We start from the raw sequence: 54,326 nt of genomic DNA, 5'->3' as shown, positions 1-54,326 counted from the left end.
AAAGATCAAGGTGTACGCCGAGCGCGTCGGCCACGATCGCCTTGATCACGTCGCCGTGGCTGCACGCCAGCCAGACCGCCTCCGGGCCGTGCTCGGCAGTGATCCGGGCATCCCAGGCCCGCACCGCCGCGACCGCCCGAGCGGCCATCGCCGCCATCGCCTCACCCTCGGGGAAGACCGCGGCGCTCGGGTGCTGCTGGACTACCGGCCAGAGCGACTCCTTCGCCAGCTTCTTCAGTGGCTGCCCCTCCCAGGCTCCGTAGCCACACTCGATCAACCCGTCCTCCACGATCGGGGCGGCGTCGGGCAGCGCCAGCTCCAGGGTCTGCCGGCACCGGATGAGCGGGCTGGTCACCACCGCGGCCAGCGGCACCCGCCGCAGGCGCTCGCCGACCGCCGCCGCCTGGGCCCGGCCCGTCTCGTCCAACTCGACCGGCTGGCGGCCGGCCAGGCCGCCGTCGGCGTTCGCGGTCGTCCGGCCGTGTCGCAGAAGCAGAAGGGTCGCCACGGGGACCACCCTATGACCTGCGCCCGACCGGACGTCGCCGTCGGGCGGGGGCGCGTCCGGGCCGCTGCGGTCGGGCTGGACGAAAAGGGGATGAAGCAGCAGCGTGACCGTAAAATACGGGATGCCTGGCGTGTCCGGGTCCGCGCTACCGGAGGTGGGGAACGCGATGGGCGACTCGACCTCCGGACAGCAGTCGGACCCGCAGGACGCGTCCCGGGAGTTCCGGTACCCGCTGCTGGTCCTCGCCCTCACCACCGGGATCGCCGGCTTCGTGGACGCCTTCGCGTTCCTGCGCTACGGCGCGTTCGTCGCCAACCAGTCGGGCAACGCCGTCCTGCTCGGCATCGGCCTGGCCGGGCGGCACGCCGCCTGGCCCGAGTCGGCGGCGTCACTGATCGCGTTCGCCGCCGGGACGGGCGTGGTCTCCCAGGTACGGGCGGCGCGGAGCCGATGGTCGCCGTCCTACCGGGGCCTCGGCTGCGCCGTGGTCGCCCTGGCGCTCTGGGCGGTGCTGAACGTCCTGCTGCACTACGGCCGTCACGGCGGGTGGCCACGGATCGCGCTGGCCGCCGCCGGCGGTCTCGCCATGGGCGCCCTGGCGACCCTGTTCGTCCGCACCGCCGGGATCACCACCGCCATCACCTACCAGTCCGGCACGGTGGACAAGATCGGTGAACGCATCGGTCGTTGGTTGGCCGGACCGGACACCGGCAGGAGGCGGGCCCGCCACGGCACCTTCCTCGGGCTCCTGGCCCTGACCTGTTACGCCGCCGGTGGTGGCCTCGGCACGATGGCGCAGGAACAACCCCTCTGGGTGCCGGCGTGGGGAGCGCTGGGCCTGTCCGCCCTCGCGTTCCTGGTCCGCTCCGGACGGGCCCGCACCTGACCTCAGCGCACGTCGGTCGCGAGCTGGACGTCCTGCACGAAGCCGTCCGACCGCTCGGCGCCGTACCGACCCAGCACGTCCAGCACCGCGGGCACCGCCTCGCGCTCCACCACCACCTCGACCCGGGCCCGGCCCACGAGATCCTGGTCCTGCCAGTAGCCCCGGGGCAGCGAACGGGCTGTCGGTTCGGCGGTGGAGACCGTCGCGTCGGAGAGCACGATGGAGGTGGCTCCCGCGCCGACCAGGGCGTCGCGAAGCTCCCGGGTCGTCGGCAGCAGCGTCGGGTTGACCGTCGCGGTGACCAGCCGGGCGTTCTGGACCGGCCGGGTGGGCCGTTCGGCGGCGCGTCCCGCTCCCGGCTGGCGGCGTTGCGGCGCCCCGCTGCCGTTGAGACCCGCCACGCCGCCCAGGTGGTAGGCGTCGGCGTCCTGTTGGGCGTGGTCGAGGTTGTCCTGCACGTCGGCGGGGGCACGCAGCCCGAGCACGGCCTGCACCGCGGCGGCGATCGCCCAACTGAGCACGAACGAGAACGCCACCACGGTGACCACGCCGACGATCTGGTGCCACAGCAGGGATCCGCCGCCGCCGAAGAACAGGCCGTCCTTGCCGAGCGGGTTGACGCCGCTGTCGCCGAAGAAGCCGACCAGCAGCGAGCCGAGCATTCCGCCGACGAAGTGGACCGCGAGGACGTCCAGCGCGTCGTCGAGCCGCAGCAGGTACTTCAACCGCAGCGCGAAGTGACAGACGAATCCGGCGATCGCGCCGATGGCGATGGCGGACACCGTGTTGACGTACCCGGCGGCGGGGGTGACCGTCGCGAGCCCCGCGACCGCGCCGGAGACGCCACCCACGACGGTGCTGTGGCCGTCCTTCACCCGCTCCGCCACCAGCCAGACGAGCATTCCGGCGGCGGCCGCGAGATGGGTGTTGATCAGCGCCTGGGCGGCCAGACCGTTGGCCTGGAGTCCGTCGCCGCCGTTGAACCCGAACCAGCCGAACCAGAGGATGCCCGCGCCCAGGATGGTCAGCGGGATCGAGTTGGGCGGGGAGGCGGTCCGTGGCCAACCGCGCCGGCGCCCGACGACCAGCAACGTGCCCAGCACGGCGGCGCCCGCCGAGGCGTGCACGACCATCCCACCGGCCCAGTCCTGGGCGCCGAACCTGGCCAGCCAACCGTCGGGGTGCCAGAGCCAGTGCGCGACCGGTGCGTAGACCACGATGGACCAGATCGCCAGGAACGCGACCCAGCCGGCGAACTTGAGCCGGCCCGCCGTCGCGCCGGTGACGAGCGCGGGGGTGATCACCGCGAACATCATCTGGTACGCGACGAACGCCAGGGTCGGTATGGTCACCTGACCGGCGATGACGTGCAGGTGGGGCGCGGGCGGCACCCTGAGGTCGGTCAGGCCGAAGAGTTCGAGGTTGCCGAAGAGGCCGGTGCCGGCGTCGTCACCGAAGGCGATGGTGTAGCCCACCAGGACCCAGGTCAGGCTGACCACGCCGAGCGCGATCATGTTCTGCTGGAGCATGGCGAGCACGTTGCGGGTGCGGACCATCCCGCCGTAGAAGGCGGCCAGGCCGGGAGTCATGAACAACACCAGGCCGGCGCAGACGAGCACCCAGGCGGTGTCGCCCGAGTTCACCGCTTCCTGAGCGAGCATGGGAGCTCACCTCTCCTTTCGGTACGTCAGACGGTGCGTCTCACCTCGGTGAGGATGGACTCCTTGACGCGTTCGTGGTTGGGTACCGGCGCGAAGTGCCGCCTGGGCAGCAGCAGCAGCCAGGTGGCGATGTTGAACGGCCCGGTCAGCACCGGAATGCCCAGCGGGGTGAGGACCGTCGCCAGGGCCAGCTGGACGAAGAGCGTCAGCGCGATGCCGAAGAGGGTGTAGAGGGTGACCATCGCTCCGGGACGGTGCAGCACCGCGCCCACGGCGATCGCCGTCAGCACCGCGTTGAAGCCGAACAGGCCCTTGTCCAGGGAGGACGCGTCGGCGCCGAACCAGAGCGCCAGCAGGGTCGCGCCGACGGCGCCGATCACCGCGAACAGCGCCGACCAGCGGGAGTTGACCAGCAACGCGACCAGGATGAGCAGACCGGTGACCCAGCTGTCGATCAGGTAGACCTGGGACACCCCGCGCAGGAAGGTGGGGATCAGGTCCCAGTCGAAGCGGCCCCCGGTCAGTTGCCCCGCACCGGGGAACATGGGCTTCAGCTTGGTGAGCACGGTGAACCTGTCGAACTGGTAGGCGGCCATCAGCAGGACCCAGGTGGTCAGCACGAACGGCATGGTGAACGCGGTCAGCCCCCAGGTCTTGAAGATCGCGTTCAGGGCCAGGGTGACCACCGTCGTGGCGATCGCGCCGAGCACCAGGTAGAGCCACATGAGCGGCCGGTCGTCGAGGAACGTCGGGACGGCGATGCCGGTCAGGAACGGGCTGAAGCCGAACAGTCCCTTACGTAACGAGGGCTCGTCGACCCGCAGGGCGACGGCCGTGGCGGTGCCGACAACCAGGCCGAGGACCGCTCCCCCGAAAATCCGTGGTTGCCCGTTCTCGACGGCCCCCCAGGCGACCGCCACGAGGACGAGCAGGCCGGTGAGCGGGTTGTTCTGCAGGACGACCTGCGCGGGCCCGCGCAGGCAGGCGTCGACGAACCCGAGGAACGGGTTGCGGTCACTCAGCCTGTCCCAGCCCTGGGTCACGCTCGTCACGACACTCTCCTCGGATGCGTCATCGCCAGCTGAACGTCGGCGGGAAGGTGCGGCCGGTCACCTCTTCACGGGCGGCCACGCAGAAGGCGCGGACCGCGGCACGAACCGGCTCGGTCTCCTGCCCCAGGACCTTGAACATGAGGCCGGCGTCGTTCGGCAGCCGACTGACGGCGCTGGCCAGCGGCGTCTGCTCGTCCCAGACCGGCGTCGCGGTCCGTTCGAAGACGCGGGCGGCCCGCTCGGCGCTGGTGAGCAGCACGACGTTGCCGAAGATGTGGAAGCGGTCCAGGACCCCGAGCCGCGCCACCGGGAACCGGCCGGGGGCCGCCACGAACTTCTCCACGAACAACCGCCGGCCGTCCGGACGCTCGGCCCGCAGACAGGAGGAGAAGAGGTCGTACGCGAAGAGTTCGCCGTCGCGGTAGTACTTCCGGCCGGGTTGCAGGATCTCGCCGTAGAGCATGGTGGCGCTCTCCGGGAGCCGCACCTCGGTGTCGGTGACGAACCGGCTGCCCCGGTACGGGATCGTCGGCTCCGGGAGGTATTCGAGATAGGTGTCCTCGGCCAGGGTGAACCGCTGGATCTGCGAGCCGTAGTTCGCGTCCATCTCCTGGATCTTGGTGGCGGCCTGCGTGACCAGGTGCGCCTGGCTGCCCGGCGCCAGGTCGACGTCCAGGTGCAGGCGGTCGCCCTGGAGCACACCGCCGGAGGTGGTGAGGATCATGACGCAGGGCAGCTGCGGCATCTCCTCGTCCCAGTAGAGGGCCCGCTGGACGAGCAGGGGCGACTGCCGGTAGAGGTCGTGCAGGATCGTCCGGTCGCCGCGCCGCTCGAACCCGAGGCGCAGGATGCCGACCTTGCCGTTGGACGCCGCGGGCAACTGGGCCGGTTGGTCCTGGTACGGCTCCAGTTCCCGCGCGCTGTCCAGTGTGATCATGCGACCACTTCGGCGTCGAAGAGCGCGTTGCGGCGGATCAGCGACACCAGTTCGTCGATGCCCTCGCCGGTCTTGCAGTTGGTGAACACGACGGGCTTGCCGTTGCGCATCAGGTCCGCGTCGCGCGCCATGACGTCGAGGTCCGCCTCCACGTAGGGGGCGAGGTCGGTCTTGTTGATCACGAGGATGTCGGACTTGGAGATCCCCGGACCGTTCTTGCGCGGGATCTTGTCGCCGGCCGCCACGTCGATGACGTAGATGAAGAAGTCGACGAGCGCGGGGCTGAACGTCAGGGTGAGGTTGTCCCCGCCGCTCTCGATGAGCACGACGTCGCTGTCCGGGAAGCGGGATTCCATGTCCTCGACCGCGGCCAGGTTCATGCTCGGGTCCTCCCGCACTGCGGTGTGTGGGCAGGCACCGGTCTCCACTCCGAGGATCCGCTCCTCGACCAGGACCCCGGTCAGGGCGCGGCGCACGTGCTTCGCGTCCTCGGTGGTGACGACGTCGTTGGTGATCACCAGTACGCGCAGTCCGTTGTCCACGAAACGGGGCACGACAGCCTCGATGATCGCGGTCTTGCCGCTGCCCACCGGGCCGCCGACGCCGATACGACTTGCCGACTTCATGATGTGACCTGTCCTTCTCGAAAGGCGTTTCAGGTGCGGGAGAATGCGGATGTTCGGCTCTCAGCTCATGAACATCCGCACGTGGACGTGCTGGTGCGCGGCGGCCAGGACGTCGAGGTGCGGCCCGAAGGTCTGCATGTCGTCGAGGTCGGCCGTGCGCACGTCGCGGTAGTCGTCGGTGACCTTCTCGTTGACCGCGAACAGGATCGACTGCGCGTCGAGATGGTCGACCCGCATCAACCGGATGGCGGCGCTGAGCACCGTCGAGGCCGCGCCGTACTGGTGGGCGGCGAACGCGTCCTCCTCGGGCACGCCGAGGTCGGCGAAGACCACCCCGAGCGCGACCGGGTAGGTGACCGGCACGCCGCCGGCCGACTCGCTGAGGCGCTTCTTGAGCAGGGTCTCCCCGACGATCCGGGTCGCGGCTTCGGCCAGCTTGCGTCCCATGCGTACGGACATCGTCCGCATCTCTTCGTTGATCTTGCGGAGGTGGACGGCCTCGTCGGCCCGCCGGATCCGGTCGAGGTCCCCCGCGCCGGCGGCCCGGTGACCGGCGAGCAGCGCGACCCCGTCCCCGGTGGCGGCGAGCCGGGTGACCGTCCGGACGTAGTCCTGCAGGGTCGTCCGGTCGTGGACGACACCGTGCTCGACGGCCATCTCCAGGCCGCTGGAGAAGGAGAAGGCGCCGACCGGGAAGACGGAGTCGCCGAACTGGAGCAGCTTCAGGGTTTCGGCCATGGTGCGCACCGTGCGGCCCCGCTCAGTTGAGGTCGGCGGGGAGATGGGAGTGCGGCGTCGAGTCGGCGCCGCCGAACAGCCGCCGCGACTCGTGCGGCGCGAGGTACGCGATGACCTCGGTGCCGGGCACGAACTCGTGGGTGATCCCGGTGAAGGCGTGGGTGCGCATCACCGAGTCCATCACCTTGCGGTCCACCGTCAGCGGGACGTACATCTTGGTGCCCTTGACCACGGCGGGCCAGTGCTGGTTGCCGATGGCGTGACCCAGCTCGACGGCCGAGCGGATGAGCAGCTCAGCCGACTCGCCGCGCAGCTGGTCGAGGTGGACCACCATCACCTCGCCCAGCTGCACCCGGGCTACCACCGCCGTGGCGGTGAGGTCGTCCCAGGCCAGGACGTCGCCGTCGCGCAACCGGACCCCACGCGCGAGCGCGACCGACAACTCGGCCCCGGAGCTGGTCATCTTGCGGATGCGGCTCTTCTGGGCGTCCCACTGGTCGAGGACCAGGTCGTCGATGCGCGCTTCCTTCAGGCGGAGCGTCCAGTCCGGCTCGTTCATGTTGCCCAGCACCGTCTCGACGAGCACGGGCCTCTCCTTTCGGTAGGTGTGCCGGGACCAGCCACCCACGAGGCGGTCCCGGCGGGGGGGTCAGCTGAAGAAGTAGAGCTGGCTCAGCGGCAGGTTCCGGGCCGGCGGCACCGTCGCGTGCACGCCGTCCATCTTCACGGCGAAGGTCTCCGGATCGACCTCGAGCTTGGGAAGCCGGTCGTTGCGGACCATGTCCCGCTTCGTGAGCCCTCGGGTGCGGTACACGGGCATGACCTGCCGTTGCAGGCCGAGCTGCTCGGCGATGCCGGCCTCGTGCGCGGCCCGGGACACGAAGGTCACGCAGGTCTTGGCCAGCTGGCTGCCGAACGCGGCGAACGACGGCCGGTAGTAGACCGGCTGCGGTGTCGGCAGTGACGCGTTCGGGTCACCCATGATCGACCAGGCGATCATGCCGCCCTTGAGCACGAGCTTCGGCTTGGCCCCGAAGAACGCCGGCTCCCAGAGCACGAGGTCGGCCATCTTGCCCGGCGTGACCGATCCCAGCACGTGCGAGATCCCCTGGGTGATGGCCGGGTTGATGGTCATCTTGGCGACGTACCGCAGCACCCGGAAGTTGTCGTTGGCGCTGGAGTCCTCGGCGAGCTTGCCGCGGGCGGTCTTCATCTGCCCGGCGAGCTGGATGGTGCGCAGCCAGGTCTCGCCGACGCGCCCCATGGCCTGCGAGTCGCTCTGCATCATCGAGATGACGCCCTCGTCGAGCAGGACGTCCTCGGCCGCGATCGTCTCGGTCCGGATCCGGCTCTCCACGAAGGCCACGTCCGAGGGGACCTGCGGGTTGAAGTTGTGACAGACCATGATCATGTCGTACAGCTCGGACTGGCTGTTGATGCCGTACGGCACCGTCGGCGTGGTCGAGCTGGGCAGCACGTTCATCTGGCCGGCGACCTTGATGACGTCGGGCGCGTGGCCTCCACCGGCGCCCTCGGTGTGGAACGTGTGGATCGTCCGGCCCTCGAACGCGGCGATGCTGTCCTCGAGGTATCCGCTCTCGTTGAGAGTGTCGGTGTGGATGCTGACCTGCACGTCGAACTCGTCGGCGACGTCCAGGCAGGCCCGGATCACCGCCGGCGGGGCGCCCCAGTCCTCATGGATCTTGAAGCTCGGCGCACCGGCCATGATCTGTTCCACGAGCGGCGCGCGGCCGGTGCTGTTGCCCTTCGCCATCAGGCCGATGTTGATCGGGATGCTCTCGAAGGCCCGCATCATCGCGTGGATGTTCCAGGGGCCGGGGGTGATGGTGACGCCGTTGGTGCTGTCGGTCGGGCCGGTGCCGCCGCCCCACAGGGTGGTCACGCCGTTGCTCAGGGCGGCCTGCGCCTGCAGCGGGGTCACCAGGTGCACGTGCGTGTCGATGCCCCCGGCGGTCAGGATGAGGTGCTCGCCGGAGATGGCCTCGGTGCCCGGACCGGTCACCAGCTCGGGGGTGACCCCGTCCATGATGTTCGGGTTACCGGCCTTGCCGATGCCGGCGATCTTGCCGTCCTTGACCCCGACGTCGGCCTTCACCACGCCGAGCGTCGCGTCGAGGATGGTCACGTTGGTGATGACCAGATCCAGGCCACCCTGCGCGTTGGTGTACTGGTTGTTGACCCCCATGCCGTCGCGCAGCGTCTTGCCCCCGCCGTACATCACCTCGTCGCCGAGGACCCGCAGGTCCTTCTCGATCTCGATGTACAGGTCGGTGTCGCCGAGCCTGATCTGGTCACCCGTCGTGGGGCCGTACATGCCGGAATACTCTTGCCGGGAAATCTGGCTCATCGAATCATCTCTCCTGCCCGAGGCGCGCAGCCCTGCGGGTTAATCGATCTACTTCTTCTTGCCCTTGGGGTCGTCCTGCTGCTCCGGGGCGAACTTGAAGCCCCGGGTCTTGGCGTTGTGGATCGCCTCGGTACGGTCCGGCCGGTAACTGGGGGTCGACTCGCTGCCGCTCCACCCCTGCACCAGGCCGTTGAATCCGTAGACGCGCTGCTGCCCGCCGAAGGGGATGAGCTCGACGGTCTTCTTGTCGCCCGGCTCGAAGCGGATGGAGGTCGTCGCCGGGATGTTCAGCCGCCTGCCGAAGGCGGCCTCACGGTCGAAGGCGAGCATCCGGTTGGCCTCGAAGAAGTGGAAGTGGGAGCCGATCTGGATCGGCCGGTCACCGGTGTTGTGGACGACGACCTCGGTGACGGGCCGCCCCGCGTTCAGCTCCAGCGGTTGATCGCTCAGCACGTAGCCCCCGATGGGTCGCACGTGCTTCGAGTTGGGGCCGGGATGTTGCGTGGCCATTTCCTGCTCCACCTTCCTGGAGATCGCCTCTGGGCTGGCTGCGCCTAGCGGATCGGTGAGTGCACGGTGACCAGGCGCGAGCCGTCGGTGAAGACCGCCTCGACCTGGATCATGGGCAGCATGTCCGGCACGCCCGGCATCACGTCGTCGGCGCTGAGGGTGCTGCGGGCGTCGTTCATGACCTCTTCGACGGTCTTGCCCTCCCGGGCCCCCTCCAGGGCCGCGGCGCAGATCACCGCCACGGCCTCGGGGTGGTTCAGCTTGATCCCCCTGGCCTTGCGGGCGTTGGCGACGATGGCCATCGAGAGGATCGTCAGCTTGTCGAATTCCCTTGGTGTCAGATGCACGTCCTGGTCCTTCGCGACGGTCGGTCGGGAGCCGCCAGCCCGCCGAGCGGATTCGCCCCGGGTGGGCACCAACGCTCCACCCGAATGAACTTATTTGTCCACTAAATCCGTTTTGGACGGCTTTACCGGAACCGTACGCCCGATCCCCTGCGTCGCGGGTCAGAAGCCGAGAATCACGCCGTACCGGCCGACCGGTCGTCGCGACGGTGCGGCCGGCGGGCACGCGCGTCGGTCTGCCACATCCGCTGAATCTGTTCGAGGGTCTTGCCCTTGGTCTCCGGCAGGTACCGCCAGACGAACACGAAGCCGAGCACACAGGTGCCGGCGAAGAGCGCGAACACGCCCGACCTTCCCAGGGCGTCGAGCATGCTCAGGAAGAACTGCGTGATCAGGTACTCGGTGCCCCAGTGGGTGGCGGAGGCGATCGCGACGCACCGGCCCCGGATGCGACCCGGGAAGATCTCGTTGATGACCGTCCAGGCGGTGGGCCCGATGGACATCGCGTAGAACGCCACGAACATGACCACGCCGATCAGCAGGAAGATGCCCGCGTCGGTGGGATGGTGCCCGGTCGCTCCGGCGCTCTGCGCCCCCGGGGCCATCCGGGCGAAGCTGAGACTGACCACCACGAGCGAGACCGCCATGCCCAGGAGCCCGACCAGCAGCAGCGGCCGGCGACCGAGCCGATCCAGGAAGGCGACAGCGACAAGCGTGAAGAGTGAGTCGACAGCGCCGATCGCCCAGGTGGTCGCGGCCAGTTGCGCCTGCGGGGTGTGGAACCCGGCGGACGAGAAGATCTCATCGGCGTAGTAGATGATCCCGTTGATCCCGGTCAGTTGCTGGAACAGCGCCATGCCGACACCGAGCACCAGCGGACGCCGCCACTGTGGCGACAGCACCTCCCGCCACCCCGCCTTGCCGGCCGAGAGGCTCTCCTCGATGGCGTGCAGCCGCTGGGGCACCTTCGGCTGCGGCACTGTCGCCCGCAGGGATGCCTCCGCCCGGCGTCGGTCCCCCCGTCCGAAGTACCAGACCGCCGAGTCCGGGATGACCGTGGTGACCAGAGCGAGGGCCACGCCCAGCAGGGAGGCCGCCGCCAGCAGGTAACGCCAGGAGGTGCCGGCCTCGAACAGCTCGTCCGCCAGGTAGCCGATGAAGATGGCGAACGTGGTGGAGAACTGGTAGATCGCCAGGAGACTGCCGCGGATCCGTTCCGGCGCGGCCTCCGCCGCGTACATCGGGCCGGCGACCGAGGCCACGCCGATGCCCAGCCCCAGGATCAACCGCGCACCGAACATGACCCCGATGACCGGCGCCACCGCCTGCACGACGGTGCCCACCGCGAACGTGGCGGCGGCGACCCAGAGCGCCCCCCGCCGACCGATCCGGTCCGCGAGGTGACCACCGAGCAACGCACCCACCAACGCCCCGGGCGTCACCCAGCTCGCCGCCACCTCGACGGCGAAGGTGTCCGCGTGGAAGGTCTGGCGAATGTCGCGGAGCGCGCCGCTGATGATGCCCTGGTCGTAGCCGAAGAACGCGCCGGACAGCACCACGATCGACACGACCGCGACGAGGTTGCGCCTCGGCGGCAGCCCCCGGCCGCGCTTCGGGCCAGCACTGGCAGTCACTGTCGCCCCCTCCGACGCGAGCAGATCCCACCCGGGGAGACAGCCCGATATCAGCAGGATAGGTGCGCTAAGGGGCTTGCGTGCACAACGGGGGAAACGACCAGTTTCGCCGGACCGTGGACAGGGACCGGCCCCCACCCCTTACGCGCGGGATGGGGGCCGGGCGCGGTCGACTCAGGTGGCGCTGATCGTGCCGGTCAGCAGGAGAGCGAGGACCAGGGTGCCCAGCGCCACCCGGTACAGCACGAAGACGTACAGGGTGTGGTGGGCGACGTAGCGCAGCAGCCAGGCGATGGCCGCGTAGCCGATACCGAACGCGATGACGGTGGCCACGATCGTCTGGGCCACGGTGGGCACTGACGTGCCCGGAGCGGACGGTTCGAAGACGTCCCCGAGGCTGAACACGCCGGACATCACGACCGCCGGGATGGCCAGCAGGAACGAGTAGCGCGCCGCCGCCTCCCGCGTCAGGTTGAGCAGCAGGCCCGCGGTGAGCGTGCCGCCGGAGCGGGACACGCCCGGGACCAGCGCCATCGCCTGGGCGAAGCCCATCACGATGCCGTCCTTCATCCGGAAGTTCTCCAGGGTGCGGGTCTGCCGCCCCCAGTACTCCGCGAACGCCAACACGAACGCGAACACGATCAGCGTGGTCGCCACGACCCACAGGTTGCGTCCGGCGGTCTTGATCTGGTCCTTGAACACGAAACCGAACAGCCCGATCGGGATCGAGCCGACGATCACGTACCAGCCCATCCGGTAGTCGAGGCTGGAGCGCACCGACCTGTCGCGTAGCCCCACCAGCCAGGTACGCGTGATCCGCCAGATGTCCTTCGCGAAGTAGATCAGCACGGCCGCCTCGGTGCCGAGCTGGGTGACGGCGGTGAACGACGCGCCCGCGTCGCGGTCGAAGAAGATCGCCGAGGTGATCCGCAGATGCCCCGACGAGCTGACCGGCAGGAACTCGGTCAGCCCCTGGACGACGCCCAGGACGATGGCCTCGATCCAGGTCACTCGCCGACTCCGGAAAGGTCGAGCGCCTCGGCGACCGTACGCAGGGTCTGCACGCCACTGTCCCGGTCGGCCACGAACAGGGTCACCGACAGCGTGGTGACGCCGGAGGCTGCGTACTCTCGCATCCGTTCGGCGATGCGCTCCTTCGGGCCGAGCAGCGAGGTGCGGTCGATGAACTCCATCGGCACCGCGGCGGCCGCGTCGCGCTGCCGCTTGGCCAGGTACAGGTCCTGCACCTCGCGCGCGGCGTCGCCGTAACCCATCCGGGTGGCGAGCTGGTTGTAGAAGTTCTGCGTGCGGCTGCCCATCCCGCCGACGTAGAGCGCGGCGTACCAGCGCACCAGCTCGGCGCAGGAGGCCACGTCGTCGCCGACGACGACCGGCACGGAGGGCACCACGTCGAAGCCGGCCAGTTCCTTGCCGACCTTGGCCCGCCCGGCGGCCACCGCGGCGAGGTGCTCGTCGGCGAACTCCGGGGCGTAGAACACGGCGAGCCAGCCGTCGGCGATCTCGCCGGCCAACTCCAGGTTCTTCGGCCCGACCGCGGCGAGGTAGATCGGGATGTGTTCGCGGGGTGGGTGGAAGCTCAGCCGCAGCGCCTTGCCGGGACCGTCGGGCAGCGGCAGGGTGTAGTGCTCGCCGTCGTACGCCACCTCCTTGCGGGCGACGGCCAGCTTGACGATGTCGACGAACTCGCGGGTCCGGCCCAGCGGCTTGGCGAACCGCACCCCGTGCCAGCCCTCGGAGACCTGCGGGCCGGACACGCCGAGGCCCAGCCGGAACCGGCCGCCGGAGAGCGCGTCGATGGTGGCGGCGGTCATCGCGGTCGCGGCCGGCGTACGGGCGGGAATCTGCATCACCGCCGAGCCCACGTCGATCCGCTGCGTCTGGCCGGCGATCCAGGCGAGCGTGCTCGGCGAGTCGGAGCCGTAGGCTTCCGCCGCCCACACCACCGAGTAGCCGAGGCGATCCGCCTCCTGGGCCAGCGCCAGGTGGTCGGCGGGTGTGCTCCACGCTGTCTGGTATCCAAGGTTGAGCCCGAGTCGCACTGGTCCTCCCCCATCCGTGGCACAGGTCGCACCAGGTTACGCAATGCCGAAAACGGACCCTGTCACCGGCTCACCGCCAATGATCCCCCGCCCGTCACGGTGTCCGCCGGAGGCGGAACCGGCAGAACCGGCAGAGATGACGGGAGCGAGGATATCCGTGGCGGCGGGTTCGAAATAAGGTTCACCCATGCAACAGCGACCGCTCGGCCGAAGCGGGCTGGCGGTTTCGCGGCTCGCGCTCGGCACCATGACCTGGGGCCGGGACACCGACGCCGACGATGCGGCCGCCCAGCTGAAGAGTTACCTGGACGCGGGCGGCAACCTGATCGACACCGCAGACGTGTACGGCGACGGCGACGCCGAGTCGGTGATCGGGTCGCTGCTGGGCACCCTCGTTCCGCGCGATGAGCTGTTGATCGCCACCAAGGCGGGGCTGCGGCCGGGCAGCGGTAGGCGTCGTGACGGCTCCCGGGGCCACCTGTTGCGCACCCTGGAGGCGTCGCTGCGCCGGCTCGGCACGGACCACGTCGACCTGTTCCAGGTGCACGGGTACGACCCGGACACCCCCCTGGAGGAGACCCTGGCCGCCCTGGACCACGCGGTGGCCAGCGGGAAGGTCCGCTACGTGGGGGTGTCGAACTTCTCCGGCTGGCAGACCGCGCGGGCCGCCGCCTGGCAGACGGCCTGGCCGGGCCGGGCGCCGGTGGTCGCCGCCCAGGTCGAGTACTCGCTGCTGGAGCGGGGCGTGGAGCGGGAGGTGCTGCCGGCGTGCGACGCGCTGGGCCTCGGCGTGCTGCCCTGGTCGCCGCTGGGTCGGGGCGTGCTCACCGGCAAGTACCGGCACGGCCGGCCGGCGGACTCGCGGGCCGCCTCGCCGCACTTCGAGCGGTTCGTCTCCACGTACCTGGAGCCGCGCTGCTCGAGCATCGTGGAGGCGGTGGCGACCGCGGCCGGCGGCCTGGGGGTGTCGCCGCTGGAGGTGGCGCTGGCGTGGATCCGGGACCGACCGGGGGTGACCGCGCCGATCCTCGGCGCCCGGACGGTGGGGCAGCTGCTCGGCGCGTTGCAGGTCGAGCGGATCACGCTGCCCGAGGAGATCACCACCGCGCTTGACGACGTCTCGTCGGTGCCCATCGGCTACCCCGAGCGCGACGGCTGACGCACGTGCGCGCGCACCGGGTCGGGCGCTGACCGGGGGCGCCCGCGGACTGCGACGAGGACCACGCGCGGGCACCCGGGACGGCACGAATCAGGCAGGGCAGCGGCGTTGGTCACCCCCGAGGGGGTGGCGGACGGCCGCTGGGCTGGGCAGCATGGACGGCATGGACTACGAGTACGCGCCGCTGCGGCTGCCGCCGAACGTCGACCGGTTGACCGCAGCGGCGCAGTTGGCGATCCAGGCCGAGTTCTCCGGATGGGAGTTGGCTCGGGTGCGGCTGTTCCGTGACGGCACGCGGCAGGTCGTGCTGCGTCGTCGGCGGGTCAACCAACCGCAGCCGGGCCTGTCGTACTGACGCCGGGCCGGGACGGGCGGCGACACGCCCGGGGCCCGAACCGCGAACGGTTCGGGCCCCGGGCCTCACCTGGCCTCGTGCCTGGTCCCCGGTCGCGCGAGGCGCAGGCGCACCGGCGACGGGCGGGACGCCGGCCCTAGTGCTGGTGCCCGGCGTGGTCGTGGTCGTCGTCGAGCTCCAGGAACGGGTGCTCGTCGAGTCGGCCGACGAGCCGGTCGTCACTCGCCGGCTGGAACGGGCCGACGGAGTCGTCATCGTCGAACGACTCCAGGTCCACGGGTGTGCCCACCTCGCTGACCATGACCACCCCGTCCAGGGGTTCCAACTCGGGGACGTCCAGCGCGCCGAGCGAGCCGTCGCCGCTCTGCAGCAGCTCCAGCACCGCCTCGCCGACGCCCTCCACCGGCGCCGGCTCGTCGTCCTCCGGGGTGCCCTCGCGTCGGGCCGCCTCGGCCGCCCGCAGCAGCGCGGCGATGCTCGGCACCCGGTAGTCGCGACGTTGACGAACCGAGATCACCCGCGGGTGGGGGTCGCTGGCCTCGGCGCCCTCACCGCCGAAGCGCTCGTCGGCCTCGTCCGGGTCGATCGAGTCGACGTCCCACGGGGTCACCTCGCCGAAGGCGTCGAGGAGTTGCTCGTCGTAGGCGAAGGACGCGTTGTTCAACGCCACGTACGCCTGCCAGACGTCGTCGTCGTCGACGCGGCCCTGCGCGGCGCGTACGGCGGCCAGGTGGTGGCGGGCCGCTTCGATCACCCGCTCGAGAGCGGCGTCCAGCTCACCGTGCTGGTCGGTCATGTGGGGCAGTCCCTTCACGATGGGGAGATAACGCGCCGGGTGCAGCTACCGGACACGGTTAGCAGGAGCGGAGGAACCGGTCGAGAACCCGCACGCCGAACTGTAGTCCGTCGACCGGAACGCGCTCGTCGATGCCGTGGAACAGCGCCGAGAAGTTCAGGTCGGCGGGCAGGCGCAGCGGCGCGAACCCGAAGCAGCGGATGCCGAGCTGGGAGAACGCCTTCGCGTCGGTGCCGCCGGAGAGCATGTACGGAACCGGCCGCGCGCCCGGGTCCTCGGCACGCAGGGCCGCCGACATGGCCTCGACCAGGTCGCCGTCGAAGGTGGTCTCCAGCGCCGGCTGCCGCTGGACGTACTCGATGGCGATGTCCGGGCCGACCAGCTCGCGCAGCTGCCGCTCCAGCAGCTCGGACTGGCCGGGCAGGCTGCGGCAGTCGATGGTGGCGGTGGCGCGGCCGGGGATGACGTTGTCCTTGTAACCGGCGCTGAGCCGGGTGGGGTTGGCGGTGTTGCGGATGGTCGCCCCGATGATGTTGGCGATCGGGCCGAGCTTGGCGATGGCCGTCTCCGGGTCGTTCGGGTCCAGCTCGATGCCGAGCAGGTCCGAGACCTCCTCCAGGAACGCCCGTACGGTGTCGGTGACCACCACCGGGAAGCGGTGCCGGCCGATGCGGGCCACGGCCTCGGCGAGCGCGGTGACCGCGTTGTCGTCGTGCACCATCGACCCGTGCCCGGGGCGGCCCTTGGCGTGCAGCCGCAGCCAGTCGATGCCCTTCTCGGCGGTCTCGATGAGATAGAGCCGCTGGCTGTCGTTGACCGAGTAGGAGAAGCCGCCGACCTCACCGATCGCCTCGGTGCAGCCGTCGAAGAGGCCGCGGTGGTTCTCCACCAGGAAGCGCGCGCCGTAGTCGCTGCCCGCCTCCTCGTCGGCGGTGTACGCGAGCACGATGTCGCGCGGGGGCCGTACGCCGGTGCGCTGCCAGTGCCGCACCACGGCGAGCACCATCGCGTCGAAGTCCTTCATGTCGATGGCGCCGCGACCCCACAGGTAGCCGTCGCGCTCCTCGCCGGAGAACGGGTGCACGGACCACTCGTCGGCGTCGGCGGGCACCACGTCCAGGTGGCCGTGCACCAGCAGCGCACCCCGGCTCGGGTCGGCGCCGGGGATGCGGGCCACCACGTTGGCCCGGCCGGGCGCGGACTCGTGCAGGACCGATTCGACGCCCACCTCGGCGAGTTTCTCCGCCACGTACTCGGCGGCGCGGCGCTCGCCGACGCTCGTGGCGTTGTCACCCGTGTTGGTGGTGTCGATGCGCAGCAGGTCGCGGCAGAGGTCCACGACCTCCGCGCTGGGGTCCGGTCGGGCGGAGGCGGCGTCGCTCGTCATCGCCCCTTCATACCAGTCCGCGGTGACCGGCGGGCCGGCGCACCGGCGTGCCGGGGCCGGGCATTCACCTCGGCGGATCCGCGTGCCGGTTTCGCGGCGTCCGCGTTCGGGTACCGCCGCCCACGACCGCACATCCCCTGCCGGAGCTTCCGCCCGCCAGTCGAGGAGGGCACCATGTCCGCCGTCCCCCTGCCCCCGTTGCCGCCCGCGCCCGTGTCCGAGGACGGTTACCGGCCCGGTGGCCGCAGCATCGCCGACATCGTGGACCGCGAGCACCGGCAGCTGCTGGCTCTCGTGGACCAGTTGACCGGCCCGGACGCCACGCCGCAGGAGGGGCTGGCGGTGCTCACCGCCGCGCTGTCGCGACACGTCTCCGCCGAGGAGCAGTACCTGCTGCCGGCGGTACGGGCGGCGCTGCCGGCCCGCGCCGACCGGGTGGACGCGGAGATCGACGCTGACGCCGCGCTGCTGGCAGCCCTGAAGGGACTGTCCGACGAGACCCTGACCGAGGTCGCCGAGCGGGTCCGCCGCCACGTCGACGGGGTGGGCGCGCTCGTGGCCGAGTTGCGCGCGGTGGCCACCTCCGAGGAGCTGATCCGCCTGGGCAACCGGTTGGAGATCGCCGAGGAGGCCGCGCCGACCCGGCCGCACCCGGGCACGCCGGCCACGCCACCGTGGAACCGGATCGTCGAGCCGGCGGTGGGCGTGGTGGACAAGGTCCGTGACGCGGTGACGCGGCGGCCGACGTACCTGGCGGACCTGCCGGAGCCGCCGCGCGACTGACAGCGCGGGCCGCGCCACTAAATGCATTCAACGTCACCGATCCGCTTGGCCTCTTCCGCAGGCTGCGGCGTGGTCCTACCGTCACCGTATGAACCTGGAGCTGCGACACCTGCGGGTGGTCTGCGCGATCGCGGAGACAGGGAGTGTGACCAAGGCGGCGTCGGCGCTCGGGCTCGCCCAGCCGGCGCTCACCGCCCAGCTTCAGCGGATCGAGCGGACGCTGGGCGGGCCGCTGTTCGACAGGGATCGGCGCGGCGCCCGGCCCACCGCGCTCGGTGAGCTGGTGCTCGCCCGCGCCCGGGTGCTGCTGCCGGCGATGAAGGGCCTGCAGGACGAGGCGGCCCGGCTCGCCGGCGCGGGCGCGGCGCCCCGCTGCTACCGCCTCGGCGGGGTGAACAGCCCGATCCTGGGCCGGTTGGTGCACCGGCTGGCCGCCGAGCAGCCACCGGCCCAGATCACCACGTACGCCTCCTGGTCGGTGGACGAGCTTGCGCAGTTGGTGGCCGGTGGGCGGTTGGACTTCGCCCTCACCGGTGTGTGCGGCGACGCCACCCCGTCGGCCGCGTTCGGACTGAGCTGGCGGGAGGTGGCCGTCGACCCGGTGCTGGTGCTGCTGCCGGAGACCCACCCGCTCGCGGCGCGGGCCGAGGTGCGCCTGGCGGACCTGGGCCATGAGCAGTGGGTGGCCGCGCCGGGCGACGGTTGCTTCGGCGACTGTTTCGCCGCCGCGTGCGCCCGCGCCGGCTTCACCCCGCGCAAGGTGTACGAGACCGACATCCGTGGCTGCGTCGATCTGGTGGAGGCGGGCGTGGCGGTGGCCCTCTGCCAGGCGACGTTCCGCCCCGTCGGCGGCCTGGTCACCCGCCGGCTGGCCGGTGTCCCGCTGCGCTGGCGGCTGCTGCTGGGGTGGCATCCGGACTCGCCGGCCGCCGGGGACGCGGAGCTGCTGCTGGCCACGGCCAAGGCGGCGTACACCGACTCGCTGGCGCCGCACCCCACCTACCTGGACTGGCTGGTGCGCAATCCGGCTTTCGGCGTCCGGCAGCCCAGCGAGGTGTGAGGGCGCACGAGCGGTCTAGCGGTGCGCGGCGACGGGTTCCTCGTCCCCACCCGACGGCGTGGCGGACCGGGGCGTGAAGAAGCGGACGAGGTCGTCCGCCGCCGTCGGGGACAGCATCATCGCCTGCACTCGCGCGCACATCTCGGCGATCGGCTGGATCCTGGCGAACATCGCCTCCTCGTACGCCCGGATCGCCGCGTCCGGGTCGGCGGGGTTGGCGGCGAGTTCGCGCGCGAGTTCGGCGGCGTCCAGCATGGCCTGGTTGGCGCCCTCGCCGACGGGCGGCATGAGGTGCGCGGCGTCGCCGAGAAGGGTGACTCCCGGCTGGTGGGCCCAGCGCGCGCCGACCGGCATCACCATGACCCGGCGCGGCGTCGGTGGGCCGTCGGCCGCGTCGATCAGGGCGGTGAGGCGGGTGTCCCAGCCGTCGAACAGGCCCAGCAGGGCACGCTTGTCCCGGTAGGTGTCGAGGTCCCGGTCGTCGGCGGGTAGGGAGATCCCGACGCGGATGCTGCCGTCGCCGAGGCGTTGCGCCGCGAGGATCTGGCTCACGCCGACGCACCAGAGGTTTCCCGGGCCGACCAGCTCGGCGAGATCGGGGTGGCGTCGGTCGGCGTCGTCGATGGTCAGGTCCACGTGGCTGGACACGTGGGACAGGCCCGCGTCGGTCAGCAGCGCCCGGACGACGGAGCGTGCGCCGTCCGCGCCGACGAGGATGTCGCAGTCGGCCCGGTGGCCGCCGTCGAAGGTCAACCCGAAGCCCCCGCCCGGTCGGGCTGTGGCCGCGACGAGGCGGCGCCGCCACACCACCGCGTCGGGCGGCAGCGAGTCGAGCAGAAGATCACGCAGGACGGTGCGGTCGATCTCGGGGCGGCCGGCGAACGAGCCGGGTTGGGGCGTGTGGTGCACGAGGGTGCGCCCGGCCGGGTCGAGGATGCGATGCTCCTCGCCCTCGGGCCGGGCCTCGGACCGGAACCGGTCGTCGAGACCCGCCTCGGCGAGGGCCAGTTGCCCGGACTCCGGGTGCAGGTCGAGCATTCCGCCCTGGGAGCGCGCGGTGCGACCGGCCTCGCGTTCGTAGACCACCGCGTCGATGCCGTGCCGGTGCAGGATCCGTGCCAGCGTCAGGCCACCCAGGCCACCACCGGCGATCGCCAGTCGCTTCGTCATGCCCTTACCGTACACTGTATTGCGTGGATACATCGTACGGTAATGAGGTCGTGCCCGTCTGGGAACGCCCCGAGCCCCAACCCCGGGCGACGCCGGTGCCGTTGAGCCGTGCGAAGATCGCCGCCACGGCGATCCGGCTCGCCGACGCGCACGGCCTCGACGGACTGTCGGTGCGCAAGATCGCCAAAGAGCTCGGTGTCGGTCCGATGCGGCTCTACGACTACGTAGCCACCAAATCGGAGCTGCTCGACCTGATGGTCGACACGGTCTACGCCCGGATCGCCGAGACCGGCGAGCAGGCCGGGTGGCGGGCCACCGTGCTTGCCGTCTTTCGGCGGACCCGCGCCGCCGCCCTCGACCACGAGTGGTTCGCCGACCTGCTCGGCGGGCGGCCACACCTGGGCCCGCACGCACTCGCCGTGGGCGAAACGACAGCCGCGGCCCTCAGCCAGGCCCCCGGCATACACGGCATCGACGACCTTCAGCGCGCCCTGGGCGCCCTCAACGCCTTCGTCGGCGGCGCCCTGCGCCGAGAGGTCACCGAGCGACGCACCGCCCGCTCCACCGGCACCGAGTTCAGCGCCTGGCAGACCAGCCTCGGCCCCTACCTGACCCGCATGCTCGACACCGGCCGCTACCCCACCGTCGCCCGGCTCGTCATCGAGGGCGCCCACCTCAGCGCCGAGGAGACCTTCAACCACAACCTGACCACCATCCTGGACGGCATCACCGGCCACCCCCAACCGACCGGCGGTACGGGCGGGTAGTCCCGGCGACGCGACCCGGACGCCGCCTACTGGCAGGTCGGTGGCGGTGCGAACGGCCGCTGTCGGGGTATCTGGCGGACATGACCGATCTCTACCCGCCCGCCGACGACCGGGAACTGCTCCGCCAGGCCGCCGCCGCGCACACCGCCGCCACCCGCCAGGTGGAGGCGTTCCTGCGCCGGCTGCCGGAGGTGCCCGACCCGGCCGACGTCACCGAGTACGCCAACCTGCTCACCCGGGAGGACCAGACCCGGGGCGAGCGCGACGCCGCCGCCGACGCGGCGGGACTGACCATCGGCAGCCTGGAATCCGACCAGGGCCAGTAGCGGCACGCGACGGTGCCGCCCCACACCGGGACGGCACCGCCGCGTACGGCCTCGCTCAGCGTTCGACGAGAGGGTCGTGACCCAGGTCGAGCAGCGAGTGCCGCCACTCGTCGTCGGCGTTGCCCCGTCGGGGCTTGGCGTCCATCAGCTCGCGGATCCGCTCGACCGCCTCCCGCATCACCTCGATGTCCTCCGGGGTCAGATCGACCTTGCGCTTGTTGAGCACCTTGAGGATCTCCCGTCCCGGCTGGGGCAGGTCGAGGTCCGGGTTCGGGCTGAACGACTCCTCGCCGGAGCCCCGGGTCAGCAGCCAGGTGCGCAGCTGCTCCGACGGGACGTTCACCTCGGCGTGGAAGTCCTCCCAGAGCACTTCCACCTCGGGGTCGAGCCGCGTGTCGCGTACCATCAGGTCTCCTCTCGACGATGGTGACCCGACGTCTCCGGGTCGTCCTGGTCGGTCTTCGGATGCAGGCCCTCGGCGGGCACCCGCGTGCGGCGCGGGTTCGCGGTCGGGGGCGCCAGGATCGGGTCGGGATGCTCGTCGTCGTCCTCGTCCCGGGGCTTCGCGGACCCCGCGTGCTCGTGCGGGTCCTCGTGGTCGTCCCGTCGCGCCGGCCCGGTCATCGGGGGTGCGTTGTCGTGGCGGCGGTGTACCCCCGCTCACCTGCGGTCACGTCGAAGGTGAGCTGCCCGTCGCGGGCGTCCACGGTGACCTTCTGCCCGGGCGAGATCGCCGACTCCAGCAGCATCCGCGACAGGTGGTTGTCCACCTCCCGCTGGATCACCCGGCGCAGCGGACGGGCCCCGAACTCCGGCTGGTAGCCGTGCTCGGCCAGCCAGTCGATGCCGGCGTTGGTGAACTCCACCTGGATGTCCTGGGCGTGCATCCGGCGGCGGGTCTCCTCCAGCAGCAGCGCGGTGATGTCGCGCAACTGCTCGGCCTCCAGCCGGCGGAAGATGATGACCTCGTCGATGCGGTTGAGGAACTCGGGCCGGAAGTTCTCCTGGAGGCGGCGCATCAGGCGTTCGCGCAGCTCGTCGTTCTCCTGCTCGCTGCCGGGTGCGCCGGTGCCGAACCCGACGGCCCGCTGCGCCCCGGTGATCAGCTCGGAGCCGAGGTTGCTCGTCATGATCAGGACGGTGTTCTTGAAGTTCACCGTGCGGCCCTGACTGTCGGTGAGCCGCCCGTCGTCGAGCACCTGCAGCAGGATGTTGAACACGTCCGGGTGGGCCTTCTCGATCTCGTCGAGCAGCACCACCGCGTACGGGCGGCGGCGCACCGCCTCGGTGAGCTGACCGGCCTCCTCGTAACCGACGTACCCGGGCGGGGCGCCGACCAGCCGGCTGACCGTGTGCCGCTCCTGGAACTCGCTCATGTCCACCCGGACCATCCGGTCCGCCTCGCCGAACAACGCCTCGGCCAGGGCCCGGGCCAGCTCGGTCTTGCCGACGCCGGTGGGGCCGAGGAACAGGAAGCTGCCCATCGGGCGCTCCGGGTCGGCCAGCCCGGCCCGGGAGCGGCGCACCGCCTCGGCCACCGCGGTGACCGCGTCGTCCTGACCGACCACCCTCTCGTGCAGATGACCCTCCAGGCGCAGCAGCCGGTCGCGTTCCTCCTCGGTGAGCTGGCTGACCGGGATGCCGGTGGCCCGCGAGACCACCTCGGCGATCTCCTGCGGGCCCACCTCGGGCACCTGCGAGGACGAGCCGTCGGCGCCGGTCGCGCGGCGCATCTCCTCCTCCAGCTCGGAGATCCGGTCCCGCAGCGCCGAGGCCCGTTCGTACTGCTCGTCGGTGACTGCCTGCTCCTTGTCCCGGCGTACGTCGTCGAGCTCCTGCTCCAGCTCCCGCACGTCGGAGGCCGGGGTGCGGGTGCGCAGCCGGACCCGGGCGCCGGCCTGGTCGATCAGGTCGATGGCCTTGTCCGGCAGGAACCGGTCGGTGACGTACCGGTCGGACAGCTCGGCGGCGGCGACCAGCGCCTCGTCGGTGAAGCGCACCTGGTGGTGGGCCTCGTACCTGTCGCGCAGGCCGCGCAGGATGGCGATGGTGTCGTCGACGCTGGGCTCGGGCACCAGCACCGGCTGGAACCGCCGGGCCAGCGCGGCGTCCTTCTCGATGCTCTTGCGGTACTCGTCGAGCGTGGTCGCGCCGATCACCCGTAGCTCACCTCGCGCGAGGGCGGGCTTGAGCATGTTGGACGCGTCCATTCCGCCCTCGCTGCCGGCCCCGCCGGCACCGACCAGGGTGTGGATCTCGTCGAGGAAGATGATCAGCTCGTCCCGGTGCGCCCGGATCTCGTCGATCACCTTCTTGAGGCGCTCCTCGAAGTCGCCCCGGTAGCGGGTGCCGGCGACCAGGCCGGCGAGGTCGAGTTGCACCACGCGCTTGCCGAGCAGGGTCTGCGGCACGTCGCCGTCGCAGATCCGCTCGGCCAGACCCTCGACGATCGCGGTCTTGCCGACACCGGCCTCGCCGATCAGCACCGGGTTGTTCTTGGTCCGCCGGGACAGGATCTCCACCGCCTGCTCGATCTCGTCGGCCCGCCCGATCACCGGGTCGATCTGGTCGGCGCGGGCCAGGTCGGTGAGGTCCTGCCCGTACTGGTCCAGGGTGGGGGTGCCGCGGTCCGGCTTCGGCCCGGTCATCGGGCCGCGTTCGGCATTGGCGGCCTGCAACGACTCGGGCTGGATCCGGCCGGCCGCCAGCATCCGTCCGGCCGGCGACTCGGGATTGAGCGGCAGGGCCATCAGGATGTGCTCGGGGCCGATGTAGTTGGCGCCCATCGCCCGGGACAGCTGGTGGGCGTCGAGCAGCGCCCGCTTGGCGGCCGGGGTCAGCGACAGGTTGGGCGGCACCTCCCCGCGCGGTGCGCCGTCGCCCTTGCCGCCCAACGCGTTGAGCAGGGTGTCCGGGTCGGCGCCGGCGCGGCGTACCAGGTCGCGCAGGGGTTCGCGTTGCAGGGCGGCCCAGAGCAGGTGGTCGGTGTCCAGGTCGTTGCTCTGCCGTTGCGCGGCGCGGCGGGCCGCGTCGGCCAGCATCTCGCGCGCGTCGGCCGTCATCAGTCGGGTGATGTCGACCCGGTGCGGCGGTCGGCGTCCTCCCTCACCCCGGCCGAAGTACCGGGCCAGGAATTCGTCCCACGGGTCGGAGCCGAGGTCACCGGGTCCCATCATGTCTGTCCTCCGCAGTCGGGCGCGGCACGGTCGCCAGGGGCTACCCGGCGCTCGGCCCGACAAACGCCGCACGTGGCGGCGCACACCGCGTTGTGGAGTGGCACCCGGCCGGCGCCGGCCACGGGTGGCAGGCTGACGCCATGACTGAGAACCCGCTGCTGATCGTGGACGGCGCCAACGTGGTGGGCTCCCGCCCGAACGGGTGGTGGCGGGACCGGGCCGGGGCCGCCGCCCGGCTGCGGGACTCCCTGGCCCCGGTGGCCGCCACGGGCCTGCCCGCCCGTCTGACCGCCCCGGTCGAGGTGGTGCTCGTGGTCGAGGGCGCCGCCCGGGACGTACCCGGCACCGACGACGTCCGCGTCGTCTCCGCCCCCGGCTCCGGCGACGACACGGTTGTCGAACTGGTCCAGGCGGCGCCGCAGCGCCGTCGGCTGGTGGTCACCGCCGACCGGGAGCTGCGCGAGCGGGTGACCGCCCTCGGCGCGGAGGTGTACGGGCCGCGCTGGCTCCGCGATAATTGAGAAGTTCTCATACTGGGACTCCCACAGAACGGACTCCCGGCACTTCAGGGGGGTTAACGGTCAGTCGGGCAGGAACACCGCCAGGGCGGATGTTCTCCCACCGACGCCAGTAAGCTCTAATGGAGATCTCCCCGCCCCCAGGAGGTTCCGCCGTGGCGAGCGTCGCCGAGCTGAAGGCTGCCATCGATGTCGCCCTCCAACAGATCGGCGACGGGCAGACAGCCGTCCAGGCAGCCGGTGAGAAGCTCGCCGAGGCGCAGCAGACCCTTGCCGGCGCGCTGGAGGGCAGCGGGCACGAGACGGTCGAGGCGGCCCAGGCGTCGCTGACCCAGGCCAGCCAGGAGCTGGAGGAGTGCCTCGCCGCGACACTTGTCGCGGTCGAGCAGGCGCAGCTCTACGTCTCCACCCTGTAGGCCACCGTGTCCATCATCGAGGACATCGGCGGCCAGGTCCGCGCGGCCAGCGAGGAGTTCCCGGTGGGCCTGCTCGGGCAGGCCCTGGAGAAGTTCGGCCTGGCCGCGGAACGGCTGCGCTGGGTCCGACAGGAGTCGGCCAACCCGATGGGGGTGCCCGAGCTGTCCGCCGCGACCGAGCACGCCGAGAGCGCCAACTACGCGCTGCGGGTGGCGCAGGAGCAGCTGTCGGCGTATCTGGCCGCGATCGGGCTGGCCGCCGACGGCGCCCCGGCGCCCCGCCCGCAGCAGCGCGACCCGCGCCACGACGCGCCCCCGCCGCACGGGCCGACCACTGTGGCACCGGAGCAGGCCGAGCAGGTGCGGATGCGTCGCTGGTGGTCGGTACGGGTGGCCGAGTTGACCGGCGGGCGCGACGGCGGCCCCGACGAGCCCGACGAACGGCTGCGCGACTCGCAGGAGCTGCTGCGCCGGGTCGTCGGCGGGGTGCGCGCCGGCGACCGGGACCGGCTGCGCACCGAGCTGCGGCGGGCGTCCGCCGACGTGGGGCTCGGGATGGCCGCGCTCGCGCCGCCGCTGCTGCGGGAGCTGGCCGGCGAGCTGCTGGGTCATCCGCCGCGCGCCGCCGACCTCGGCCGGTTGCGCGGCGAGCTGGACGGGCGGGTCCGGGACCTGCTCCCCGGACTGCCGCCGCCGGTGCTGGAGACGCTGCTGACCCGGGTGTGCCGGATGCCGCCACCCCGCTCCTCGGGGGAACCGCCGCACGCCGCCGACTCCGCGGTCACCGCAGGCGTGGCGACCGGGCTGCTGCTCGCCCGCCTCGGCCGCGACCTGCCCGTTGCCACCGGCACGCCACCGGCCACCGGTGACCAGCGCACCGGCGACGCGGGTGCTCGTCCCGCCGAGCAACGCTCCGGGAACGCGAGTCGTCCACGGCCCCCCGAACCACCACCCTCGGGCGGCGTCGGTCCCCGTCCTGGCGCGGTGAACGGCAGGCAGGCGTCCGGCGGCGTCGTACCGCAGCGGCCCGCCGGGCTGCCGCCGCGGACCGGCAGCCCGTGGCGGGACGCGCCGGCCCGCCGGGGTTCCGATGGCTGACCGGCGGAGCCAGCTCGTCACCCGCATCCGGGACACCCTCTCCGAGGCGCTGGGTGCCACGCGTACCCGACTGTCGGCCGCCCAGGCCGACCTGACGGCTGGTCGCGAACGGCTGACCCGGGTCCGGCGCGCGGCGGCCGCCGTACCGCAGCGGGTGGGCGCCCAACGGGACCGCCGCCTCGCCGAGATCGACGCCCGGCACGCCACCCGGCTCGCCGAGCTGGCACGCCACGCCGCCGACGCCGCCCGCCGGGAGGCACCCGGCTGCGCCGGCGCCGACTGGCCGGGCTGGACGCCCACGCCCACCCGCCGGGCCGAGCCGCCCGGCGCGCTGCGGGTCGGCACGGTCCGGCTCGACGACGTCGACCCGGTGCCCGCGCTGGTGCCGCTGCTCGACGCGGGGCACGTGCACCTGTCCGGGGACGACCGCGCCGGCTGCGACGCGGTCGTGTCCGCGCTGCTGCTGCGGGCCGTCGGCCGCGCCGACCCGGGCGGGGTACGCCTTGTCGGCTACGACCCGGAGCACCTTGGCGGCGGCCTGGCCGGGTTCGCGCCCCTGGGCACCGCGGGGCTGCTCACCTTCGTCGGCCCGGGCGGGTTGGGTCCGCTGCTGGACGACCTGGTCGAGCAGATCCGCCGCATCAACGAGACGGTGCTGGCCGGCGAACACGGCTCGCTGCGGGAGCTGGCCGCGGCGACCGGCCGCCGTCCCGAGCCGTGGCGGGTGGCGGTGCTGCTCGGCGGCGACGAGCTGAGCCGGCACGAACGCGGCCAACTCGAACGCGTGGTCCGCGCCGGCGCCGCCTGCGGGGTGCACCTCGTGGTCCGGGGCATCCCGCTGCCGGACGACCCGACGGTGACCCGGGTGGTGACCGAGGCGTCCGGCGCGTGGATCGGCGGCCCGTCCGGCCTGTCGGTCCGGCTGGACCCGCCGCCACCGGCGACGCTTGTCACCGACACCTGCCGGGAGATCGCGGCCCGCGTCAACGCCGGCCCGCCGCCGACCCCGTTCGCCGACCTGCTGCCCCCGCCGGAGCAGATGTGGCGGGAGGACTCGGCCAGCGGGCTGACCGCCCCGATCGGCGAGGGGCCGCAGGGCCGACCGGTGCGCCTGACCCTGGGCGACTATCCACCGCACGCGCTGATCGGCGGGCCCTCCGGCACCGGCAAGACCAACCTGATCTTCGCGTGGATCGGCGCCCTCGCCGCCCGCTACTCCCCCGCCGAGTTGGAGTTCTATCTGCTCGACTTCAAGGAGGGGGTGTCCTTCGCCCGGTTCGCGCAGGGCCGACGCGACCCGAGCTGGCTGCCGCACATGCGCCTGGTCGGCATCAACGTCAACACCGACCGGGAGTTCGGGTTGGCGCTGCTGCGGTTCCTCACCGAGGAGCTGCGTCGCCGTGCCGACGCCGCCAAGAAGCACGAGGTGACCAAGCTGGCCGAGCTGCGGGCGGTCGACCCGACCGGGCACTGGCCCCGGATCGTCGCCGTTGTCGACGAGTTCCAGATGCTGCTGGCCGGCCGGGACGTGGTCGCCCGGGAGGCCGCCGACCTGCTGGAGGACCTGGCTCGCCGCGGCCGGTCGCAGGGCATCCACCTGGTGCTCGCCTCGCAGGACGTACGGGGCATCGAGGCGCTGTGGGGCCGTCCGGCGCTGGTCGCCCAGTTCACGTTGCGGATCGCGCTGCCCAAGGCGTTGCGGATCCTGGCCGAGCGCAACGACGCGGCGCAGTCGCTGCCCCGCTGGCACGCGGTGGTCAACGCCGAGTCCGGGATGGTGGAGGGCAACGAGGTCGCGCGGATCCCGTCGGCCAGCGACTGGGAGACGTGGAGCGGCCTGCAACACCGGCTGTGGCGGATGCGCCCGCCGGACGCCGCGCCGGCCCGGCTCTTCGACGGTGACGCGATCCCCCGGCTGGACGAGGCCCCGGACTTCCGGAGCCTCGAAGCCCCGACCGACGGCCGCGCGCCGCGCAACCCGGTGGCCCTGCTCGGCGAGATCATCGACGTGCAGTCCCGCTCGGCGGCGCTGCGGCTGCCCCGCGCGCCCGGGCGCAACCTGGCGGTGCTGGGTACGCGGGTGGACGAGGCGTGCGCGGTGCTCGACTCGGCCGCCCGGTCGCTGGCCCGCCAACACCCGCCGGGCACCGCCCGGTTCTCCATCGCCTGCCTCGACCCGGACGCCGATCCGATCGCCCGCGCGCTCTACGACGACCTGGCCGACGACGCCTCCTGGTACGACGAGGAGACCGTCGGCGAGTTGATGGGCGAGACGGCCGACGGGCTGTCCGGCCCCGGCAGCCCGCACTACCTGCTGTTGTTCGCGGTCGACGCGGCGGCCGGCGCCCTCGCCGCGCGCACGGGTCGGCGCACCGGCCTGGAGCATCTGCGCCGGATCCTGCACGACGGTCCGGAGCGGCGCACCCACGTGCTGGCCTGGTGGCGGGGCGTGGCGCGGATGCGCGCGGACCTGGGCGGCCCGGCCGCCCGCACCGACCAGATCGGCGCCTGGGTTGCTCTGGACACGCACGGCGGCGAGCTGGGCGCCTCGCTGTATCCGGGCACCGGCGGCCCGGACTGGTATCCCCGGCCCTGGCGCGGGCTCTTCTTCGACCGGGCGGTGCACCGCACCGGCCAGGTGCTCATCCCCTATGGACCGTCGCGATGAACCAACCGGTGACCAGTGACACGTACACGGCGCAACTGCGGCGACTGGCCGAGCTGAGCGCCCGGGTACGCGAACAGCGCGCCGAGGCGCACACCTGGTACGAGCGGCAGTGCGCGGCGGCCGAGCGGGCCGTCGCCGACGCCGCCGACGACGTACGCCGCGCCGAGCAGGAGCTGGTCGACGCCCGCGAGGAGCAGGAACGCGTCGACGCCGAGGTGGCGCACCTGTGGCAGCAGGTGCGGGCCCGCCTCGGCGCCCGCCGCCTCGGTGCGCCGCCCGCGCCGACCAACGACAGTGCGGCCGGCGAGCCGGTGCTGCTGCTCGGTCGGGTCCGGGACCTGCTCGACCGGGCCGGGCAGCCCGGTGAGCTGCCGGGTTCGGTCAACCCGCTGCTGGCGCTCTGCGGGGTGGCCGGCGCGGTCGTGGCGTACGCGCTGGGCTCCGGCGCACGGGCGCTCGGCGTCGGGTACGGCGGGGACCTGGCAGTCGGGATGCCGGTGCTGGCGCTGGTGGTGACCCTGCTCGGGCCGTTGATCGGTCTCGTGCCGGCGCGGGTGCTCGCCGACCGCCGACACGCGGTGCTCGGCCCTCGACCGATCACCGTGGTGCTCGGCGCCGGGCTGGTCACGACGGTGCTGCTGCTGGTGCTCGGCCGCTGACCTGAGCCGACACCTGCGGCCCGCTGGCCGCGGTCACTGTCAGTCACGTCCGGCGGGGCGAAGGTGGCGGTGAGCGGTATACCCCAGAGTCATATTTATGCCTCTGGGGTATACCGCTCACCGCCACAACCCCCCGGCAGGCCCGGGTGGGACCCGGTCAGGCCGGCACCAGGACGGCCTCGCGCAGCAGCCGGCGGGCCAGGGTGACCCGGTCGGCGTCGTCCGGCAGTCCGGGCAGGTCACCGACGCGGATCGCGGTGCCACCGAGCAACGCCCGGGTCGCCGGCTCGCAGTCGGCGGGCAGCGTGATCGTGCGGTCGAACAACCGCAGCGCCACCTGGCCGTCCCCGTGCGGCACGAGCTGCCAGCGCAGGCCAGGCCGCAGGGTGAGCCGGGAGTCCGCGTTCAGCGCGGCCACGGCCCCGGCCTGGGCGAGGGGGCGGATCGGCGCCGGTCGGGCGGCCGGCCAGGCGCGGTGGCGCAGTCGCGCCGCGACGGCGGCCGGGTCGGCGCGCAGCAGCCAGTCCCGCAGCGCCTCCACCGTCTCGGTCAGCTCCGGCTCGATGGCGTCGGGATCGGCCACGTCGGTGCCGAACGGCAGGCTGGCACGCAGCCGCTGGTCCTCGGAGGCCAGCGCGAGCAGCTCCTCCACCAGGGCGTAGCGCGTCAGCGCGCGGATGCCCACGGTCAGGTGCAGCGAGCTGGCGTCCTGGGCCTGTGCGCTGTGCAGCCAGCCGCGCGGCAGGTAGAGGGCGTCGCCGGGGGCGAGCACCACGTCCAACGCCGCCTCGCCCTGCGCGGTGGCGGAGACCTCGTCGGCGCGGCCACCCCACGGCTGCTTCTCCAGCGGGTCGGGCAGCACCGGCGGGTGGATCCGCCAGTGCTTGCGGCCGTCGACCTGGAGCACGAACACGTCGTGGGTGTCGTAGTGGGTGGCGAAGCCCTGGCTGCCCGCCGGGGTCAGGTAGGCGTTGATCTGCAGCGGCTGGTTCAGCGCGAGGCCCAGGTCACGGGCGAAGTCGACAAGCGGCGGCCAGATCCGGTGCAGGCCCTGCAACACGAGGGTCGCGCCGGCGGCGTACTGCTCCAGGACCCGTTCGTCGAGCACCTGGTCGCCGATCTCCGCGCCGGCGCCGCCGCCGCCGGTCCACCGCGCCGCCGGGACGAGCTGGCCGTCCTTGGCGACCCGCAGGAAGGGGGTACGCAGACCACGCCGGCTGAGCAGCTCGTCAGCGTCGGCGGGGCTGAACAGGTCGGTGAAGCCGGCCGGGTCGGGCAGCTCGGCGGCGCGGGACAGCAGCGGGGTGTGCCCCCAGTGCGCGGCGGCGAACTTGGCCGGCTCGACCGAGACACAGCGGGCCAGCGCCGCAGCGGCGCCCGCGAACGGAACCGCCGGGCGGCCGTGGCCGCCCGGCGGGTCGAGGTGCGTCATGACGGTCCGTTACCGGGCGCTGCCGTCAGCGCCGCCGTCCTGCTGGCCCGGGGTCGCGCCACCGTCGGCCGGACCCTCCGCGCCACCGTCAGCGCCGCCGTCCTGGTGACCCGGGGTCGCGCCGCCATCGGCCGGACCCTCCGCGCCACCGTCAGCGCCGCCGTCCTGCTGGCCCGGGGTCGCGCCGCCATCGGCCGGACCCTCCGCGCCACCGTCAGCGCCGCCGTCCTGGTGACCCGGGGTCGCGCCACCGTCGGCCGGACCCTCCAGGCCGCCGCCGCCCGTGGTCTGCATGTCATCGTCGTTGAGTGCCATCGGTACTCCCTCGGGTGTGCCGCCCCGCCGTACGCCGGGGTCCGTCGTGCTGCGGGTGGTACCCCACGCGCGATCTTCTCTAACCCACACCGTAGACGCCGAACCGGGACGACACGGTCGGTTCGCGGGCGGCGGCGGTCGGTGTCAGGATGAAACGGTGATCCTGGTGGGCACGTCGGGCTGGCAGTACCGGGACTGGCGGGGCCGCTTCTACCCGCAGCGGCTGCCGCAGCGACTCTGGTTGGAGCACTTCGCGGCGGGCTTCGCCACCGTCGAGGTCAACAACGCCTTCTACCGGCTGCCGGAGCGGGAGACGTTCGCGGCGTGGCGGGCGCGGACACCTGCGGACTTCTGCGTGGCGGTGAAGATGAGCCGCTACCTCACCCACATCAAGCGTCTGCGGGACCCGGCCGAGCCGGTGGCCCGGTTCCTCGGCCGGGCCACGGCCCTCGGTGACCGGCTCGGGCCGGTGCTGCTGCAACTGCCACCGAACCTGCGGGCGGACGTCGACGCGCTCGACGCGACGCTGCGGCTGTTCCCGGCGCACGTGCGGGTCGCGGTCGAGCCGCGGCACCCGTCGTGGTGGACCGACGCGACCCGGGCAGTCCTGGAACGGCGGCGGGCCGCGCTGGTCTGGGCGGATCGCCTGGGTCGTCCGGTGGCGCCCCGCTGGCGGACCACCGACTTCGGTTACCTGCGGCTGCACGAGGGGCGGGCCCGGCCGTGGCCGCACTACGGGCGTACCGCGCTCGGCTCGTGGGCCCGCCGGCTCACCGACGCATTCGGTGCGGACGAGCCGGCGTACGTCTATTTCAACAACGACCCCGGCGGCGCGGCCGTCACCGACGCCGTCGCCTTCGCGGCGCTGGCCCGCGGGGCCGGTCATCAGGTGTCCCGGGTGCCGTCGGCCGCCGAGGCGGACACCTCCGAGCACTGAGCCCGCCCGACGGGTCGTCGGGCGGGCTCACGGCGGCGCGGCGTCACGGCATGAACGTGGCGAGATCCTTCGGCATGGTGTCCTTCACGTCCTGCCACTCACCCTGGGTGACGTGCCGACGCAGGGTGTCCAGCACCACCTGCGTCACCCGCTCCGCGCCGCCCTCGACGTCGTACGGGAAGCCCTGGCGGACCTCGTAGAGGAAGTCGTCGCGGTTGAGCTTGATCGGCACGTCGGACGGGTTCCAGCCGTCGAAGTAGATCCCGCGGACCAGCACCGGCAACTGCTGGGCGAACTCGACGCTCTCGTTGACCGCCAACCGGTCGCGCAGCAGGTGCAGCACGGTGCGCAGCGCCGCGTACGACTGGTTACGCCGCTCCTTCGGCCACCCGTAGGCGGCCTCGATGTCCTTGAGGATCAGGTTCGTCTTGTCCAGCGAACTTTCGAACGCGGAGATCATCGCGTCAGCCATCGGTCGACCCCCGTTCCGTGGTGTCCCACCGTCGGTCGTCGGCGCGTCGCGGCGGCCCCACCGGGCCACGGCGGGCCCGCACCGGGGTGCCCTGAGGCGCGCGCCGGGTATCGCCGGCTGTGCCCACGACGTGCAGGACGCCGCCGCGCCGTCGATCCGTCACCAGTCGAACCGTCATCCCCGTCACCTCCGTGTCGTCTGCGGCGTCGGCCGCTCCCGGGCGGCCGTACCCACCGTGTCCACCGTGCCGGTCGGGCGGGTGAGCCGGCCCCACCCGGATCGGGTGAGGTCAGCCCGCGTCGAGGAGACCCGCAAGCGTTGCCGCGTTGGTCTGGGCGTAGTCCCGGTAACAGTTGTTCATGAGGACGTGGGTCTGCCCGGCGGAGTCGGCCAGCTCGCGCAGCTTCGGCGCCCAGTCGGCCAGCTCCCGCTTCGAGTAGTGGTAGCCGAACTTCTCGTGGATGTCCTTGCTGGTCCACTTGTCACTGTGGCCGTGAAAGCGCATCACCGCGAGGTCGCCGGTGGCGGCCAGCACCGGGGGCACCGACGAGCGGTGGCCCTGCGGCATGTCCACGCAGACGTACGACAGTCGGTGCTCGCGCAGGAAGGCGAGTGTCTCCTCGGCGTTGTCGCCGTCGAACCAGGACGCGTGGCGGAACTCGTAGACTCCTCGCAGCGGCGCGCAGCGCTTCGCCACCTCCAGCAGGTACTGCTTGTTGGCCCGCTTGATCGTGAACCAGGGCGGGAACTGGAACAGCAGCGCGCCGAGCTTGCCCGCCTCGACCAGCGGGTCCAGGGCGGACAGAAAACGCGTCCACACCTCCTCGTACGACTGCGCGGGCAGGTCGTCGGGGTAGACGTTCTTCTTGTCCGTCTCCGGTCGCAGGTCCTTGTAGAGCGCGCTGACCCGGGTGGGATGCCCGGTGAGCAGGCTGAACGCCTTGACGTTGAACGTGAAGCCGGCCGGGGTGCGATCGGCCCACAGCCGTGCGGTCGCCTCGGCGGGCGGTGAGTAGTAGGTCGCGTCGACCTCGACCAGCGGAAACTGCCGGGCGTAGTACGCCAGGCGCTTCTCCGGGTTGTCAGCGGTCTGGGGATACCAGCCCGAGTCGAGCAGTGTGCGGTCGGTCCAGGACGCGGTGCCCACCAGGATGTCACCCATGGCGCAAGTCCATCGTGCCGCGGACCGACCGGCAACCGCTGTCGTCGCTCAGGCCGCCCGCCGCTCGCGGGTCTGCTTGCAGGTCACGCAGGTGGTCGCGGCCGGGAAGATCTCCAGGCGTTCCACCGGGATCGCCGCCGAGCAGCCCTCGCACCAACCGTACGTGCCCTCGGCGAGGCGGCCCAGGGCGTGCTCGTACTGGGTGCGCCGGTCGAGGATGGTCCGCAGCAGGGACTGCGCGGTGTCACGCTCGGCCGTCTTGGTGCCGCTGTCGGCCTGGTCGTCGCCGGCGGTGTCGCCGACCTCCACCAGACGCAGCACCTGACTCTGCAGCACGGCCTGCTCGTACTCGGCGGTCAGCTCGTCGTAGCGCGCCTGCAGGGAGTGCCGGATCTGGTCGATCTCCGTCTGCGATCGGCCGGTACCGACCGTGTCGTGGACGAGCATCGCTGCCTGCCTTTCCTGGCCTGATGGCTCAAGGTGAACCGGGTGCCGGCGGCGTGGGCCCCGGTCAACGGTCGCATCCGGTACGCGGGCGGTCACCCGCGCTCTGTGAGCCGGGCGAGTACCCGCGGGGCGTGCCACGCAAACCGGCGAATTTCTCAGCTGTCGCCGGTCTGCACGAGCGCGGGGTGACGGGGATCGTCGGCGCGTACCACCACGTCGGCGAAGCTGGCGGGGACCACCTCGTCGGCGTAGCGGTCGAACGCCGGCAGGGTCCACTCGTCGGCCGGTTCGGTGCGGCGGCGCAGCGCCGCCGGGGACAGCTGAAGGTGGACTGTCACGTCGAAGGGCAGCGCCCCACCGAGCAGGAGCGCGCCGCTGACCAGGACCACGCCGCCGGGTGCCAGGTCGACGTACCGGGCGCGGCTGGCCCGGTCGGCGGTGGCGTCCCACAGCGACGGCAGCACCCGCCCGTCGCCGCCGGGGCCGGCCGGGTCGAGCACCTCGCGGCGCAGGCCGGCCTCGTCGTTCCAGCCCTCGTAGTAGGCGTCCGGGTTGGTGCGGCCAAGCTCGAAGCGCAGCGACGCGGGTCGGAGAAAGTCGGCGGCGCGGACGTGCAGGACCGGGCGGCCCCGGGCGCGCAGCGGGTCGACAAGCGCGGCGGCCAGCTCGTCCGGGCCGGCGGCGGGAGCGCCGTCGATCGCCACGCGCAGCCGGGCGGGCTCGACGGTGCGGGAGGCGTCGTCGAGCCGGTCGGTCAGTTCGGCGACGAGCCGGTCGGGCGAGATGGGACGGATACGCACCGAACCATCCTGCCCCGCGCCACAGGGGCGGTCGTCGGACGGTCAGCCGGTGCGGTCGACGGTGACGCGGGCGTCGTCGGCCAGCCGGTAGCCGACGCCGTAGACGGTGGTGACCAGGGGAACGTCCACGCCGACCTTGCCGCGCAGCCGGCGTACGTGCACGTCGACGGTGCGGACGCCGGCGTGCTCGTAGCCCCAGACGGCGTTGAGCAGTTGCAGCCGGGTGAACACCCGGCGGGGGTGGGCGACCAGATGCAGCAGGAGGTCGAACTCCAGCCGGGTCAGCGGCAGCGGCTCGTCGTCGCGCAGCACCGACCGGGACGACGCGAGGATGTGCAGGGCGGGGATCGTCGGGGTGAGGGCTCGGGCGGGTGCCCGGTTGGCCGGCACCCCGTCGGCGCGACGCTCGGCCGGAACGGAGCTGGTGATCACGCCCTCGCCCCGCTCCAGCATCTCGCGCGCGGCTTCGAGCAGCCGCCGGGCCGGCGGGGTCAGCGACTCCTCACAGGCCAGCGGGATGGACAGCGTCACGGTGAGCATCGGCGCGGCGGTGTTCGCCGGGCGGCGTTGACCGCCGGGAGGTCGACCGGGCACCGCGGGTTGGGACGTATGCCATCCGGCGCGCGACGAGGCGGGGCTGACCGACATGGTCCTCCTTGGGCTGGTCCGGGTATCTCCCCACGGCCCGGGACGCCGCTTCATCGATGCTTCCCGGCACCCGGGCGAGGGTCAAGAGGCGGCTGCGTTGCATGAATGTGACAATTGACGAACACATCGGAGCCAGATGCTCGCTCTGCGTACGAAGCCAGATGATTACAGCAGAGCCGCCAGGATGCCCCGATACGGGGGTCCCCGTCCTGTTCACCATGCCCTTCACGGTCGCCTGCGGACCGCCGCCCGAGTGCTGCTCAGCGGGTGTGGTCGACGCTGATCCGCGCCCCGTCGCCGAGCCGGTAACCCACCCCGTAGACGGTCGTGATCACCTCCGCCCCGGGCAGCTTGGCGCGCAGCCGCCGTACGTGCACGTCCACGGTGCGGGCCACGGCGTGTTCGTAGCCCCACACGTTCGACAGCAGCTGGAGGCGGGTGAAGACCCGGTGCGGGCGCTCGGCGAGAAAGAGCAGCAGGTCGTACTCGATGCGGGTCAGCGCGACCACCCGGTCGCCGCGGCGGACCACCCGCGAGCCGGCCAGGATGCGCACGTCGGTCCCGTCGGTGTCGTCGACGGGCAGCTCGGCGGCGGGGCGCGGCAGCGGACGCGGCGTCGAGGGCACGTCGTCGGCGGGCCGCAGCCGGTCCTCCCCGGCCTCGGCCAGCTCGCCGAGCAGCTGCACCAGCCGGGCCAACCGGGGGCTCACCGGCCCGGGGGCCAGGTCGAGGGTGATGGTCAGGGTCGGGCCGGTACGCGGGCGCACGGCGGCCCGGCCCGGGTGACCCGGCGAGTAGGGACGGGTGGGGATCGCGATGACGGACATCGTGCCTCCTGAGATGGCGGTACGCCCGCCACGCCCGGTGGGGCGTGGGGGTCAGCGGCGTGCCCGGCCGGCGGTGACCGGTGGCGCGAGGGGGGCTGCGCGGTGCAGCGGGGTGGGGCCGAGCGCCGGCAGGCCGGCGATGCGCCAGGCGGCGAACCCGCCGTCGACGTCGGTGGCCCGGTGCAGGCCGATGTCCTGCAACGCGGCGGCGGCCAGCGACGACGTGTAGCCCTCCTGGCAGATGATCACCACCGGCACGTCGTAGTCGACGGCCTCGGGCAGCCGGGCGGGACAACGCGGGTCGAAGCGCCACTCCAGCACGTTGCGCTCGACGGTGAGCGAGCCGGGCACGACGCCGTGCGCGGCGCGCTGGGCGGCGGGCCGGATGTCGACGAGCAACGCGCCGGCCCGGTGCGCGAGGTGCGCCCGCTCCGGGTCCAGTCGGTCGAGGCGGGCTCGCGCGGCGGCGAGGAGCTCGTCGATGCCCCGGGAACCCGGCGGTGGCACGGGTGCCGGACAGGGCGCTGCGGTGACCAGCATTGTCGATTCCTTCCGGTGACGAGAGGGCGGTGCGAACGGGAGGTTCACCAGGACCGACCGGCCTCGGCGACCTCGGCGACCCGCAGGCGCCCGTCGAGCAGGTCGTAGCGGGTCATTCGGCGCAGCGCCGGCCGGTAGACGTGCACGCTTACCGCCGGCGCCGGGCCGCGGTTGGTGACCCGGTGGACGTGGCGGGGGCCGAAGCGGCGGGCGGCGCCGGCGGGCAGCAGCCGAGGGCGCAACGCCGCACGGCTGACCGTCTCCTCGGTGAGGGCGCCGGCGACCACCCGGAACGCGCCGGCGGAGCCGCCATGGTCGTGCAGGTCGGTGCCCTGGCCGGGCAGCCAGCTCAGGGCCCACACCTCGTGGTCGTCGGCGGTGGCGAGCCGGGCGTACCAGCGCTCGGTGGGATCGAAGCGCAGCGGGACCGGCCAGCCGGCCGGGTCGGCCCACCGGGCGGCGACGGCGAGCAGGTCGGGAGCCGGGCGAACGTGGGTCATCGGTGGTTCCTCAGCGGGTCGTTCGGCGGGGTGCTCCCGTACTCTAGCCGGCAAACCCTATAGGTTTAGTAGGTAATTCCACATGCCGGGAGACGAGCACGCCACCGTCTTGGCTCAGCGCAGAACCGGCGGACCCACCCGGTAGCCGGGCAGCGACGGCCACCGCACGGTCAGCACCACCGAGGCGCGCTCCGCGTACCAGGAGTGATCCACTCCCCGGGCCCACACCACGTAGTCGCCGGGTTCGGCCAAGCGGACCGTCCGGTCCGGCAGCTCCACCCGGAAGGACCCGTCCACCAGCACCAGCAGGGTGGTCCGACGCTCACCTGTCGCCCACCGCGCGCGGGCCTCCCCGGGTGGGTGCACGCCCCACTTCACCTCGACGTCGGTGCTGTGCCGGATCTCGTCCGGCGGCGCGAAGTGCCCGAGCAGCCAGCCACCGTTGCCGACGCCGTCGACGCCCGCGTTGCCCACGTAGACCGTCTCACCCATCGGACCCCTCCCCCATCGCGCCGGCCGAGCAACCTATCAGGACCTCGGCGACTACCCTGGACCGGTGACCGACGACCTTGACGCCGAGACCCTGGCGTTCGCGCACCGGATGTTCGACCTGGCCCGCGAGGGCTCCACCGAGGAGCTCGCCGCCCAGGTCGACGCCGGCCTGCCGGTCAACCTGACCAACGACAAGGGCGACACGCTGCTGATCCTGGCCGCCTACCACGCCCACCCCGACACGGTGGCCGCTCTGCTGGCCCGCGGCGCGGACCACACCCGCACCAACGACCGAGGTCAGACCGCGCTCGCCGCCGCCGTCTTTCGCAGCAGCACCGACGCCGTCCGCGCGCTGCTCGCCGCCGGGGCCGACCCGGCGCACGGCACCCCGTCGGCGGCCGAGACCGCGCAGTTCTTCGACCTGCCGGAGATGACCGCGCTGCTGCGGGCCGGCTGACGCGACCCGCGACGGGCCGGTATACAGGGTCGGTGGAAGATCCCCTGCCCGAACAGATGCGTGCCGCCGGCACCGCGCTGCTGGCCGCGCTCGACCCCGCGACCCGCATCGGCGCCGTGTACCCGTTCACCGACGACTCGGCGCGACGCTGGCTGGAATACCGGCCCCGCCCCCGCCCCGGCGTCTGCCTCGCCGAGCTGGACATCGCCGGGCGCAAGGCCGCCCACCGGCTGCTGGCCACCGCGCTCAGCCCCTCGGCGTACGCCCAGGCCATGGCGATCGTCGCGCTGGAGGAGGTCCTCGACCGGGCCGAGGGCTGGCGCCGCGGGCGGCACAGCGGCGACTACTGGGTCGCCGTGTTCGGTGACCCGGCCCGCGACGACCGCTGGGCGTGGCGGCTCGAAGGGCACCACCTGTCGGTGACCATGACCGTGGTCGACGACCAGGTCTCCCCCGCGCCGATCTTCTTCGGCGCCAACCCGGCGGCGGTGCGCCACGCCGGGCACGCCGTCTCCCGACCGCTCGGTGTCGAGGAGGACCTGGCCCGCGCCCTGCTCGACGCGCTCGGGCCGGCCGGGCGGGCCGCCGCGATCATCGCCGACGAGGCGCCGACGGACATCATCAGCGCCACCCGCGCGCGGGTCGACGGGCCTCTCGAACCGCTCGGCGTGCCGGCCGACCGGCTCGGCCCGACCGGCCGCGCGCTGCTCGACCAGGTCGTCGCGCTCTACCTGGACCGGCTGCCTCCCGAACTGGCCGTTCAGGAGGCGACCCGCGTGCAGGGCGGCCAGCTGCACTTCGCCTGGGCCGGCCCGACGAGGCCGGGCCAGCGGCACTACTACCGGGTGCAGGGCGACGACCTGCTGATCGAGTACGACAACACCAGCGACGACGGCAACCACGCGCACACAGTGCTCCGCCGCCCCGCCAGCGACTTCGGCGCCGACATCCTGGCCACCCACCGCCAGGCCCACCCCCACTGACCCGTACCCCCGGGGCGCGACGCCCCGGGGATACGTCAGGGTCACCGCGTGGCGGCGGGGCGGGTGGCCTCGATGAGGAAACGTCGGGCGTGGGCGACGAAGGCGCCCTCGGCGGTGATGCGCCGGTGCAGGGCGAGCAGTTCGGGGCGGTAGCGGTCCACAGTGAAACCCGGCACCGTCCAGACCACCTTGCGCAGGAACCAGACGACCGCCCCGATGTCGTGAAAGGCCGCGCGCAGCGTGGCCCGGCGCAGGTCGACCACCCGCAGCCCGGCGGCCTCGGCCGCGGCGACCGCTGCCTCCGGGTGCCGCCCGTCCGGCGGAGGCAGCGGGCCGAGGATCGCCTCGCTCAGCTCCCGCATGGTGCCCGGACCGATCTGCTGGGACAGGTACGTGCCGCCGGGGCGCAGCACCCGGGCCGTCTGGGCCCAGTCGGTGCGCACCGGGTGCCGGCTGACCACCAGGTCGAAGGACCCGTCCCGGAACGGCAGCGCCGAGTCGGGGGCGACCGCCACCACAGTCGCTCCGAGCGGGCGCAGGGTCCGCCGGGCGAGGTTCACGTTCGGCGGCCACGCCTCGGTCGCCACCAACACCTTCGGCGGGTACGGAATCCCGGCCAGCACCTCGCCGCCGCCGGTGTCCACGTCCAGCGCGGCGTCGGCGCGCGCCATCCGTTCGGCGACCAACCCGGCGTACCCCCAGGGTGGACGTTCCTCGGTGGCCCGACCGGCCAGCCAGTCGAAGCCCCAGCCGTCGACCGGCGCGGCGGCCGCCTCCGCGATCAACTCCTCGGCATCACGTTCGGCGCTCATGGCGGTCAGCCTCGCCGGCCGGCCGGACGGCGGGCAACCGATTTGCGGGCGCGTGCGCCTGGGCCGTCACGGGCGGGGACGGGCGACCTCGACGGTGCCACCCGCGAGGGTGTCCAGGCTGCCGGTGTCGGTCCGACCCGCGTCGAACTGGCGCATGAGCCGCGCGCCGAGGTGCACACCCATCGCACCGGCGGTCAGCGCGACCAGCTCGGTGGCCAGGATCGCGACCGTCGCGCCCCGGTCCGGCGAGTGGGCGCGCACCAGGCAGGTGACCAGGAACAGGCCCGCCATTGCCGCGTTCACCAGGTTGAAGGCGATGGCGGTGCGGCGGGTGCCGTCGACCGGCACGTCCCACAGGTCGACCATGCCCGCGACCGCCGTCATCGCGGCGGCGAACAGGGCGGCGACACCGGTCCAGTAGCCGACCTCACCGAGGAAGGCCGGCCCGCCGATGACGTCCGTGAGGTCGAAGACGGCGGCGCTGACGAAGAGCCCCAGCGGGAACGTCACCAGCATCGGTTGGATGGGATGCCCCTGCACCCGCAGCCGGCTCTGCATCGGTCCTCCCCAGGGTCGGCGCAGCTCACCAGTACCAGAGTGCTACCCGACCCCACGAGGCGCGAAACGACGCCGCCCGACTCGCCGCCGACCGGAAGAACGGGCACGGCGGCACCGCGCGGCGCGGGTCAGCTCTCGCGGGGGCGGGAGACCGTCCGGATGAGGCGTTCGGCCACCTCGCGCAGCGGGATGTCCAGGGACGAGGCGGCGGTCCGCAGCACGTCCAGGGCCTCGGCCGCCGGGCAGCCGCGCTGCGTCATGATCACACCGATGGCCTGCCCGACGACACCGTCGTGCAGGAGCGAGGCGTCCCGCTCACCGGCGAGCGCCTGCTGGCGGCTCCGGTCCCGGACGGCGGCCAGCAGCAGGCCGGCGTGTTCGGCGAGCAGCATCGCTGTCAACTGGTGCTGCGGGGTGAGGACGTCGGGCGCGGCAGCGTACAGGTTGATCGCCCCGATGACCTGGTCGTCGATGTCCAGCGGGGCGGAGATGACCCCTCGGACGCCGAGGTCGCGGGCGCGCGGCGTCCAGGCCGGCCAGCGTGACTCGCCGGTCAGGTCGACCGCGAGGATCATCTCGCGACGCTGGATCGCGCTCATCGCCGGCGAGTCGGGCCCGTAACGCAGGTCGTCGAGGCAGGCCAGCCGCTCGTCGGAGGCGGCCACACTGGCCGGCTCGCCGGCCCGCAGCGCGGTGAAACCGCACCACCGCACCCCGGCCACCGCGTCGCGGGTGACCCGCACCAGCGCCAGCAGCGCCTCATCGAAATCGGTCAACGCGATCAGGCCGGCGGTCAGCTCCCGCAACAGCGCGGCGGTCTCCAGCACACCGAGTCGCTCGACCACCGGTTCCCGCGTGTCCAGGTTCACCGTTCCACTGCCCTCGAACGCCCTCGCGTGCATCCCGCCGACGTCGTCACGTGTGCCATCGTCTGCTCTCTTCCGAGTTGACCGACCCGCCCTACTACCCTCGCAAACCGGGATCGAAACGGCGTAAGCAGGGGCCTCTGCCACACCGTGAGATGTGGCAGAGGCCCCTGACAGTCAGGTCAGCGCGACGCGCCGCTGAGCCGCCGCCCGATCGAGGCGATCAGCCGGTCGAGCTCGGAGCCGAACGGGTTGTCGTGCACCAGGTACGTCCAGGTGGCGGTCGGCCGGATCAGGGTGCCGTCCTCGGGCTCCCAATCCTCATCGAATTCGGTCTCGGTGAACGTGGCGATGGTACGGGCCTCGATCTCCGGGACGAGGTTGTTGAACGCCGGCACCGCCGCCCGGTGGAACTCGTCAAGCGGGTCGAGCCGGCCCAGCGCGCGCAGGTGCACGCCCTCGCGGACCTCCGACAGCTCGGCCAGGTGCTCGGCCCAGAGCCGGTCCAGGTGGAAGAGCGCGATCGACCGGGCCACCCGGGCGAGCAGGTCCTCGTCCATCTCGCCGGCCTTCTCGGGCACCTTGTCCAGCAGCATCAGCGCGGCCACGTCGCTGGTCAGCAGCCGCTCCCGGCGGGCGGCCAGGGCGATGCGCTGCTGCTCGATCACCACGCTGTAGCGCCAGGTGTTGCGGTGGATCTCGTGGTTGACGCCCTCGGCGACCCGCTGGGCGTGCTCGACCGCGTAGTCGACCTGCTCGTCGGTGACGAGACCGTCCGCGTTCATCCGCGGCGACGGCGGCACCGCGTCGGCGGCGTGCCGCACGACCAGGTCGTCCTCCAGGCTGACGAAGAAGACCGAGCCGCCCGGGTCACCCTGCCGGCCGGCGCGGCCCCGCAGCTGGTCGTCGACGCGGCGGCTGTCGTGCCGCCCGCTGCCGATCACGTAGAGGCCGCCCAGCTCGGCCACCCGGTCCCGGTCGGCCTGGTCGCTGCCGCCGAGCCGGATGTCGACGCCCCGGCCGGCCATCTGGGTGGAGACGGTCACCGCGCCGTACGCGCCGGCCTCGGCGATGATCGCCGCCTCCTCGTCGTCGTTCTTGGCGTTGAGCACCACGCAGGACACGCCTGCCGCGTTGAGCCCGGCGGCCAGCCCCTCGGACTCCTTGACGTCGAGGGTGCCGACCAGCACCGGCCGCCCCTTGGCGTGCCAGCGCTGGATCTCGTCGATCAGCGCCTCGTCCTTCTCGGCGCGGGTCGCGTAGATCCGGTCGGGCTCGTCCTCGCGGACGCACGGGGTGTTCGGCGGGATCACCGCGACCTCCAGGCCGAAGAACTCCCGCAACTGGTCGCCGACCAGCACCGCGGTGGCGGTCATGCCGCACACCTTCGGGTAGAGCGCGATGAACGCCTGCACGGCGATGGTGCCCAGCACCTCGCCCTCGGCGGTGGCGTCCAGGCCCTCCTTGGCCTCGACCGCCGCCTGCAGCCCGTCGGGCCAGCGGCGGCGCTGCGCCACCCGGCCGCGCATCTCGTCGATCAGCTCGACCGAGCCGTCCCGGACGATGTAGTCCACGTCACGGTGCAGCAGCGCCTGGGCGTGCAGCGCCACGTGGACCGCGGAGAGCTGCTCGACGTGCTCCTCGTCGTACAGGTCGATGCCGAGCTTGGCCTCGACGGCGGCGAGGCCGGCGGAGGTGAAGGCCACGCTGCGCCCGTCCTCGGCGACCGTGTAGTGCCGGCCCTTGCGCAGGCCGCGCACCAGCGCGGCGGCGGCGTGCACCGGATCCTGCTCGCCGGGCACCGCGCCGGCCAGGACCATCGGCACCCGGGCCTCGTCGATCATGATCGAGTCGGCCTCGTCGATGATCGCGGTGGTCAGGGCGGGCTGCACCCGGTCGGCCACGTCGGTCACCAACTGGTCGCGCAGGTAGTCGAAGCCCGCCTCGCTGACCGAGACGTAGGTGACGTCGCAGTTGTAGGCGTCGCGCCGCTCCTGCGGCGTGGACGCCTCGTTGACCCAGCCGACGGTCAGGCCGAGCAGCGTGTAGATGGGTTCCATCCACTGGGCGTCGCGGCGGGCCAGGTAGTCGTTGACGGTGAGCACGTGCACCGGCCCGTTGCCGAGCCGGACGTGCCCGTACGCGGCGATGGCGGCGGTGAGCGTCTTGCCCTCACCGGTGGCCATCTCGGCGACCTTGCCGGAGAGCAGCGACATCGCGCCGAGCAGCTGCACGTCGTACGGTCGCTGGTCGAGGCCCCGGCGGGCGGCCTCGCGGCCGACGGCGCAGATCTCCTCGTATCCAGCGGCGACGCCGGCGGCCTCGGTCAACTCGGCGTCGTCCAGCGCGGCGAGGTCATCCTCGCGCGCCTCGATCGCCGGCAGCAGCTTCTCCAGCGGAGCAAGATCCACGGTTGATCCCGGGCGCTGGAGGAACCGCCGGAACTTGCTCTTGAACCGTTGCGACACACCCATGAGCGGCAACGGTACGCGATTCCGGCCGCCTTGCGCGGCCCGGCCGGTCGGGTATCCGCCGGCATGTCGATTCCGCGTCGCCGCCGGCTCAGGCGACCAGCAGTTGGTGGGTGGCCAGCTCCCGGTAGAGCGGGTCGGTGGCGGTCAGCTCGGCGTGGGTGCCGACGGCCACCACCCGGCCCCCGTCGAGCACGACGATCTGGTCGGCGTCCACCACGGTGGCGAGTCGGTGCGCCACGATCAGCAGTGTCCGGCGGGCGGCCACCGCGTCGATGGCCCGGCGCAGCGCGGCCTCGTTGCGCGCGTCGAGGTTGCTCGTCGGCTCGTCGAGCAGCAGCACCGGAGGGCCGGCCAGCAGCGCCCGGCCGATGGCCAGCCGCTGCCGCTCACCTCCGGAGAGCAGCACCCCGCCCTCGCCCACCTGCACGTCCAGCCCCTGCGGGGTGCGCTGGACCAGGTGGCTCAGGTTGACCTCGTCGAGGACCTCGCGCAGCCGGTCGTCGGTGGCGTCGGGCGTGGTGATCAGCAGGTTCTCGCGCAGCGTGCCGGCGAGCACGGGAGCCTCCTGCTCCACGTACCCGAGCCGGGCGCGCAGCGCGTCGCGGGGCAGCTCCCGCACATCGACCCCGTCGACGCGGACCGCGCCGGCGCTCACCTCGTAGAAGCGCTCGACCAGGGCCAGCAGCGTCGACTTGCCGGCGCCCGAGGGGCCGACCAGGGCGGTACGGGTGCCGGTCGGCACCGCGAAGCTGACGTCGTGCAGCACCGGCGTGCCGCCCGGGTAGCCGAACCCGACCCGGTCGAACTCGATCATCGGGGCGGGCCGGCGGGGGGTCGCGGTGGCGGTTCCGGCCGCCGGCGAGGGGTCCGCCGCGCCCTCCGCCGGCACGGCCAGGATCTCCTCGATCCGCTGCAACGCGCCCAGACCGGACTGCAACTGGGTGTACGCGCGCAGCACCTGGCCCAGCGGCAACGCCAGGAGGAACAGGTACATGACGAAGGCGACCAGGTCGCCGACGGAGATCGCCCCGGCGGCGACGCGCGCCCCGCCGATCCCCAGCACCAGCAGGAACGCCCCCTGCACGGTGACCGAGCCGATCGGGCCGATCAGCGCCTGCACCCGGGCCACCCGCAGCCCCGCCGCGTACGCCTCGCGGGCACTGCCGGTGACGGTCTCCGTCTCCCGGCCCTCGGCGCGGCTGGCCCGGATGGTCCGGGCCGCCGAGATGGCCCGCTCCACCGCCGAGGTCATCTCGCCGATCCGCTCCTGGGCGAGGCGGGCCAGCGCCCGGACCCGGCGGGCGAAGGTGGCGGCGAAGCCCAGCCCCAGCCCCACCCCGAGCAGGGTGACGCCGAACAGCAGCGGGTCGAGCAGCACCATCGCGGTGCCGGCGCCGACCACCATCACCGCACCGGTGACCGTCTCGAACAGCCCGGAGGTGACGACCGCCCGCAGCAGGGTGGTGTCCGAGCCCACGCGGGAGAGCAGGTCGCCGGTGCGCCGCCTGTCGTACTCGGCGATGGGCAGCCGCAGCAGATGACCGGCCAGCCGTCGGCGGGTGCTCAGCACCAGCCCCTCGGCGGTGCGTTGCAGCAGGTAGTCGCGCAGCCCGCCGATCGCCGCGCCGAGCACCACGAGCGCCACCAGCACCGCCACCAGGGCCGACACCGGGTCCTCGGCGCCGATCCGGTCGAGCACCGACCGGGTGAGCAGCGGCTGGGCCAGCGACGCCGCCGAGCCGAGCAGCGACAGCGCGCCCACCGCGACGAGGGTGCCGCGGTGCTCCCGCAGGTACGGCAGCAGCGCGGCCAGGCCGACCGGTCGGCTCGCGCGAGCGTCGCCGACCGGCCGGTCCTTCGAGTTGCTCATGGGGCGAACGGTAGCCGGCCGGTTCACGCCGCGACGGCTCCTCAGACCGCCAGGACCACCTGCAACTCCTGGCGGCGGCGCTCGGCCAGGTCGGTGAGCAGGGTGGGCGCCTCGTCGAACGGCACCACCGCCGAGACCAGGTGCTTGCGGATCACGTCACCGTGGGCCCGCAGCAGGTCGATGGTCTCGGCGGAGAGCCGTTCCCGGTCCCAGGTGGGCGCGAGCCCGCGCGGCACCCGCCCGATCTGGGCGCAGCGCAACGCCAGCCCGTTGTGGTGGAACTCCTCACCGAGGCGGACCGCGTCCGCGCCGCCCTGGTAGAAGGCCAGGTCGATCACGGTGCCCTGCGGGCGCAACACCCGCAGCGCGAGCTGCAACGCCCACGCCTGCCCCCGGCACTGGAACACGACGTCGGCGCCCCGGTCGCCGGCGGTGTGCGCCCACCGGGTCTTGAGCACCACGGCCGGGTCGTCCGCGTCCGGGTCGAGGGTTTCCAGGCCGAGCGCCTCGGCGACCTCGCGGCGGCGCGGGGTGGGGTCGAGCACCACCACCGAGGCGGCGCCGTGTCGCCGGGCCAGCAGGGCGGTCAGGAGACCCACCACGCCCGCGCCGACCACGGCGACCCGCCGGCCGCGTACGCCCTCGCCGAGCGAGCGGACGTCCGCGCCGTGCAGGTCGGCGGCGGCGTGCAGCAGGCCGTTGGCGCAGATCGGACCCATGTGCGCGACGTAGACGCCGAGCAGCGGGTCGAGGTCGTCGGGCAGCGGCACGAACCGCTCGGCGACCGGGTCGGCCAGCCAGCCCGTGCGGTGCCCGTAGGTCATCGCGCCGACGGCGCCGACCGGGACCGCCGCCGTGGCGCTCTCCACCACCCGACCGACCTGCATGTACCCCAGCCGGGTGACCGGGTACGGGGTGCTGGCCTCGCCGGGCTGAAAGAGCCCCAGGTCGGCGTTCCAGGTGACGTTCACATAGGGGTTCGTGCCCTTGACGTAGCTCAGCTCGGTGCCGGCGGAGACGCCGCTGAACAGCGTCTCGACGCGGAAGGTGCCGGGGCGCAGCGCCGCGGCCTCCTGCTCGACGAGCTCCACCCGACCGGGGGCGGTGACCGTGACCACCCGATCACGCATCGACTGTCACCCCGCTGGACAACTCGACCGGCGCGGCGGGCGTGCCGAGCCGCACCGTCTGGCCGGTGCGGGCCGAGTCGGCCACCGCGAGGGCCAGGCGCTGGGTCCGCAGCGCTTCGGCGTACGGGACGCGGATGTCGTCGCCGACGCCGCGTACCGCATCGACGAAGGCGCGGTCCACCGCCACCCGGGCGGCCTCCGGATCGGCGGGGACGTGTCGCTCGCCATCGGCGTCGCGGATCAGCAGACCGTCCTCGGTCAGCGCCAGGGCCAGCCCGTCGGCGAGGATCTCCAGCCCCGCCCGGTGCTTCCAACCCAGGACGCAGGCCGCGCTGAGCGTGCCGACCGCGCCGCTGGCGAAGCGCAGCGTGGCGGTGGTCACCGAGTCGATGTCGGCGCCCTCGACCGGTGGCGGCGTGCCGTTGCCGTACGCGGTGACCTCGGTGACCTCGCCGGCCAGCACCCGGATCAGGTCCAGCACGTGAGCGGCCTGCTCGACCACCGGGCCCCCGGAGCGGTCGCGGCGCGACCACCAGGCGACCGGCGGCACCTTGTCCAGCCAGGCGCCACTGACCATCCGCACCGGACGGTCGGCGAGCAGCTCGCGGGCCTGGTCGAGCACGCTCAGATAGCGCCAGTGGTGCCCGACGGCGGTGCGCAGCCCACGCCGGGTGACGAGGTCGGCGATGCGCTCGGCGGTGACCAGGTCGACGGCGACGGGCTTCTCCACGAACATCGACACCCCGGCGTCGATCACCGCCTCCTCGGCGGGACCGTGCGCGAAGGGCGGCACGCAGACGTACACCGCGTCCGGGGCGGCGGCCAGCAGTTCGGCGACGTCGCGGAAGGTCCGCCCGCCGTGCTGCTCGGCCAGCGCGGACGCCGCATCTGGCATGACGTCGGTCACGCCGACCAGCTCGACGTCGTCGAATCCGGACAGCACCCGCGCATGGCGTTGTGCCACCCCGCCGGCTCCCACGAGACCCACCCGGCATACACCCATGCGACAACCTCTTTCGAAAACGTTTCGACTTCGGTGGGAGCAGTCCCCTGGGGTGTGCGCAATCAAACGTTCATCCCCCGGGAACGCCACGATGTCACCGTCGTGATCAAGCTGTTGCCCTGGGAACGGTTAGCGCGTGGTGGCGAGTGGGAACTAAAGACTCCGCTTGTTCCACGCACGAAACGGAGGGGTGCCCGTGCGGGATACGACCGTGTCACCGGTGGTGGAGGCGTGGGCCACGTACCGGACCACCTCGGCGGCGGACTGGCCGGCACGCCGGCTGCTGCGCGCCAAGGGAGAGAGCCGGGTCAGCGTGGTGCTGCCGGCACGTAACGAGGAGGCGACGGTCGGCGCGATCGTGTCGACCATCCGGGAACACCTGATGGACCGGGTCGCTCTCGTCGACGAACTGATCGTGGTGGATTCACGGTCGACCGACCGCACCGCGCAGGTGGCGCGCGCCGCCGGCGCGGAGGTCGTCAGCCAGGACGCGATGACCCGGGGTCTGCCCCGGCTCACCGGCAAGGGCGACGCGCTCTGGGCGGGGCTGGCCGCGGCCGAGGGCGACGTGGTGGCGTTCATCGACGCCGACCTGCGGGAGTTCCGTCCGCACTTCGTCAGCGGGCTGCTGGGGCCGCTGCTCACCGACCCGTCGGTGGACTTCGTGAAGGGCTTCTATCACCGGCCCCTGGTCGGTGCCGCGAGCGTGGAGCAGGACGGCGGCGGCCGGGTGACCGAGCTGATGGCCCGACCGCTGCTCAACCTCTTCTGGCCCGAGCTGGCCGGTTTCGTGCAGCCGCTCGCCGGCGAGTACGCCGCTCGCCGCGACGTGCTGGCCCAGGTGCCGTTCGTCTCCGGGTACGGCGTGGAGACGGCGATGATGATCGACCTGCTGGACCTGGTCGGCCTGGACGCGTTGGCGCAGGTCGACCTGGGCGAGCGCAAACACCGCCACCAGGACACGGCCGCGCTCGGTCGGATGTCCGCGCAGATCATGCTGACCGCCTGGTCCCGGCTGCAACGACGCGGCTGGGCCAGCCCCGGCATGATGCCGGAGGCGCTGCTCACGCAGTTCCGCCGGGGCGGGTCGGACACGCTGCCGAACCTCGACCGGGAGATCGTGGTCAGCGACGTGTCCATCGAGGAGCGCCCGCCGCTGGCCGAGCTGCGCCACCGGGTGCCCCGTCGACGGGTGGCCGCGGCGTGAGCGCCGAGGTACGGCCGTACCCGGCCGGTATGCGGGAGCGCGGCCGATGAGCCTCACCGTGCTGATGAACGCGGGCCCGTGGCTGTCGGTGCCCCCGCCCGGCTACGGCGGCATCGAGAACGTGATCGCCACCCTGGTGCCGGAGCTGCGGCGACTCGGCGTGCGGGTGGTGCTCGCCTCGGTGGACAGCAGCAGCCTGCCGGTGGACGAGAAGGTGTCGGTCTTCGCCGACGGGCAGTTCGCGGCGTTGCAGCGGCCGTACAACCAGGTCTGTGGGATCGCCCAGGCGCACCTGGCCGGCGTGGTCCGTGAGCTGCACTCCCGCGACGACATCGACCTGGTCCACGACCACGTGGAGGCGGTCGGGCTGGCCACCCTCACCGCGATGGGGCCGTCCGGGCCGCCGACCCTGCACACCCTGCACTGGGACCTCGCCAAGCACCCCGCGCTGTACGGCAGCCTGGACGGCGGCGACCGGGTCCGGGTCAACGGCGTCTCGGCGTCGCAGCTGGCCCGGGCGCCGTTGGCGCTGCGCGAGCACTCGGTGGGTCACGTGCACCTGTCCACGCCGCTCGCCGTGGACGCCGACCGCCGGCCCCGCCCGGAGAAGGGCGAGCACCTGCTCATCCTCGGTCGGATCAACCCGGGCAAGGGACAGGACGTGGGCGCGCGGCTCGCGCAGCGGATCGGCGTCCCGCTGGTGCTGGCCGGTCCCGTCGGCCCGTACCATCGCCCGGCCGACCTGGCGGCGGCGGGCGACGAGGCCCGGCAGAACCCGGACGTGCGGTTCTTCCTCGACGAGGTGGCCCCGCACGTCGACGGTGATCTGGTGCGCTGGATCGGCACCGTGGCCGGTCAGGAGCGTGACGACCTGCTGGCCAGCGCCCGCGCGTCGCTGTTCCCGCTGCGCTGGGAGGAGCCGGGCGGCACGGCGGTGGTCGAGTCGCTGGCCCTGGGCACGCCGGTGGTGGCCACCGCGCGGGGCTGCCTGCCGGAGTTGATCGAGCACGGTCGCACCGGCCTGCTCACCGCCGACGAGGACGAGCTGGGCGACCTCGTGCTGGCCGCCGACCTGCTCGACCCGGACGAGTGCCGGCGGGTGGCCGCGCAGCGGTTCACGCCAGCGGTGATGGCCGAGCGCTACGTCGAGCTGTACCAGCGGGTCCGCGAGCTCGCCACCGCGCCGCGCCTGCAGCCGGTCTGAGCGCGCCCGTTGCCGTCGGCGCGTTTGCCGCCGGCGGCAACGGGAAGGCGCACCACTCACGCCCGTCGCGCAGCGAGGAGCCGGTGATGGTCGGACCGATGGCGCACTCCCGGGCCCGGGCCAACCCGGCCGACGGCAAGCCGCCGGTACGCCGGGCGGCCAGCGCCGCGTCCGTGCTCTTCCTGCTGGTCGGCGTGCTCGGCTTCGTCCCGGGGATCACCAGCGGTACGGACAATCTGCGGTTCGCCGGGCACGGCTCGGGGGCGTTCCTGTTCGGCGCCTTCCAGGTGTCGGTGCTGCACAACCTCGTCCACCTGCTGTTCGGGGTGGCCGGCCTGGCGCTGGCGCGGACGACCAGCGGCGCCCGCACGTTCCTCATCGGCGGCGGCGCCGTCTACCTGGTGCTCTGGCTCTACGGCGTGGCGGTGGATCACGACACCGGTGCGAACGTCCTGCCGGTCAACGTCGCTGACGACTGGCTGCACCTCGGCCTCGGTCTGGGCCTGATCGCGCTGGGTCTGCTGACCGGCCGGGCACGCCGCTGACCTGCGCGTCGGGACGTGACGCGCGTCCTGAGACCGGCCGGTACGGTTTGGCGCCGCGGGGCCTCGGGTAGTGGGCAGATCCCGACCCGACCAGCGAATCGAGGGCCCGCCGATGCCCAGCCGGATCACCTGCGAGGTGCGCGAGACCGCACCGGTGGCGGTCGTCCAGCTCACCGGCGCCCTCGATCTGGGCACGATGCGGTCGGTGCACCAGGCACTGGACGGGGCCCTGGCCGCCCAGCCGGAGGCGCTGGTGGTCGACCTCGAGCGGGTGACCGTGCGGGACCGGCTGGCGCTGTCGGTGTTCGCGGCGACGGCCCGGCGGGCCGAGGAGTGGCCGGCCGTGCCGGTGGTGCTGTGCGCGCCGCCTCCGGCCGCCGCCCGCTGGCTGGCCGAGTCGACGACCTGCCGGGTGGTGCCGGTGTCGCCGGACTGCGCGGAGGCGACCCGGGTGGCCGGCGCGGCCGGCGCGCTGCGGATGCGGGCCCGGCTGGAGCCGGTCGCCGGGGCCTGCCGGCGGGCCCGGGAGCTGGTCGGCGACGCGTGCGCCCGGTGGAACCTGCCCGACGCGGCGGGCCCCGCAGCGCTGGTGCTCAGCGAGCTGGTCGGCAACGTGGTCCGGCATGCGGGCACCCCCATGCAGGTGACGGTGACCCTGCGCCGGCCGTACCTGCACCTGGCCGTGGTGGACGGCAGCCGGGTCGCCGCGCAGCCCGCCGGCCTGGACCTGCGGGCCGAGGGTGGCCGGGGGCTGCTGCTGGTCCGCGAGCTGGCGCAGCGGTGGGGCAGCGTGCCGGCGGGTCAGGGCAAGGCCGTCTGGGCGATGCTGCCGGCGACCTGAGCGCGCGGCCGGCTTCGACCGGTACCGGCGATCTGACCGAAATTACCGCTTAAGCCTGGTTACATGGTGCGAGGGTCGGGTAGGCACGCCCGTCCTTTCTGCCGTCACGACGGGGTGAGCAACCATGCCCAAGCGGGTAACCACGGAACCCGGTCGCGATCGGGGCCCGGCGATCCTGGCACCGGCCCGCTTCGGGGGCTTCCCCGGAGCCCTGCGGGCGCCGGTCCCCGGCAACTCGTTGATCAAGTTCCTCGCCACGACAGATCACAAGCAGATCGGTCTGCTGTATCTGCTGACCTCCTTCGCCTTCTTCGTGTTCGCCGGCCTGGAGGCGATGGTGATGCGGGCCGAACTGGCCCGCCCAGGTCTGCAGTTCCTGTCCTCGGAGCAGTACAACCAGCTCTTCACCTCGCACGGCGCGGTGATGCTGCTGCTGTTCGCCACGCCCGCCGCGTTCGGTTTCGGCAACTTCATCGTGCCGATCCAGATCGGCGCACCGGATGTGTCGTTCCCCCGCCTCAACGCGCTGGCCTACTGGCTGTACCTGTTCGGCGGGCTGATGGTGGTCGGCGGCTTCCTCACCCCGGGAGGCTCGGCGGACTTCGGCTGGACCGCGTACAGCCCACTCAGCGACGTGGACAACAGCCCCGGGGTGGGCGCGAACATGTGGGTGCTCGGTCTGGTGGTCTCCGGGCTCGGCACCATCCTCGGCGCGGTCAACCTGATCACCACGGTGCTGACCCTGCGCGCGCCCGGCATGACCATGTTCCGGATGCCGATCTTCACGTGGAACATGCTGTTCACCAGCGTGCTGGTGATCCTGGTGTTCCCGCTGCTGGCCGCCGCGCTCCTCGCGCTCACGGCGGACCGATTACTCAACGCGCACGTGTACGACGCGGCCACCGGCGGGCCGATGCTCTGGCAGCATCTCTTCTGGTTCTTCGGACACCCCGAGGTCTACATCATCGCGCTGCCGTTCTTCGGCATCATCACCGAGATCATCCCGGTCTTCTCCCGCAAGCCGATCTTCGGCTACACCGGGCTGGTGCTGGCCACCATCGCGATCACCGTGCTGTCCATGACGGTCTGGGCGCACCACATGTTCGCCACCGGCCAGGTGCTGCTGCCGTTCTTCAGCATCCTGAGCTACCTGATCGCGGTGCCCACCGGCGTGAAGTTCTTCAACTGGATCGGCACCATGTGGAAGGGCCAGCTCACCTTCGAAACGCCCATGCTCTTCGCCATCGGCTTCCTGGTCACCTTCCTGCTTGGCGGCCTCACCGGGGTGCTGCTGGCCAGTCCCCCGGTCGACTGGCACACCACCGACAGCTACTTCGTGGTGGCGCACTTCCACTACGTGGTGTTCGGCACCGTGGTCTTCGCGCTCTTCGGCGGCTTCTACTTCTGGTGGCCGAAGATGACGGGCCGGCTGCTCGACGAGCGGCTCGGCAAGGCGCACTTCTGGACGATGTTCGTCGGCTTCCACGGCACCTTCCTGGTGCACCACTGGCTGGGCAACGAGGGCATGCCCCGCCGGTACGCCGACTACCTGCCCACCGACGGTTTCACCACCCTGAACACCGTCTCCACGATCTTCTCGTTCATCCTCGGCGTGTCGACCCTGTTCTTCATCTACAACGCGTGGAAGTCCTGGCGGTACGGGGCGATCGTGACGGTGGACGACCCGTGGGGCTTCGGCAACTCCCTCGAATGGGCCACCAGCTGCCCGCCGCCGCTGCGCAACTTCGACCAGATGCCACGGATCCGCTCCGAGCGTCCGGCGTTCGACCTGAAGTACGGCCCGCTCGTCGCCGACCTGGGCCGGGACCTGCCGCAGCGCACCACGAAGCCGCCGCAGCAGTTCGCCGACGAGCTGCACATGGAGCACCACAGGCCCGAGTCACCCGCCGCCGAAGGCGCGCACGGCGCGCGGGACGCGGTCGCGTACCAGCCCGCGCCGGAGTCCGGCGCCCGCCCGGTGGACGTGCCGGAGCCCGAAGGCGTGCGCCGGCCGAGCTTCGAGGAGAGTGACGCGCCCAAGGACGCCGAGGACGCGCCGAAGCCGCACGAACGCTGGCGGCACCCGCACAGCGACGGCGAGACCGAGGACCGCTGACCCGCGTACCCGGCCAGGGGCCCACA

The 54,326-nt window shown here is 72.7% G+C and carries 57 protein-coding genes (1 of these 57 cut by a window edge); 20 read left to right on the top strand and 37 right to left on the bottom strand.

The window, feature by feature from the left end; all coding sequences use genetic code 11:
* Positions 1-517, bottom strand: partial view of an MSMEG_4193 family putative phosphomutase gene (locus ACLQ27_RS00815; protein WP_425865303.1) — the 5' portion only. The gene continues 197 nt to the left of window position 1, outside the view; 517 of the gene's 714 nt are visible here — the first part of the coding sequence; the start codon lies at positions 515-517; its stop codon lies off the left edge, out of view.
* A 157-nt stretch (positions 518-674) separates the two neighbouring features.
* Here ACLQ27_RS00815 and ACLQ27_RS00810 point away from each other — a divergent pair, with 157 nt between their 5' ends.
* Positions 675-1,394, top strand: coding sequence for a YoaK family protein (locus ACLQ27_RS00810; RefSeq protein WP_234582003.1), 720 nt, complete (start codon positions 675-677; stop codon positions 1,392-1,394).
* A gap of 2 nt (positions 1,395-1,396) precedes the next feature.
* Here ACLQ27_RS00810 and ACLQ27_RS00805 read toward each other — a convergent pair whose 3' ends face one another.
* The 12 genes from ACLQ27_RS00805 to ACLQ27_RS00750 all read right to left on the bottom strand — a co-directional run bounded on the left by ACLQ27_RS00805 (position 1,397) and on the right by ACLQ27_RS00750 (position 13,324).
* Positions 1,397-3,055 (bottom strand): ammonium transporter, encoded by a 1,659-nt coding sequence (locus ACLQ27_RS00805; protein WP_425865302.1) that lies wholly within the window; start codon positions 3,053-3,055, stop codon positions 1,397-1,399.
* A gap of 26 nt (positions 3,056-3,081) precedes the next feature.
* Entirely contained in the window at positions 3,082-4,107 is a 1,026-nt protein-coding gene (gene yut / locus ACLQ27_RS00800) for an urea transporter (RefSeq protein ID WP_425865301.1), read from the bottom strand.
* Positions 4,108-4,126: 19 nt separating this feature from the next.
* The gene (locus tag ACLQ27_RS00795) at positions 4,127-5,044 is read right to left on the bottom strand and encodes an urease accessory protein UreD (RefSeq protein ID WP_357490200.1); all 918 of its coding nucleotides are present in this window, start codon (positions 5,042-5,044) and stop codon (positions 4,127-4,129) included.
* On the bottom strand, positions 5,041-5,670 hold the full coding sequence (gene ureG / locus ACLQ27_RS00790; RefSeq protein WP_234582007.1) for an urease accessory protein UreG: 630 nt from the start codon (positions 5,668-5,670) through the stop codon (positions 5,041-5,043). The genes ACLQ27_RS00795 and ureG overlap by 4 nt, the downstream gene beginning before the upstream one ends.
* 60 nt (positions 5,671-5,730) lie before the next feature.
* A complete protein-coding gene (locus ACLQ27_RS00785) occupies positions 5,731-6,408 on the bottom strand; it encodes an urease accessory protein UreF (RefSeq protein ID WP_357490198.1) in 678 nt (225 codons plus the stop codon).
* 22 nt (positions 6,409-6,430) lie between these two features.
* Positions 6,431-6,994: an urease accessory protein UreE gene (ureE, locus tag ACLQ27_RS00780; protein ID WP_234582009.1), complete on the bottom strand. Its 564-nt coding sequence runs from the start codon at positions 6,992-6,994 to the stop codon at positions 6,431-6,433.
* Between the two features lie 63 nt (positions 6,995-7,057).
* The gene (locus ACLQ27_RS00775) at positions 7,058-8,776 is read right to left on the bottom strand and encodes an urease subunit alpha (protein WP_357490196.1); all 1,719 of its coding nucleotides are present in this window, start codon (positions 8,774-8,776) and stop codon (positions 7,058-7,060) included.
* 48 nt (positions 8,777-8,824) lie between these two features.
* On the bottom strand, positions 8,825-9,286 hold the full coding sequence (locus tag ACLQ27_RS00770; protein ID WP_425865300.1) for an urease subunit beta: 462 nt from the start codon (positions 9,284-9,286) through the stop codon (positions 8,825-8,827).
* 44 nt (positions 9,287-9,330) lie between these two features.
* The gene (locus ACLQ27_RS00765; RefSeq protein WP_179778963.1) at positions 9,331-9,633 is read right to left on the bottom strand and encodes an urease subunit gamma; all 303 of its coding nucleotides are present in this window, start codon (positions 9,631-9,633) and stop codon (positions 9,331-9,333) included.
* Positions 9,634-9,806: 173 nt separating this feature from the next.
* Complete coding sequence (locus tag ACLQ27_RS00760) at positions 9,807-11,264, bottom strand: sugar porter family MFS transporter (RefSeq protein WP_425865299.1); 1,458 nt, start codon at positions 11,262-11,264, stop codon at positions 9,807-9,809.
* Between the two features lie 174 nt (positions 11,265-11,438).
* Positions 11,439-12,275 (bottom strand): undecaprenyl-diphosphate phosphatase, encoded by an 837-nt coding sequence (locus tag ACLQ27_RS00755; RefSeq protein ID WP_357490193.1) that lies wholly within the window; start codon positions 12,273-12,275, stop codon positions 11,439-11,441.
* The gene (locus ACLQ27_RS00750) at positions 12,272-13,324 is read right to left on the bottom strand and encodes an LLM class F420-dependent oxidoreductase (protein WP_425865298.1); all 1,053 of its coding nucleotides are present in this window, start codon (positions 13,322-13,324) and stop codon (positions 12,272-12,274) included. The genes ACLQ27_RS00755 and ACLQ27_RS00750 overlap by 4 nt, the downstream gene beginning before the upstream one ends.
* A 187-nt stretch (positions 13,325-13,511) precedes the next feature.
* On the opposite strand from ACLQ27_RS00750, the gene ACLQ27_RS00745 reads away from it, so the two are divergent.
* On the top strand, positions 13,512-14,483 hold the full coding sequence (locus ACLQ27_RS00745) for an aldo/keto reductase (RefSeq protein WP_357490191.1): 972 nt from the start codon (positions 13,512-13,514) through the stop codon (positions 14,481-14,483).
* 163 nt (positions 14,484-14,646) lie between these two features.
* The gene (locus ACLQ27_RS00740; RefSeq protein WP_053655860.1) at positions 14,647-14,838 is read left to right on the top strand and encodes a DUF5703 family protein; all 192 of its coding nucleotides are present in this window, start codon (positions 14,647-14,649) and stop codon (positions 14,836-14,838) included.
* Between the two features lie 136 nt (positions 14,839-14,974).
* Here ACLQ27_RS00740 and ACLQ27_RS00735 read toward each other — a convergent pair whose 3' ends face one another.
* Positions 14,975-15,634 (bottom strand): hypothetical protein, encoded by a 660-nt coding sequence (locus tag ACLQ27_RS00735; protein WP_425865297.1) that lies wholly within the window; start codon positions 15,632-15,634, stop codon positions 14,975-14,977.
* A 58-nt stretch (positions 15,635-15,692) separates the two neighbouring features.
* The gene (locus tag ACLQ27_RS00730; protein ID WP_234582017.1) at positions 15,693-17,021 is read right to left on the bottom strand and encodes a M20/M25/M40 family metallo-hydrolase; all 1,329 of its coding nucleotides are present in this window, start codon (positions 17,019-17,021) and stop codon (positions 15,693-15,695) included.
* 174 nt (positions 17,022-17,195) lie between these two features.
* Here ACLQ27_RS00730 and ACLQ27_RS00725 point away from each other — a divergent pair, with 174 nt between their 5' ends.
* A complete protein-coding gene (locus ACLQ27_RS00725; RefSeq protein ID WP_357490189.1) occupies positions 17,196-17,804 on the top strand; it encodes a hemerythrin domain-containing protein in 609 nt (202 codons plus the stop codon).
* An 88-nt stretch (positions 17,805-17,892) separates the two neighbouring features.
* The gene (locus ACLQ27_RS00720; RefSeq protein ID WP_357490188.1) at positions 17,893-18,864 is read left to right on the top strand and encodes a LysR family transcriptional regulator; all 972 of its coding nucleotides are present in this window, start codon (positions 17,893-17,895) and stop codon (positions 18,862-18,864) included.
* 15 nt (positions 18,865-18,879) lie between these two features.
* On the opposite strand, the gene ACLQ27_RS00715 is transcribed toward ACLQ27_RS00720, so the two are convergent.
* The gene (locus ACLQ27_RS00715) at positions 18,880-20,034 is read right to left on the bottom strand and encodes an FAD-dependent oxidoreductase (RefSeq protein ID WP_357490186.1); all 1,155 of its coding nucleotides are present in this window, start codon (positions 20,032-20,034) and stop codon (positions 18,880-18,882) included.
* A 23-nt stretch (positions 20,035-20,057) separates the two neighbouring features.
* Between ACLQ27_RS00715 and ACLQ27_RS00710 the strand changes: the two genes are divergently transcribed.
* Complete coding sequence (locus ACLQ27_RS00710; RefSeq protein WP_357490184.1) at positions 20,058-20,801, top strand: TetR/AcrR family transcriptional regulator; 744 nt, start codon at positions 20,058-20,060, stop codon at positions 20,799-20,801.
* An 80-nt stretch (positions 20,802-20,881) separates the two neighbouring features.
* Positions 20,882-21,127, top strand: a complete 246-nt coding sequence (locus tag ACLQ27_RS00705) for a hypothetical protein (protein ID WP_234582022.1) — start codon at positions 20,882-20,884, stop codon at positions 21,125-21,127.
* 55 nt (positions 21,128-21,182) lie between these two features.
* On the opposite strand, the gene ACLQ27_RS00700 is transcribed toward ACLQ27_RS00705, so the two are convergent.
* The 3 genes from ACLQ27_RS00700 to ACLQ27_RS00690 are packed head-to-tail and all read right to left on the bottom strand — an operon-like array spanning position 21,183 to position 24,303.
* Positions 21,183-21,533, bottom strand: a complete 351-nt coding sequence (locus ACLQ27_RS00700; protein ID WP_234582023.1) for a DUF3140 domain-containing protein — start codon at positions 21,531-21,533, stop codon at positions 21,183-21,185.
* The gene (locus tag ACLQ27_RS00695) at positions 21,533-21,751 is read right to left on the bottom strand and encodes a hypothetical protein (protein ID WP_357490183.1); all 219 of its coding nucleotides are present in this window, start codon (positions 21,749-21,751) and stop codon (positions 21,533-21,535) included. Before ACLQ27_RS00695 ends, ACLQ27_RS00700 begins: the two co-directional genes overlap by 1 nt.
* A complete protein-coding gene (locus tag ACLQ27_RS00690; protein WP_357490181.1) occupies positions 21,748-24,303 on the bottom strand; it encodes an ATP-dependent Clp protease ATP-binding subunit in 2,556 nt (851 codons plus the stop codon). The genes ACLQ27_RS00695 and ACLQ27_RS00690 overlap by 4 nt, the downstream gene beginning before the upstream one ends.
* Before the next feature lie 140 nt (positions 24,304-24,443).
* On the opposite strand from ACLQ27_RS00690, the gene ACLQ27_RS00685 reads away from it, so the two are divergent.
* From ACLQ27_RS00685 to ACLQ27_RS00665, 5 genes are all read left to right on the top strand, one after another.
* Complete coding sequence (locus ACLQ27_RS00685) at positions 24,444-24,824, top strand: hypothetical protein (protein WP_234582026.1); 381 nt, start codon at positions 24,444-24,446, stop codon at positions 24,822-24,824.
* A 152-nt stretch (positions 24,825-24,976) separates the two neighbouring features.
* Positions 24,977-25,237, top strand: a complete 261-nt coding sequence (locus ACLQ27_RS00680; RefSeq protein ID WP_007076395.1) for a hypothetical protein — start codon at positions 24,977-24,979, stop codon at positions 25,235-25,237.
* Positions 25,238-25,243: 6 nt separating this feature from the next.
* Positions 25,244-26,335 (top strand): hypothetical protein, encoded by a 1,092-nt coding sequence (locus tag ACLQ27_RS00675; protein WP_425865296.1) that lies wholly within the window; start codon positions 25,244-25,246, stop codon positions 26,333-26,335.
* Complete coding sequence (locus ACLQ27_RS00670) at positions 26,328-29,003, top strand: FtsK/SpoIIIE domain-containing protein (protein WP_425865295.1); 2,676 nt, start codon at positions 26,328-26,330, stop codon at positions 29,001-29,003. The genes ACLQ27_RS00675 and ACLQ27_RS00670 overlap by 8 nt, the downstream gene beginning before the upstream one ends.
* Complete coding sequence (locus ACLQ27_RS00665; protein ID WP_357575362.1) at positions 29,000-29,662, top strand: hypothetical protein; 663 nt, start codon at positions 29,000-29,002, stop codon at positions 29,660-29,662. Before ACLQ27_RS00670 ends, ACLQ27_RS00665 begins: the two co-directional genes overlap by 4 nt.
* A 157-nt stretch (positions 29,663-29,819) precedes the next feature.
* On the opposite strand, the gene ACLQ27_RS00660 is transcribed toward ACLQ27_RS00665, so the two are convergent.
* Positions 29,820-31,094, bottom strand: a complete 1,275-nt coding sequence (locus ACLQ27_RS00660) for a cupin domain-containing protein (protein ID WP_234583594.1) — start codon at positions 31,092-31,094, stop codon at positions 29,820-29,822.
* A 9-nt stretch (positions 31,095-31,103) separates the two neighbouring features.
* On the bottom strand, positions 31,104-31,409 hold the full coding sequence (locus ACLQ27_RS00655) for a hypothetical protein (protein WP_234583596.1): 306 nt from the start codon (positions 31,407-31,409) through the stop codon (positions 31,104-31,106).
* Positions 31,410-31,566: 157 nt separating this feature from the next.
* Here ACLQ27_RS00655 and ACLQ27_RS00650 point away from each other — a divergent pair, with 157 nt between their 5' ends.
* Positions 31,567-32,346: a DUF72 domain-containing protein gene (locus ACLQ27_RS00650; RefSeq protein ID WP_357575356.1), complete on the top strand. Its 780-nt coding sequence runs from the start codon at positions 31,567-31,569 to the stop codon at positions 32,344-32,346.
* A 43-nt stretch (positions 32,347-32,389) separates the two neighbouring features.
* Here ACLQ27_RS00650 and ACLQ27_RS00645 read toward each other — a convergent pair whose 3' ends face one another.
* The 9 genes from ACLQ27_RS00645 to ACLQ27_RS00605 form a co-directional block, all read right to left on the bottom strand.
* Positions 32,390-32,818: a DUF2267 domain-containing protein gene (locus ACLQ27_RS00645; RefSeq protein ID WP_234583599.1), complete on the bottom strand. Its 429-nt coding sequence runs from the start codon at positions 32,816-32,818 to the stop codon at positions 32,390-32,392.
* Between the two features lie 289 nt (positions 32,819-33,107).
* Positions 33,108-33,980 (bottom strand): DUF72 domain-containing protein, encoded by an 873-nt coding sequence (locus tag ACLQ27_RS00640; RefSeq protein WP_357575355.1) that lies wholly within the window; start codon positions 33,978-33,980, stop codon positions 33,108-33,110.
* Positions 33,981-34,028: 48 nt separating this feature from the next.
* Complete coding sequence (locus tag ACLQ27_RS00635; RefSeq protein ID WP_007459738.1) at positions 34,029-34,427, bottom strand: TraR/DksA family transcriptional regulator; 399 nt, start codon at positions 34,425-34,427, stop codon at positions 34,029-34,031.
* Between the two features lie 155 nt (positions 34,428-34,582).
* Complete coding sequence (locus tag ACLQ27_RS00630) at positions 34,583-35,227, bottom strand: uridine kinase (RefSeq protein ID WP_425865294.1); 645 nt, start codon at positions 35,225-35,227, stop codon at positions 34,583-34,585.
* 42 nt (positions 35,228-35,269) lie between these two features.
* On the bottom strand, positions 35,270-35,875 hold the full coding sequence (locus ACLQ27_RS00625) for a winged helix-turn-helix domain-containing protein (RefSeq protein ID WP_234583602.1): 606 nt from the start codon (positions 35,873-35,875) through the stop codon (positions 35,270-35,272).
* A gap of 260 nt (positions 35,876-36,135) precedes the next feature.
* Positions 36,136-36,702 (bottom strand): winged helix-turn-helix domain-containing protein, encoded by a 567-nt coding sequence (locus tag ACLQ27_RS00620; protein WP_425865293.1) that lies wholly within the window; start codon positions 36,700-36,702, stop codon positions 36,136-36,138.
* 51 nt (positions 36,703-36,753) lie between these two features.
* Positions 36,754-37,242, bottom strand: a complete 489-nt coding sequence (locus tag ACLQ27_RS00615) for a rhodanese-like domain-containing protein (protein WP_234583604.1) — start codon at positions 37,240-37,242, stop codon at positions 36,754-36,756.
* A gap of 44 nt (positions 37,243-37,286) precedes the next feature.
* Positions 37,287-37,742: a cysteine dioxygenase gene (locus tag ACLQ27_RS00610; protein WP_234583605.1), complete on the bottom strand. Its 456-nt coding sequence runs from the start codon at positions 37,740-37,742 to the stop codon at positions 37,287-37,289.
* Positions 37,743-37,856: 114 nt separating this feature from the next.
* Positions 37,857-38,234 (bottom strand): signal peptidase I, encoded by a 378-nt coding sequence (locus ACLQ27_RS00605; RefSeq protein ID WP_425865292.1) that lies wholly within the window; start codon positions 38,232-38,234, stop codon positions 37,857-37,859.
* Positions 38,235-38,298: 64 nt separating this feature from the next.
* On the opposite strand from ACLQ27_RS00605, the gene ACLQ27_RS00600 reads away from it, so the two are divergent.
* Entirely contained in the window at positions 38,299-38,691 is a 393-nt protein-coding gene (locus ACLQ27_RS00600; RefSeq protein WP_425865291.1) for an ankyrin repeat domain-containing protein, read from the top strand.
* Between the two features lie 32 nt (positions 38,692-38,723).
* Complete coding sequence (locus tag ACLQ27_RS00595) at positions 38,724-39,674, top strand: DUF3500 domain-containing protein (protein WP_234583609.1); 951 nt, start codon at positions 38,724-38,726, stop codon at positions 39,672-39,674.
* A gap of 41 nt (positions 39,675-39,715) precedes the next feature.
* Here the strand turns inward: ACLQ27_RS00595 and ACLQ27_RS00590 are convergent, their stop codons facing one another.
* The 7 genes from ACLQ27_RS00590 to ACLQ27_RS00560 all read right to left on the bottom strand — a co-directional run bounded on the left by ACLQ27_RS00590 (position 39,716) and on the right by ACLQ27_RS00560 (position 48,387).
* Positions 39,716-40,486, bottom strand: a complete 771-nt coding sequence (locus ACLQ27_RS00590) for a class I SAM-dependent methyltransferase (RefSeq protein WP_425865290.1) — start codon at positions 40,484-40,486, stop codon at positions 39,716-39,718.
* Between the two features lie 66 nt (positions 40,487-40,552).
* Positions 40,553-41,044: a DUF2231 domain-containing protein gene (locus ACLQ27_RS00585; RefSeq protein WP_357490160.1), complete on the bottom strand. Its 492-nt coding sequence runs from the start codon at positions 41,042-41,044 to the stop codon at positions 40,553-40,555.
* A 128-nt stretch (positions 41,045-41,172) separates the two neighbouring features.
* A complete protein-coding gene (locus ACLQ27_RS00580; protein WP_357490159.1) occupies positions 41,173-41,913 on the bottom strand; it encodes a GAF and ANTAR domain-containing protein in 741 nt (246 codons plus the stop codon).
* Between the two features lie 179 nt (positions 41,914-42,092).
* Complete coding sequence (secA2, locus tag ACLQ27_RS00575; RefSeq protein ID WP_425865289.1) at positions 42,093-44,384, bottom strand: accessory Sec system translocase SecA2; 2,292 nt, start codon at positions 44,382-44,384, stop codon at positions 42,093-42,095.
* An 88-nt stretch (positions 44,385-44,472) separates the two neighbouring features.
* Complete coding sequence (locus tag ACLQ27_RS00570; protein WP_234583617.1) at positions 44,473-46,254, bottom strand: ABC transporter ATP-binding protein; 1,782 nt, start codon at positions 46,252-46,254, stop codon at positions 44,473-44,475.
* A gap of 41 nt (positions 46,255-46,295) precedes the next feature.
* Positions 46,296-47,384 (bottom strand): zinc-dependent alcohol dehydrogenase, encoded by a 1,089-nt coding sequence (locus ACLQ27_RS00565; RefSeq protein WP_357575351.1) that lies wholly within the window; start codon positions 47,382-47,384, stop codon positions 46,296-46,298.
* Positions 47,377-48,387 (bottom strand): Gfo/Idh/MocA family protein, encoded by a 1,011-nt coding sequence (locus ACLQ27_RS00560; protein WP_425865288.1) that lies wholly within the window; start codon positions 48,385-48,387, stop codon positions 47,377-47,379. Before ACLQ27_RS00560 ends, ACLQ27_RS00565 begins: the two co-directional genes overlap by 8 nt.
* Before the next feature lie 223 nt (positions 48,388-48,610).
* On the opposite strand from ACLQ27_RS00560, the gene ACLQ27_RS00555 reads away from it, so the two are divergent.
* The 5 genes from ACLQ27_RS00555 to ctaD all read left to right on the top strand — a co-directional run bounded on the left by ACLQ27_RS00555 (position 48,611) and on the right by ctaD (position 54,300).
* Complete coding sequence (locus ACLQ27_RS00555) at positions 48,611-49,594, top strand: glucosyl-3-phosphoglycerate synthase (RefSeq protein WP_357490607.1); 984 nt, start codon at positions 48,611-48,613, stop codon at positions 49,592-49,594.
* 46 nt (positions 49,595-49,640) lie between these two features.
* Complete coding sequence (locus tag ACLQ27_RS00550) at positions 49,641-50,798, top strand: glycosyltransferase (protein ID WP_357490153.1); 1,158 nt, start codon at positions 49,641-49,643, stop codon at positions 50,796-50,798.
* 86 nt (positions 50,799-50,884) lie between these two features.
* On the top strand, positions 50,885-51,343 hold the full coding sequence (locus tag ACLQ27_RS00545; RefSeq protein ID WP_374109266.1) for a DUF4383 domain-containing protein: 459 nt from the start codon (positions 50,885-50,887) through the stop codon (positions 51,341-51,343).
* Between the two features lie 112 nt (positions 51,344-51,455).
* Positions 51,456-52,184, top strand: coding sequence for an ATP-binding protein (locus ACLQ27_RS00540; protein WP_425865287.1), 729 nt, complete (start codon positions 51,456-51,458; stop codon positions 52,182-52,184).
* A 124-nt stretch (positions 52,185-52,308) separates the two neighbouring features.
* Positions 52,309-54,300 (top strand): aa3-type cytochrome oxidase subunit I, encoded by a 1,992-nt coding sequence (gene ctaD, locus ACLQ27_RS00535; RefSeq protein ID WP_357490150.1) that lies wholly within the window; start codon positions 52,309-52,311, stop codon positions 54,298-54,300.
* Positions 54,301-54,326 lie beyond the last annotated feature (26 nt).

Source organism: Micromonospora sp. DT63, from assembly GCF_049841615.1.
Lineage (GTDB): Bacteria > Actinomycetota > Actinomycetes > Mycobacteriales > Micromonosporaceae > Micromonospora.
The sequence above is the reverse complement of the archived record's forward strand: the minus strand, read 5'-3'. Positions and strand labels throughout refer to the sequence as shown.

Excerpts from the sequence above, each read along its gene's own strand:
- ACLQ27_RS00585 (WP_357490160.1), bottom strand. The coding sequence starts at position 41,044 with ATGCAGAGCCGGCTGCGGGTGCAGGGGCATCCCATCCAACCGATGCTG.
- ACLQ27_RS00810 (WP_234582003.1), top strand. The coding sequence starts at position 675 with ATGGGCGACTCGACCTCCGGACAGCAGTCGGACCCGCAGGACGCGTCC.
- ACLQ27_RS00655 (WP_234583596.1), bottom strand. The coding sequence starts at position 31,409 with ATGGCACTCAACGACGATGACATGCAGACCACGGGCGGCGGCGGCCTG.
- ACLQ27_RS00735 (WP_425865297.1), bottom strand. The coding sequence starts at position 15,634 with ATGACCGACCAGCACGGTGAGCTGGACGCCGCTCTCGAGCGGGTGATC.
- ACLQ27_RS00620 (WP_425865293.1), bottom strand. The coding sequence starts at position 36,702 with ATGTCCGTCATCGCGATCCCCACCCGTCCCTACTCGCCGGGTCACCCG.
- ACLQ27_RS00770 (WP_425865300.1), bottom strand. The coding sequence starts at position 9,286 with ATGGCCACGCAACATCCCGGCCCCAACTCGAAGCACGTGCGACCCATC.
- ACLQ27_RS00565 (WP_357575351.1), bottom strand. The coding sequence starts at position 47,384 with ATGCGTGATCGGGTGGTCACGGTCACCGCCCCCGGTCGGGTGGAGCTC.
- ACLQ27_RS00785 (WP_357490198.1), bottom strand. The coding sequence starts at position 6,408 with ATGGCCGAAACCCTGAAGCTGCTCCAGTTCGGCGACTCCGTCTTCCCG.
- ACLQ27_RS00605 (WP_425865292.1), bottom strand. The coding sequence starts at position 38,234 with ATGGGTGAGACGGTCTACGTGGGCAACGCGGGCGTCGACGGCGTCGGC.
- ACLQ27_RS00570 (WP_234583617.1), bottom strand. The coding sequence starts at position 46,254 with ATGAGCAACTCGAAGGACCGGCCGGTCGGCGACGCTCGCGCGAGCCGA.
- ureG (WP_234582007.1), bottom strand. The coding sequence starts at position 5,670 with ATGAAGTCGGCAAGTCGTATCGGCGTCGGCGGCCCGGTGGGCAGCGGC.
- ACLQ27_RS00725 (WP_357490189.1), top strand. The coding sequence starts at position 17,196 with ATGTCCGCCGTCCCCCTGCCCCCGTTGCCGCCCGCGCCCGTGTCCGAG.
- ACLQ27_RS00715 (WP_357490186.1), bottom strand. The coding sequence starts at position 20,034 with ATGACGAAGCGACTGGCGATCGCCGGTGGTGGCCTGGGTGGCCTGACG.
- ACLQ27_RS00705 (WP_234582022.1), top strand. The coding sequence starts at position 20,882 with ATGACCGATCTCTACCCGCCCGCCGACGACCGGGAACTGCTCCGCCAG.
- ACLQ27_RS00660 (WP_234583594.1), bottom strand. The coding sequence starts at position 31,094 with ATGACGCACCTCGACCCGCCGGGCGGCCACGGCCGCCCGGCGGTTCCG.
- ACLQ27_RS00690 (WP_357490181.1), bottom strand. The coding sequence starts at position 24,303 with ATGATGGGACCCGGTGACCTCGGCTCCGACCCGTGGGACGAATTCCTG.
- ACLQ27_RS00615 (WP_234583604.1), bottom strand. The coding sequence starts at position 37,242 with ATGCTGGTCACCGCAGCGCCCTGTCCGGCACCCGTGCCACCGCCGGGT.
- ACLQ27_RS00740 (WP_053655860.1), top strand. The coding sequence starts at position 14,647 with ATGGACTACGAGTACGCGCCGCTGCGGCTGCCGCCGAACGTCGACCGG.
- ACLQ27_RS00610 (WP_234583605.1), bottom strand. The coding sequence starts at position 37,742 with ATGACCCACGTTCGCCCGGCTCCCGACCTGCTCGCCGTCGCCGCCCGG.
- secA2 (WP_425865289.1), bottom strand. The coding sequence starts at position 44,384 with ATGGGTGTGTCGCAACGGTTCAAGAGCAAGTTCCGGCGGTTCCTCCAG.
- ACLQ27_RS00720 (WP_357490188.1), top strand. The coding sequence starts at position 17,893 with ATGAACCTGGAGCTGCGACACCTGCGGGTGGTCTGCGCGATCGCGGAG.
- ACLQ27_RS00625 (WP_234583602.1), bottom strand. The coding sequence starts at position 35,875 with ATGTCGGTCAGCCCCGCCTCGTCGCGCGCCGGATGGCATACGTCCCAA.
- ACLQ27_RS00730 (WP_234582017.1), bottom strand. The coding sequence starts at position 17,021 with ATGACGAGCGACGCCGCCTCCGCCCGACCGGACCCCAGCGCGGAGGTC.
- ACLQ27_RS00560 (WP_425865288.1), bottom strand. The coding sequence starts at position 48,387 with ATGGGTGTATGCCGGGTGGGTCTCGTGGGAGCCGGCGGGGTGGCACAA.
- ACLQ27_RS00640 (WP_357575355.1), bottom strand. The coding sequence starts at position 33,980 with ATGGGTGACATCCTGGTGGGCACCGCGTCCTGGACCGACCGCACACTG.
- ACLQ27_RS00805 (WP_425865302.1), bottom strand. The coding sequence starts at position 3,055 with ATGCTCGCTCAGGAAGCGGTGAACTCGGGCGACACCGCCTGGGTGCTC.
- ACLQ27_RS00540 (WP_425865287.1), top strand. The coding sequence starts at position 51,456 with ATGCCCAGCCGGATCACCTGCGAGGTGCGCGAGACCGCACCGGTGGCG.
- ACLQ27_RS00745 (WP_357490191.1), top strand. The coding sequence starts at position 13,512 with ATGCAACAGCGACCGCTCGGCCGAAGCGGGCTGGCGGTTTCGCGGCTC.
- ctaD (WP_357490150.1), top strand. The coding sequence starts at position 52,309 with ATGCCCAAGCGGGTAACCACGGAACCCGGTCGCGATCGGGGCCCGGCG.
- ACLQ27_RS00700 (WP_234582023.1), bottom strand. The coding sequence starts at position 21,533 with ATGGTACGCGACACGCGGCTCGACCCCGAGGTGGAAGTGCTCTGGGAG.
- ACLQ27_RS00695 (WP_357490183.1), bottom strand. The coding sequence starts at position 21,751 with ATGACCGGGCCGGCGCGACGGGACGACCACGAGGACCCGCACGAGCAC.
- ACLQ27_RS00795 (WP_357490200.1), bottom strand. The coding sequence starts at position 5,044 with ATGATCACACTGGACAGCGCGCGGGAACTGGAGCCGTACCAGGACCAA.
- ACLQ27_RS00665 (WP_357575362.1), top strand. The coding sequence starts at position 29,000 with ATGAACCAACCGGTGACCAGTGACACGTACACGGCGCAACTGCGGCGA.
- ACLQ27_RS00670 (WP_425865295.1), top strand. The coding sequence starts at position 26,328 with ATGGCTGACCGGCGGAGCCAGCTCGTCACCCGCATCCGGGACACCCTC.
- ACLQ27_RS00685 (WP_234582026.1), top strand. The coding sequence starts at position 24,444 with ATGACTGAGAACCCGCTGCTGATCGTGGACGGCGCCAACGTGGTGGGC.
- ACLQ27_RS00590 (WP_425865290.1), bottom strand. The coding sequence starts at position 40,486 with ATGAGCGCCGAACGTGATGCCGAGGAGTTGATCGCGGAGGCGGCCGCC.
- ACLQ27_RS00635 (WP_007459738.1), bottom strand. The coding sequence starts at position 34,427 with ATGCTCGTCCACGACACGGTCGGTACCGGCCGATCGCAGACGGAGATC.
- ACLQ27_RS00645 (WP_234583599.1), bottom strand. The coding sequence starts at position 32,818 with ATGGCTGACGCGATGATCTCCGCGTTCGAAAGTTCGCTGGACAAGACG.
- ACLQ27_RS00775 (WP_357490196.1), bottom strand. The coding sequence starts at position 8,776 with ATGAGCCAGATTTCCCGGCAAGAGTATTCCGGCATGTACGGCCCCACG.
- ACLQ27_RS00550 (WP_357490153.1), top strand. The coding sequence starts at position 49,641 with ATGAGCCTCACCGTGCTGATGAACGCGGGCCCGTGGCTGTCGGTGCCC.
- ACLQ27_RS00545 (WP_374109266.1), top strand. The coding sequence starts at position 50,885 with ATGGTCGGACCGATGGCGCACTCCCGGGCCCGGGCCAACCCGGCCGAC.